The 42432-nt window shown below is 63.4% G+C and carries 32 protein-coding genes; 13 read left to right on the top strand and 19 right to left on the bottom strand.

Annotated elements, in window-relative coordinates:
• The 9 genes from PMI40_RS12115 to mfd form a co-directional block, all read right to left on the bottom strand.
• Positions 1-633: response regulator (locus tag PMI40_RS12115; protein WP_008115697.1), on the bottom strand; the 633-nt coding region annotated here is incomplete at its 3' end.
• Positions 630-2936 (bottom strand): hybrid sensor histidine kinase/response regulator, encoded by a 2307-nt coding sequence (locus PMI40_RS12120; RefSeq protein WP_008115698.1) that lies wholly within the window; start codon positions 2934-2936, stop codon positions 630-632. The genes PMI40_RS12115 and PMI40_RS12120, both read right to left, overlap by 4 nt.
• On the bottom strand, positions 2933-3631 hold the full coding sequence (locus PMI40_RS12125) for a chemotaxis protein CheW (RefSeq protein ID WP_008115700.1): 699 nt from the start codon (positions 3629-3631) through the stop codon (positions 2933-2935). Before PMI40_RS12125 ends, PMI40_RS12120 begins: the two co-directional genes overlap by 4 nt.
• On the bottom strand, positions 3624-4892 hold the full coding sequence (locus PMI40_RS12130) for a protein-glutamate O-methyltransferase CheR (RefSeq protein WP_008115702.1): 1269 nt from the start codon (positions 4890-4892) through the stop codon (positions 3624-3626). The genes PMI40_RS12125 and PMI40_RS12130 overlap by 8 nt, the downstream gene beginning before the upstream one ends.
• On the bottom strand, positions 4889-5368 hold the full coding sequence (locus PMI40_RS12135) for a chemotaxis protein CheW (protein ID WP_008115704.1): 480 nt from the start codon (positions 5366-5368) through the stop codon (positions 4889-4891). Before PMI40_RS12135 ends, PMI40_RS12130 begins: the two co-directional genes overlap by 4 nt.
• 19 nt (positions 5369-5387) lie before the next feature.
• Positions 5388-7013 (bottom strand): methyl-accepting chemotaxis protein, encoded by a 1626-nt coding sequence (locus PMI40_RS12140; RefSeq protein WP_008115706.1) that lies wholly within the window; start codon positions 7011-7013, stop codon positions 5388-5390.
• 244 nt (positions 7014-7257) lie between these two features.
• Positions 7258-7620, bottom strand: coding sequence for a hypothetical protein (locus PMI40_RS12145; protein WP_008115708.1), 363 nt, complete (start codon positions 7618-7620; stop codon positions 7258-7260).
• A 58-nt stretch (positions 7621-7678) separates the two neighbouring features.
• Positions 7679-8539, bottom strand: a complete 861-nt coding sequence (serB, locus tag PMI40_RS12150; RefSeq protein ID WP_008115709.1) for a phosphoserine phosphatase SerB — start codon at positions 8537-8539, stop codon at positions 7679-7681.
• A 42-nt stretch (positions 8540-8581) separates the two neighbouring features.
• On the bottom strand, positions 8582-12040 hold the full coding sequence (mfd, locus tag PMI40_RS12155; RefSeq protein WP_040501975.1) for a transcription-repair coupling factor: 3459 nt from the start codon (positions 12038-12040) through the stop codon (positions 8582-8584).
• A 166-nt stretch (positions 12041-12206) separates the two neighbouring features.
• On the opposite strand from mfd, the gene ispD reads away from it, so the two are divergent.
• The 4 genes from ispD (at position 12207) to PMI40_RS12175 (ending at position 20025) form a co-directional block, all read left to right on the top strand.
• A complete protein-coding gene (gene ispD / locus PMI40_RS12160) occupies positions 12207-12956 on the top strand; it encodes a 2-C-methyl-D-erythritol 4-phosphate cytidylyltransferase (protein WP_008115712.1) in 750 nt (249 codons plus the stop codon).
• The gene (ispF, locus tag PMI40_RS12165) at positions 12953-13453 is read left to right on the top strand and encodes a 2-C-methyl-D-erythritol 2,4-cyclodiphosphate synthase (protein WP_008115714.1); all 501 of its coding nucleotides are present in this window, start codon (positions 12953-12955) and stop codon (positions 13451-13453) included. The genes ispD and ispF overlap by 4 nt, the downstream gene beginning before the upstream one ends.
• A gap of 309 nt (positions 13454-13762) precedes the next feature.
• Positions 13763-13966, top strand: coding sequence for a cold-shock protein (locus tag PMI40_RS12170; RefSeq protein ID WP_008115716.1), 204 nt, complete (start codon positions 13763-13765; stop codon positions 13964-13966).
• Between the two features lie 503 nt (positions 13967-14469).
• Complete coding sequence (locus PMI40_RS12175; RefSeq protein ID WP_008115718.1) at positions 14470-20025, top strand: calcium-binding protein; 5556 nt, start codon at positions 14470-14472, stop codon at positions 20023-20025.
• 137 nt (positions 20026-20162) lie between these two features.
• On the opposite strand, the gene aceB is transcribed toward PMI40_RS12175, so the two are convergent.
• Positions 20163-21749, bottom strand: a complete 1587-nt coding sequence (aceB, locus tag PMI40_RS12180; RefSeq protein ID WP_008115720.1) for a malate synthase A — start codon at positions 21747-21749, stop codon at positions 20163-20165.
• Between the two features lie 196 nt (positions 21750-21945).
• Here aceB and PMI40_RS12185 point away from each other — a divergent pair, with 196 nt between their 5' ends.
• From PMI40_RS12185 to PMI40_RS12200, 4 genes are all read left to right on the top strand, one after another.
• Complete coding sequence (locus PMI40_RS12185; RefSeq protein WP_008115721.1) at positions 21946-22863, top strand: LysR family transcriptional regulator; 918 nt, start codon at positions 21946-21948, stop codon at positions 22861-22863.
• Between the two features lie 77 nt (positions 22864-22940).
• On the top strand, positions 22941-23720 hold the full coding sequence (locus PMI40_RS12190; RefSeq protein WP_008115724.1) for a MipA/OmpV family protein: 780 nt from the start codon (positions 22941-22943) through the stop codon (positions 23718-23720).
• A gap of 11 nt (positions 23721-23731) precedes the next feature.
• Positions 23732-24418, top strand: a complete 687-nt coding sequence (locus tag PMI40_RS12195; RefSeq protein WP_040501979.1) for a response regulator transcription factor — start codon at positions 23732-23734, stop codon at positions 24416-24418.
• Positions 24415-25848, top strand: a complete 1434-nt coding sequence (locus tag PMI40_RS12200) for a HAMP domain-containing sensor histidine kinase (protein ID WP_008115729.1) — start codon at positions 24415-24417, stop codon at positions 25846-25848. The genes PMI40_RS12195 and PMI40_RS12200 overlap by 4 nt, the downstream gene beginning before the upstream one ends.
• A 6-nt stretch (positions 25849-25854) precedes the next feature.
• On the opposite strand, the gene PMI40_RS12205 is transcribed toward PMI40_RS12200, so the two are convergent.
• Both PMI40_RS12205 and PMI40_RS12210 read right to left on the bottom strand, forming a co-directional pair.
• The gene (locus PMI40_RS12205) at positions 25855-27471 is read right to left on the bottom strand and encodes a methyl-accepting chemotaxis protein (RefSeq protein WP_008115731.1); all 1617 of its coding nucleotides are present in this window, start codon (positions 27469-27471) and stop codon (positions 25855-25857) included.
• A gap of 234 nt (positions 27472-27705) precedes the next feature.
• On the bottom strand, positions 27706-29100 hold the full coding sequence (locus PMI40_RS12210; protein ID WP_008115733.1) for a PLP-dependent aminotransferase family protein: 1395 nt from the start codon (positions 29098-29100) through the stop codon (positions 27706-27708).
• A gap of 165 nt (positions 29101-29265) precedes the next feature.
• Here PMI40_RS12210 and PMI40_RS12215 point away from each other — a divergent pair, with 165 nt between their 5' ends.
• The 3 genes from PMI40_RS12215 to PMI40_RS12225 all read left to right on the top strand — a co-directional run bounded on the left by PMI40_RS12215 (position 29266) and on the right by PMI40_RS12225 (position 33346).
• Entirely contained in the window at positions 29266-30561 is a 1296-nt protein-coding gene (locus PMI40_RS12215) for a hydroxymethylglutaryl-CoA reductase, degradative (RefSeq protein ID WP_008115736.1), read from the top strand.
• 68 nt (positions 30562-30629) lie between these two features.
• Positions 30630-31856 carry an ABC transporter substrate-binding protein gene (locus PMI40_RS12220; RefSeq protein ID WP_008115738.1) on the top strand — a complete coding sequence of 409 codons (1227 nt, stop codon included), beginning with the start codon at positions 30630-30632 and terminating at the stop codon, positions 31854-31856.
• A gap of 272 nt (positions 31857-32128) precedes the next feature.
• Positions 32129-33346, top strand: a complete 1218-nt coding sequence (locus PMI40_RS12225; protein WP_051001805.1) for an MFS transporter — start codon at positions 32129-32131, stop codon at positions 33344-33346.
• Here the strand turns inward: PMI40_RS12225 and PMI40_RS12230 are convergent.
• Positions 33343-34176, bottom strand: a complete 834-nt coding sequence (locus PMI40_RS12230; protein WP_008115741.1) for an alpha/beta fold hydrolase — start codon at positions 34174-34176, stop codon at positions 33343-33345. The genes PMI40_RS12225 and PMI40_RS12230 overlap by 4 nt on opposite strands.
• Positions 34177-34404: 228 nt before the next feature.
• On the opposite strand from PMI40_RS12230, the gene PMI40_RS12235 reads away from it, so the two are divergent.
• Positions 34405-35139 carry a DUF2076 family protein gene (locus PMI40_RS12235; RefSeq protein ID WP_008115742.1) on the top strand — a complete coding sequence of 245 codons (735 nt, stop codon included), beginning with the start codon at positions 34405-34407 and terminating at the stop codon, positions 35137-35139.
• 69 nt (positions 35140-35208) lie between these two features.
• On the opposite strand, the gene PMI40_RS12240 is transcribed toward PMI40_RS12235, so the two are convergent.
• The 6 genes from PMI40_RS12240 to PMI40_RS12265 all read right to left on the bottom strand — a co-directional run bounded on the left by PMI40_RS12240 (position 35209) and on the right by PMI40_RS12265 (position 42030).
• Positions 35209-36153 carry a hypothetical protein gene (locus tag PMI40_RS12240; protein ID WP_008115743.1) on the bottom strand — a complete coding sequence of 315 codons (945 nt, stop codon included), beginning with the start codon at positions 36151-36153 and terminating at the stop codon, positions 35209-35211.
• 410 nt (positions 36154-36563) lie between these two features.
• On the bottom strand, positions 36564-37286 hold the full coding sequence (locus tag PMI40_RS12245; RefSeq protein ID WP_008115744.1) for an ABC transporter ATP-binding protein: 723 nt from the start codon (positions 37284-37286) through the stop codon (positions 36564-36566).
• Between the two features lie 2 nt (positions 37287-37288).
• The gene (locus tag PMI40_RS12250; protein WP_008115745.1) at positions 37289-39256 is read right to left on the bottom strand and encodes an ATP-binding cassette domain-containing protein; all 1968 of its coding nucleotides are present in this window, start codon (positions 39254-39256) and stop codon (positions 37289-37291) included.
• A 4-nt stretch (positions 39257-39260) separates the two neighbouring features.
• Positions 39261-40151 carry a branched-chain amino acid ABC transporter permease gene (locus PMI40_RS12255; RefSeq protein ID WP_008115746.1) on the bottom strand — a complete coding sequence of 297 codons (891 nt, stop codon included), beginning with the start codon at positions 40149-40151 and terminating at the stop codon, positions 39261-39263.
• A gap of 172 nt (positions 40152-40323) precedes the next feature.
• A complete protein-coding gene (locus PMI40_RS12260) occupies positions 40324-41475 on the bottom strand; it encodes an ABC transporter substrate-binding protein (protein WP_008115747.1) in 1152 nt (383 codons plus the stop codon).
• 126 nt (positions 41476-41601) lie between these two features.
• Positions 41602-42030: a thioesterase family protein gene (locus PMI40_RS12265; protein ID WP_008115748.1), complete on the bottom strand. Its 429-nt coding sequence runs from the start codon at positions 42028-42030 to the stop codon at positions 41602-41604.
• A 230-nt stretch (positions 42031-42260) separates the two neighbouring features.
• On the opposite strand from PMI40_RS12265, the gene PMI40_RS23870 reads away from it, so the two are divergent.
• The coding region (locus PMI40_RS23870; protein WP_008115749.1) for an FAD-dependent oxidoreductase at positions 42261-42432 on the top strand (172 nt) is incomplete at its 3' end.

A 42432-nucleotide genomic window follows, 5' to 3' on the forward strand; every position in this document is an offset into this window, starting at 1 on the left:
CAGGCGCGCCTGCATGCCGAGCCAGTCGGCCATGCCAGGCGCGAAGGCGGCATCGATGTGCTGCACGATCACCATCGCCGCGCCGAACCCGGCCGGGATGCCACGCAACAATTGGGCCAGGGCCGCCGGGCCACCGGCCGACGCCCCCACCGCCACCAGCGGCACCGCAGCGGCATTGCCGATCGACACCGGCGCCACGAACGGAGCCGCGCTCGCGCGCACCGGTGGCGCCACCGCTTCGGGCGGCAGCCGGCCCAGGTTGTCGATCTTCTCGACCAGGGCCGCGGCGTCGCGTTTGGCGGAAGCGCCGATCAGCGCCGGGGTCTGGGTCGCGTCCAGCGCGCCATGGCCCAGCGCTTCGTAGATCTTGGCGGTGCTGGTGCCCATGTCGGAGGTGACCACCAGGATCGGACAGGGCGTGTTGAGCATGATGCGCCGGGTGGCTTCCACCCCGTCCATCTTGGGCATGAGCAGATCCATCAGCACCACGTCGGGTAGCTGCCAGGCGCACATCTGTACCGCTTCCTCGCCGTCGCGGGCGATCCAGATCAATTCATGGCGCCCGGTCTCGGCGATCACCCGCCGCAGTACCTCGACCATCATCGGTGTGTCATTGACGATCCCGATTCTCACGATGTTGCGTCTCCAATCAAGTCAGCGACGGCCTGCAACAGGCTCTCGTCGTGGAAGCTGCTCTTGGTAAAGTAGTGATCTGCGCCGGCTTCCAGCCCCCGCTGCCGGTCTTCTTCACGATCCTTGTATGAAACAATCATCACCGGCAGCGACTGCAGGCTGGGTGCGCCGCGAATCAGCGTGACCAACTCGATACCGTCCATGCGCGGCATGTCGATGTCGGTGATGACCAGGTCGAAGCGCTCGGTGCGTACCGCGTTCCAGCCATCCATGCCATCCACGGCGACACTGACGTGATAGCCACGGTTTGCCAGCAGCTTGCGTTCGAGTTCGCGCACCGTCAGCGAGTCGTCGACCACCAGCACCTTCTTGTGCGCACTCCCCGTCACCTGTGCCGCACCGGTGTGATGCAAGGCTTCCAGCCGGCCCGACGAGGTCAGTTTCTCGACCGAGCGCAGCATGTCGGCCACATCCAGGATCAGCAGCGGGTCGCCGTTTTCCATCAGGGCGCCGGCCAGCACATCGGGGATCTTGCCCAGGCGGGCATCGAGTGGCTGCACCACCAGCATGCGTTCGCCCAGGAACGCATCGACCGCCAATCCGTAGGTGTGTTCCTGGTCGCCGATGACGACCACGCAGACACTATCGTCGCTGGCGCGCCACTGCCCCTTCTGCAGGACCTGGTGCGCGCTGACCAGCCCCACCTGGCGTGCGTCATGGGTGAAGTGCTGGTAGCCCTCCAGCGTCTGCAATTGCCCCGGCGCCAGGCGCAGGGTGCGATTGACGTAGGCCAGCGGGAACGCATAGGGTTCGCCGCCGATGTCGACCAGCAAGCTGCGAATGACCGACAGGGTCAGCGGCAGCTTCAACACGAAACGGGTACCGGTGCCGGCCTGGGTATGGATGCGCAGGGTACCGCGCACCTGCTTGAGCATGTCGGCCACCACATCCAGGCCGACCCCGCGCCCGGAGATGTCGGTGACGGTATCGCGCAACGTGAAACTGGGCAGCAGCAGGAATTCCAGCAGCTCGGCCTCGGACAGTCGCGCCACCGTTTCCTCGTTGGATAGCTTGCGGCTGATGACCCCCGCGCGCAGGCGTTCCAGGTCGATGCCGGCGCCGTCGTCGGCCACCTCGATGTGCAGCATGCCGGCGCTGTGCCGCGCTTCCAGCCGGATCACGCCCTGTTCGGGCTTGCCCGCGGCCTGCCGCAGCGACGGCGCCTCGATACCATGATCGAGGGCGTTGCGCAGCAGGTGTCCCAGTGGCGCCTCGAGCTTTTCGAGGATATCGCGATCGATCTGGGTGGCCTGGCCGACGATGTCCAGCCGCACCGACTTGCCCAGCGACCCGGCCACGTCGCGCACCATGCGCGCAAAACCACCGATACCGTCGGCAAACGGCCGCATGCGGCACGCCAGGGCCTCATCGTAGAGACGTTGCGAGAGATTGATCGAACGGCGGTCGAAGGCTTCCAGTTCGTTCAACTGGTCGCCCAGCAGATGCTGGCTCTGCTGCATCAGGGCCCGTGCCTCGCCCAGCGCGGCCTGGGCCAGTTCATCGCGGTCCGAGGCCGATATTTTCTGCTGCAGCAATTCGAGCGCATGCATGGCTTCGCGCTGCATGCGCTTCATGCGCAACATGCCATCGGCGAACGCCTTGAGCCGGCGCGATTCGACCAGCGATTCACCCGACAGGCTCAGCAGCCGGTCGAGGTTGTCGGCGCTCACCCGCACCGCGCGCGCGCTGCCCGAGGCATGGGCCGCGGACGGCGCTGCCGGCTCCGCTGGCGCCGTCGGCGTGAGCGCCGCCGCCGGCGTACCCGGCAAACCGGACGTGCCTGGCACCGCTGCCGCATCGACGCTGGCGGCGGCAGGCGGGGCCGGCAATTGGCCGCCGCTCATCACCGTCGACAGCGCCGCCATGAAGGCATCGACCTCGGTGCTGCCGGCGTGCTCGGCCCAGGCTTCGTCGCCATCGGGTGGATTGGCGATGCGACCCAGCAGGTCGGCGCCGCGCAGCAACGCATCGATATGCGTTCGCCCCAGGCTCAACTCGCCCTGCTGGGCCAGCACGAAGCAGTCCTCCAGCACATGGGCGATCCGCACCGCGGCGTCCAGGCCAACGATGCGGGCTGCCCCCTTGAGCGAATGGCCGGCGCGCATGCAAGCCTCGAGGTGTTCGGCCGGGTCGGCGCCTCCTTCCAGGGCCAGCAGGCTGGTATTGAGCAGCTGGATCTGGCTTTCGGCCTCGAAGCGGAACAGGTCCAGCATCGACATCTGGCTCAGGTCTGGCGTACTCATGTCATTGCCCGCGCCAATGCATAGAACAGCAGGCCATGGTCCAGCAGCCCGACCTTGCGCCCGCGCCAGTCCAGCAAACCGCGCGCATAGGGCGTGGCGAGCTGCGCCAGCGTGGTCGGCACCGGCTCGACGTCGTCGGCGTCGAAGCGCTGCACCCCGGCCACTTCGTCGACCGGGAACACCAGCGTCTGTGCCTCGTGCAGCGCCACCACCATATAGGGCCGGTGGCTGTTGCGAATGGATGCATCGACAATCTCGAACAGCGCCGCGAGCGAAATGCAAATGCGCAGCGCGCCACGAATATTGAGCACGCCCAGCACCGCGCCGTTGCGCTGGTGCGGCAGCGAATGCACCGGGCGGCTATCGGCCACTTCCAGCACCGCTGCCGTCGACAGGGCCAGCCATTCGGCACCGACGCGAAACACCAGGGCCGATTCGCGCACACCGTTGGTGGCACCGGCCGACTCGTACTGCGCCGCCTGCTCGGCCGATTGCGCCCATTCCTGCGCCAGCGCGCCGCTCTCGACCGGCCGGTCAAGCAGCACCAGCGCCGCGCTGGCGTAGGTGGGGCAATTGAGGCAGCGATGGTGGGTGAGCAGTTGCGGGCACGAATGGTCGCCGCGCACGCCGATGCGGTTCCAGCAATCGTCGATGCGGTCGGCCCACACGGACGGTGGGCGGGCGAGTTCAGCCATGGCTGCCGGCTCCCTGTACGGTGGATTGTTCGACCCGCTCGGCGCGCTGGCGCATCAAGCGCGCGGCCGACAGGTCGCCCTGCGCCTGCAACAGGGCCGCCAGGTGCTGCAGCGCCTCGTGGTGCGCCGGATCCAGATAGACCGCCTTGCGGTAGTAACGCTGGGCGCCGGCCGCATCGCCCCCGGCGTCGGCAATGAGTCCCTTCAGGTGGAATGCATCGGCGTTGGCGCCGTGGGCCAGGATGAGCTGCTCGCACAAGGCGTCGGCGCGAGCGAACTCGCCCCGGTCGGCCAGCCGCCTGGCCTGCGCCAGCATGTCGGGCGCGCTTGCAGCGGCGGCCGGCGCCGCCATGCGTTCGCTACCGACCGCACGCTGCCTGGGCGCACTGGCCGCAATGGGCGCCATCGGGGCAACGGGCGCCAAGGGCGGCATGGCGCGCAAGTGAGCGGCGACCGGCGCATCGCCGGGATCGCGCTTGCGAAACCCGAACGCCAGCGGGATACCGGCCGAAATCACCCGCGGGCTGAGCATCAGACCGCCCTCGGCCGGACCGACGAAGATGGTGCCGTCATCCTTGACCATGCGCTCGAGCATCGCCACTACACGAAGCTGCAGCGCACGCTCGAAGTAGATCAGCACATTGCGGCAGAGGATGAAATCGTAGGGCAAGGCGTCCTGCAGGAAGTCGTCCGACAGGATATTGCCGGCGGCAAAGCGCACCTGCGCCTTGACCTCGTCGTCGATGCGCCAATGCGCCTGCTGCGGCTTGAAATAACGGTCGCGAAAAGCCATGTCGCGCCCGCGAAACGAATTGCGCCCGTACACCCCGGTGGCGGCCACTTCAAGCGACAGCGTACGGATGTCGATGGCGTCGATGTGAAACGCCGAGGCCGGCACGCCGGCGTCGAACAGCGCCATGGCCACCGAATACGGTTCTTCCCCGGTGGAACACGGCAAGCTGAGAATGCGCAGCCGCGTCGTCTGCCCGGTCACCAGCTTCTCGCGCCCCATGCGCGCCAACGCCAGCATCGCTTCACGGTCGCGGAAGAACCAGGTCTCCGGCACCACGGCCGATTCGATCAATCGTTGCAACTCGTCGCTGCCGGGTTGCAGATGTGCCAGGTAATGCTGGTCGTCGGTGAGCTGCAGGGCCGCCATGCGTTCGCGCACCACGCGCTCGATCAGGCCGCTGCCCACGGTCGCCATGTCGAGTCCCATCGCCGCCTTGAGCCGCGCGGCAATCTCGTGCAAGGTCTTCATGCCGCCTCTCCTGCCGGCTGCGCGGGAAACAGCAGCTCGCGGGTAGCGTCATCGAGCAAGGCATCGACCGTGATCCATTGCAGCAACTCGCCCCGATGACGCAGCACCGGCCCCAGGTAGGGCGCCTCCTTGTTGTCCAGCCCCGACGCCTGGAAATCGGCCGGATCGCAACGCAGCGTATCGGTGGCCTTTTCGAGCACCAGCCCCAGTAATTGCGCGGCCCGCCCCGGCACTGCGTAGTGGATCAGCACCAGGCGCGTGGACATGCGCACGGCAGCCGGCTGGCCGTGCGCCAGGCGACTGACGTCGAGCACCGGCACGTTCTGCCCGGCGTAAGCGAACAGCCCGGCCACCGACGGCGGTGCCCCCGGCACCTGCTTCAACGGCGCCAGCGGCAACACCAGCGCCACGTCCGACGCCTGCAGCGCGTAGCGGTCGCGACCGATGTGAAACAGCAGGAACAGTTTCTGGTTCATGAAGGGCAGCGCAGGCGCATCAGGCCGACACCTTGAAGCGCGACACGCCGTTGCGCAATTCGGTGGACACCACGTTCAATTCCTCGATCGCCTGGCTCGATTGCTGCAGCGACTCGACCGTCTGCTGGGCCGCCTCCGACAACTGCACCAGGGCCTGGTTGATCTGCTCGGCGCTGTTGGCCTGCGCCTGCATGCCTTCGTTGACCAGCTGGAAGCGCGGCGACAGGGCCTGCACCTGCGAGATGATCTGCGACAGCTGGCCGCCGGCGCTCTGCACTTCCTGCATGCCGCGCCGCACCTGGTCGGAGAACTTGTCCATGCCCATCACGCCGGCCGCCACCGCCGACTGGATTTCCTTGACCATCACTTCGATGTCATAGGTGGCCACTGCGGTCTGGTCGGCCAGGCGTCGGATCTCGGTGGCCACCACCGAGAAGCCGCGGCCGTGCTCACCGGCCTTTTCGGCCTCGATGGCGGCATTGAGCGAAAGCAGGTTGGTCTGGTCGGCCACCTTGGTGATGGTGGTCACCACCTGGTTGATGTTGCCGGCCTTCTCGTTCAAGATCGCCAACTTGGCGCTGACCGAACCGGCCGCGTCCATGACGCTGCCCATGGTGTCTTCCATGCGGGTCAGTCCGGCCTGGCCATTGCCGGCCAGTGCCGAGGTCTGGTCGGACACCACCGAGACCTCGTTCATGGTGCGCACCAGGTCGCGCGAGGTGGCAAAGATCTCGCGCGCGGTGGCGCCGATCTCGGTGGTGGTGGCCGCGGTCTCGGCGGCGGTCGCCTGCTGCTGCTTGGAGGTGGCGGCGATCTCGGTCATCGAGGTGGCGACCTGCGAGGACGAACGCTGCGCCTGGCCCACCAGCGAGGTCAGGTCATCGGTCATGCGATTGAAGCCACCGGCGAGGTGGCCGAATTCGTCTTCGCTATCGAGCTTGAGGCGGCGCGAGAAATCGCCCGACCGCATCACGTCGAGGATCGCCATCAGCCGCTGCAACGGTTCGTTGATGGCGCGCATCAACAGGAAACCGCAGATCAATGCCGCCAGCAGTGCTGCCATCAACGACACCAGCATCGCGAACTTGGCCGAGGTCACGGCGCCGCCGATGTCGCCGGCGGCATCATCGGCGATAGCCTTGTTCTTCTCGACCATGCGCTGGGTCAGCTGGTAGCCCTGGCGCCACTGCGGACGAAGCTGCTCGTTGACCACCCGGTTGATCGCGGCGCGCTGGCTGAAATCCATCTTGAGCACCTCGCTCATGATGGCGCGGTACTTCTGCCGTGCCTCCTTGAATTCGGCGAACAGCCTGCGATCCTCGTCGCTGAAGACGGTCTTGTCGTAGTCTTCCTGCAAGCGATCCAGGCGCTCGCCGTTGCGGCGCAACAGCGTGATGTCGCCCTGCCGCTCGCCGTCGGTCTCGTCGACCTGCGATATCTGCTGGGCCATCAACAGGTTCTCGTACCAGGCCGCGTTGATCATGGTGCTGTAGTACAGGCCAGGAGTCGAATCCTTGCGCAGGCTGGTGGCACCATCCTCGATACGCGAAAGATTCCAGGCCGAGATGCCGGCCATGGTTGCCATGAGCACGAGAATGAGCGCGAAGCTGCCCAGGATACGTTGCTTGATCGACCAGTTTTTCATGCCGCAGGCTTTCTTGGGTTGAAGGAGTGCGCGGTTCCTGCTTGAACCGATGCGGTCGCTTTCGCTTGCGCTGCGCCAATACGGGAAATTCTTTGAGATTATGGACGAAAGGTTTCGAGATGACTATCTCGGCAACGTACTGCGGTTATTGAATCGACAAGCCCCTCTTTTCCGCCTGGCAATAAAAAACGGCGCCCGCGGGCGCCGTCGACTGACAACATCGGTTCGATACACTGCCGGCGGGTCAGGCTGGCATTGCCTTGTTATCGTTGAGATCGATAAAACCCTTGATGATCCGGTAGGCTTTCCAGATCCAGGCCAGGGTCCACACCAGGAACGCCACCGGGATGCCGATCACCGTCACCCACAGCAGGCCGCCGGCGAACATCCAGAACAGGTACCACCAGAACGAGCGGATCTGCCAGCGATGGTGGGTTTCCAGCCAGGTGCCGCGTACCTCGCCGCGCTTGAGATAGTTGACGATCAAGGGCAACCATGACAGCGCCCCCAGCGAAAACACCAGGCAGATGCCATGGAAGATATAGAGCCACCGCGCCAGCTCCTTGGCCGATTCGGTGTTGTTGTCCAGCACCAGTTCCTGCGTCATTGCGATTCCTTTCATGAACAAGGCCGTTGCATTGGCGGCCTGTCATTCAGACCGCTGCTCAACCCAGCAGGTTCAAGATGCCGTCCAGGCCGACGAAATTCAAGCCCACGTCTGCCTGCGCCCGCACCACCGGCTTGGCCCGGAATGCCACCGACAGCCCGGCCACTTCCATCATCCGCAAGTCGTTGGCGCCGTCGCCCATGACGATGGCCTGGTGGGGCGCAGCGCCCAGCTCGGCGCATACGCGCTCTACCGTCGCCCGCTTTTCGTCGGCGTTGACGATACCGCCCACCACCCTGCCGGTCAGTTTGCCGTCGACGATCTCGAGCGTATTGGAATGGGTGTAGTCGAGCTGCAAGCGGGTCTTCATGCGATCGGTGAAGAAGGTGAAGCCGCCCGACACCAGCAAGGTCTTCAGGCCCGCCGCCTGGATCGCCTGCAACATCGGCTGGGCGCCGGGCGACAATTGCAGGCGTTCGTCATAGACCCGCTGCAACGCCGACGCGTCGAGCCCCTTGAGCAGCGCCACGCGCCGGGTCAGGCTTTCGTTGAACTCGATCTCGCCGCGCATGGCCGCTTCGGTGATCTCGGCCACCTGTGGCTTGAGGCCCTGCATGTCGGCGATTTCATCGATGCACTCGATGGTGATCAGGGTCGAGTCCATGTCCATGGCCACCAGCCTGAAATCGGCCAGGCGACGCGCCGGGTCGATCCAGGCGTAGTCGATGCCGGCCTCCAGGCAGGCGCGATCGAGTTCGGCATTGGCCGCCTGGGCCGCGCCGGCGAGGCGCCAGGCCTGGGTACCGGCGGCGCGCACGGCGATGGGTTCGGCCCGGGCCGCGCCGGTGATGCCGGCAATGGTGTCGATGGCGGCCGGGGCGGCCAGGTTGCTGGTGAGTGCTTGCAGGATCAGGTTCATGGGTCGATTACTGGTTTATCCAAATAACGGGTGATTCGCGATTCAGGCGCCGAGCGCCTTCATGATCGTCTTGACCTGCTGCACGCGCGCATTGAGGTCGACCATGGCAGCGGTGATACGCAGCTTGTCCTGGCCATTGAGCTTGACCTGGCGGTTCTTTTGCACCAGTTCGATGATGCGCATGGCGTCGATCGGCGGGTTGGGCATGAACTGCATCAGCGCCGCCTCGGCATGGGCATCGATCTTGACGATGCCCAACGGCTTGGCGGCGATCCGCAGCCGATGCGTCTCGACCAGCGCGCGTGCCGGTTCGGGCAACTTGCCGAAGCGGTCGATCAATTCTTCCTGCAACGCGTCGATGGCATCCTGCGCGGCGCAATTGGCGAAGCGCTTGTACAGCGACAGGCGCTCGTTGACGTCGCCGCAGTAGTCGTTGGGCAACAGCGCGGGCACGTGCAGGTTGATCTCGGTGGTCGACGACAGCGGCGCGGCCAGGTCGGGTTCACGGCCATCCTTGAGCGCCCGGACCGCCTCGTTGAGCATGTCCGAATACATCTGGAAACCGATCTCGTGGATCTCGCCGGACTGGTTGTCGCCCAGCACTTCACCGGCGCCGCGAATCTCGAGGTCGTGCATGGCCAGGTAGAAGCCGCTGCCCAGCTCCTCCATCTGCTGGATCGCTTCCAGCCGCCGCTGCGCCTGCTTGCTCAGGCCCTGCACATCCTGCACCAGCAGGTAGGCATAGGCCTGGTGGTGCGAGCGCCCCACCCGGCCGCGCAACTGGTGCAACTGCGCCAGGCCGAACTTGTCGGCGCGGTGCATGATGATGGTGTTGGCGGTCGGCACGTCGATGCCGGTTTCGATGATGGTGGTGCAGAGCAGGATGTTGAAGCGCTGTGCCACGAAGTCGCGCATCACCTTCTCGAGGTCGCGCTCGTGCATCTGGCCATGGGCCACGCCGATGCGGGCTTCCGGCAAGAGCGCCTCGAGCATGGCACGGCGGTTGGCGATGGTCTCGACCTCGTTGTGCAGGAAGTACACCTGGCCGCCACGCTTCAATTCGCGCAGGCAGGCTTCGCGGATAGTCGATTCGGTCTCGCCGCGCACGAAGGTCTTGATGGCCAGGCGCTTCTGGGGCGCGGTGGCGATCACCGAGAATTCGCGCAACCCTTCGAGCGCCATGCCCAGCGTGCGGGGGATCGGCGTGGCCGTGAGCGTGAGCACGTCGACCTCGGCCCGCAATGCCTTGAGCGCTTCTTTCTGGCGCACCCCGAAACGGTGCTCTTCATCGATGATGACCAGGCCCAGGCGTTGGAACTTGACGTCGCCCGAGAGCAGTTTGTGGGTGCCGATGACGATGTCGATGGTACCGTCGGCCAACCCCTTGATGGCTTGCGTGACTTCCTTGCCGGTACGGAAACGGGACAGTTCGGCAATCCTGACCGGCCAGTTGGCGAAGCGGTCGGCAAAGGTCTGCGCATGCTGCTCGGCCAGCAACGTGGTGGGCGCCAGGATCGCCACCTGCTTGCCGCCCATCACCGCCACGAAGGCCGCACGCAGCGCCACCTCGGTCTTGCCGAAGCCGACATCGCCGCAGATCAGGCGGTCCATCGGCTGGCCCGAGGTCATGTCCTTGATGACGGCGTTGATGGCGGCCGCCTGGTCGGCGGTTTCCTCGAAGCCGAAACTGTCGGCGAAGGCCTCGTAGTCGTGCGCCGAATACTGGAAGGCATGCCCCTGGCGCAGCGTGCGCCGGGCATACAGGTTGAGCAGTTCGGCGGCCGTGTCGCGCACCTGCTGGGCCGCCTTGCGCTTGGCCTTTTCCCATTGGCCCGATCCCAGCGAATGCAGCGGGGCGTCTTCGGGCGAGGCACCGGAATAACGCGAGATGACGTGCAACTGCGAAACCGGCACGTAGAGCTTGGTTTCCTTGGCGTATTCCAGGTGCAGGAACTCGGTCTCGCCCTCGCCCAGGTCCATGCTGATGAGGCCCATGTAACGGCCGATACCGTGGTTGGAGTGCACCACCGGATCGCCCACCTTGAGCTCGGACAGGTCGCGCACCATGAATTCGACTTCGGTGGTGGCCTGCTGCTTGCGGCGTCCGGCACGACGCCCGCTGCCGGCATACAGCTCGGTCTCGGTGACGAAGGCCAGGCCCAGGCCCGGCAGCTGGAAGCCCGACTGCAACGGCGCCACCCCCAGCATCAAGGGCTCGCTGCTGGCGACAAACCCGAAGTGGTCGTCACATAGCGCGGGATGCAGGTCGTATTCGGCAAAATACTGTTGCAGGGTCTCGCGCCGGCCATTGCTGTCGGCACAGATCAGGACCCGGTTGTCGGTCTTCGACAGGAACGCCCGCAGATTGGCCAGCGGATCCTCGAGGCGGCGGTTGACGGCGATCTCGGGCAATGGCGCCGACAGCGCCGAGGGGCCGTCGTCGCTCTTGATCGCCCAGCGCGCATAGGGTTTCAGGAGCGTGAAGAAATCCTCGTCGTCGAGATAGATCGCCTTCGGTTCCAGCACCGGACGTTCGCGGTCGGCGCGCAGGAACTGCCAGCGCGAGCGGGTATCGCTCCAGAAACGCTTGATCGACTGCTCGACATCGCCCACGGTGGCAAACATGGCGTCGTGCGGCAGGTATTCGAACAGCGTCGCGGTCTGCTCGAAGAACAGCGGCAGGTAATACTCGATACCTGCCGAGGCGATGCCGCTGCCGATGTCCTTGTAGATGGCGGTACGCGAAGGATCGCCCTCGAACATCTCGCGCCAGCGGTTACGAAACGCCAGGCGCGCGGCCTCGTCCATCGGAAACTCGCGCCCCGGCAACATGCGCACCTGCGGCACCGGATAGAGCGAACGCTGGGTATCGGCGTCGAAGGTGCGGATGGTCTCGACCGTGTCGCCGAACAGGTCGAGCCGATACGGCAGCACCGAACCCATCGGGAAGATATCGATCAGGCCGCCGCGCACCGAGTATTCGCCGGGCGACATCACCTGGCCCACGTGGCTGTAGCCGGCCAGCGTCAATTGCGACTTCAGGCGGGCCTCGTCGAGCTTCTCGCCCTGCTTGAAGAAGAAGGTATAAGCCGCCAGGAACTGCGGCGGCGCCATGCGCAACAAGGCGGTGGTGGCCGGCACGATCAACAGGTCGCACTGCCCGGATTGCACCTCGTAGAGCGTGGCCAGCCGTTCCGAGACCAGGTCCTGGTGCGGCGAGAAAGCGTCGTAGGGCAGCGTTTCCCAGTCGGGCAGCAGGTGTACCCGCAATTTGGCAGCGGGGTCGGCCACGGCGTCGGCGCTCGGCGCAAACCAGGGGATCTCGGCCAGCAGGCGCTGGGCATCGGTGGCACCGGCCACCACCACGGCCAGCATGCGGCCCTGCGCCTTCAGTTCGAGCGCGGCTTGCGCCAGCAGGCAGGCATCGGCCGAACCGTGCACGGCCGGCGGAACGAAACGCACACCGGGCTTGGGGAGGGATTTTTTCAGGTCGAAGGGCATCGGACTCAAGCGGTCGGATATTCGGCAGGGATCTGCGATCAAATCGCTGCCAAATGCCGGCCGCGGTAGCGGTTTTGGCATTAGAATTCAGCCTCGCATTATAAACGATGGCCCCAGCCAGGCCTGCCCAGGCGCCGCCGCCATCGACGGTGCGCCAGATTTCTCCATGAACCCAGCTCATTCCCCCGTCCCTGCGGCGTCGCCGCCACGCTACCTGGCACTGCTACCGGCGGCGGGCGTGGGTGCGCGCATGGGCACCGCCACACCCAAGCAATACATGATGCTGGCCGGCAAGCCGATGCTGCATCACGCGCTGGCCGCCTTCGCCCGGCATCCGCGCATCGCGCATGCCTTCGTGGTGGTAAGCCCGGCCGACGGCTGGATCGACGACATGCTGGCAGCCGAACTGAAGGACCACGTGACGGTGCTGCGCGTGGGCGGCGCCACCCGCCAGGAAAGTGTATTGAATGGCTTGCAGGCCATGCGCGCCGAGGTCGGCGACGACGACTGGATACTGGTGCACGATGCTGCGCGCCCGGGCCTGGACGCGTCGCTGATCGATCGTCTGCTCGAGACGCTGGGCGACGACCCGGTAGGCGGCCTGCTGGCGGTGCCGGTGGTCGACACCCTCAAGCGCGCCAGCGGCGACGACAGCGGGCGGGCCGGGCAGACCGTGCCGCGTGCCGGCCTGTGGGCGGCCCAGACGCCGCAGATGTTTCGTTATGCATTGCTGCAGCGCGCCTTGCTGCAGGCTCGCCAGCTCGGGCAACTGGACGCCATCACCGACGACGCCAGCGCCATCGAGATGCTTGGCCTGCAACCGCGACTGGTGCCAGGCAGCCCCCGCAACCTCAAGGTCACGCAGGCGCCGGATGCCGCGCTGGCCGAGTTCTTCCTGAAGGATCCAAGCCGATGACCGCTTCCTCTTTTCCGTTTCGCATCGGCCAGGGCTACGACTGCCATGCGCTGGTGCCCGATCGCCCGCTGGTCCTGGGTGGCGTGACCATTGCGCATCACCTGGGCCTGAAGGGCCACTCCGACGCCGACGCGCTGCTGCACGCCATCACCGATGCGTTGCTGGGCGCGGCCGCGCTGGGCGACATCGGACGACATTTCCCCGATACCGACGCCCGGTTCAAGGGCGCCGACTCGCGCGTGCTGCTGCGCGAAGCGATGCGTCGCGTGGCGCAGGCCGGCTACGCCGTGGGCAACCTGGATGCGACCATCATCGCCCAGGCGCCCAAGATGGCGCCGCATATCCCGACCATGGCCAGGCATGTGGCCGCAGACCTGGGCATTGCCGAACAGCAAGTCAACATCAAGGCCAAGACCAATGAACGACTGGGATGGCTGGGGCGCGAAGAAGGGATTGCCGCCGAAGCGGTGGTATTGCTGCATCCGATAAACGACTGAACAATGGCGTGTAGGACATGTCTGTAGGACACTCACCGACACGCGCAAACCCGCACCAGACAAGGGATTCGCAGAAAAAATGTGCACCATTTTTCGGCATGAATCGAAAACTAAAGCGCACGGCAAAACGATTGAATAATTAAATCAAAGTTTGCTTCTGAAAATAGCTTGCATTCTCAATTTAATGAGTATAATCAGGCCGTCGTTAGGTTTCGAGTTGGTAGTGCGGTCATCTCGCTGTCATTCCTCCCGAGTAACGATAAAGAGCCGGGCATAGAAGCCCCAATCAATTAAATTTTGGAGTCTGTAATGGCACAAGGTACCGTCAAGTGGTTCAACGATGCAAAAGGTTTTGGTTTTATCACTCCTGATGAAGGCGGCGAAGATCTGTTCGCTCACTTCTCGGCAATCCAGTCGAACGGTTTCAAGTCGTTGAAAGAAAACCAACGCGTGACTTTCGAAGTCACTACTGGCCCAAAGGGCAAGCAAGCTTCGAACATCCAAGCTGCGTAAGTCTTCCGACTTAAAAAAAATCCCCGGCCATGGCCGGGGATTTTTTTCGCCTGTTCATTTGTCGGACCGCGCCTCCACTACCGGCCCGTCGTCCTGACAGCAACATCCACCCGGCGCGTCGTTGTACCGTCCACCTCCCTGCATCCCATCTCCACCGCCGTCGATATCATCCTGACCTTGCCCACAGCTCGATTGTGGACTATAGATCATAGGATCGCCGTGCGGCCTCGCAGGGTGGTTGATGCGCCAAGGCAAGATTGGCGGCCATGTACGGCTTGTCGTGAATCGCTTCAAGGGGAACCGATTCATGATCGACAGGGCCGCCCCGAACGAAGAGTACCCTGCGTTTTGGAAAAAGATGGCCGTCGTCGCCGATGCCGGGTTAATGCGCTATCTCCTTTTCATCAAGCACGCATCGCAACGCTGGACCAGAGCATACATCTTCCGCACGTGTTCACCCTCGTCGGAATTCTTTTGCAACGATCTTGGACAAGCGAGAAAACATGCCAAAGACATTCGTCTCTCCCGAACAATCAAGGATGCTTGTACAGCAACAACGTCAAGCGGGCTATCTCCACTTCCTCGACGACCTGGCGGAGGAAGATGAAGACGATGACGATGAGGATTTTTCCGAATGGAGCAGACAGGCATGGATGGATGAACAGGTCCCGCTGAATCTCCCGATCAATGGCATCGCCCCAGGGACTTCCGCATCCTTCGTACAGGAAAGCGCGCCTGTTTCAACCGCCTCCATCTTCCCGTTATGGGCGCCGTCGCGCGCCGAAGTCGCGCCTTTGCAGGACGTCGACACGCTCATGGCCGAACTCCAGCACACCCTAAAATACAAGCAGTTACTGGAAAAATACGGCGATGTCGAACCACTGCGCCACCTTGCCATCATTGCCACCGCAGAAGCGACGGCAGGCCACGTATTGAATGTGGAACAGGCAGAAAAGTTGCTCGACGATGCTGCGCTGTCGATACGCGGCAAGTTGACGGCAGCGCTCGATGCCACCCCGCTGGCCGAAAATCCTCCTGTCCAAACGCCGCAGTCGGCTGAATCGACTGGCGTGTATCTGATCAGGCGCTTGTCCGACCTGATGAAAACACTGGCGCACACGCATTTGCTGCAGACAAGCCTTTCGCGCCTGCCTGGCGCGACAGCCATGTATTCCGCCGCGACGCTCTTGTCGAGCATCGATACGTTTCGCTGCTCGCCTTCGCTTAAGCATTTTACGGACGTGCTATGGCGCACCCCGTGGGCGGCGATCCTGCCCCAGGCATACCTTGTCGAATTTTCCAGAGTGATATGGGAGCAACTGACACCTCAGACACTGAGGGATTTGGTGGAAATTGACGACGGGACCGCATTAAACGGATTCATCTTAATAGGCTATCTGATGATCGTCTACGACAACAAGGACAAGGTATCGACCGAATTAGCCGCCCTCAGGGACAATCTCAAGGATATTGTTAGCGATCCCTTCAATTATCTTTTTTCCCAGGTCATGCAGATGTCGCTTGCCGAGCATGAGCAATCCTCCCCACTCGGAGCGGAGGTGCAACCTGCGGCAGGAAAAGCCTGGGTCGACAAGCTTGTGTCCAGCCTCGGTCACATCCTTACCGCCACCAGCGTGCTCAAGAATATCCGAGGCGTTGCCAGACTTCCTTCGGATACGTCGGATGTTGCCAGCGCGAGCAACCAGCAAGGTGGCATCAGCCTGTCGCTGGAGGGAGCGATCGAAACAAGTGGCAACAAAGAGCTCATCGATGAAATGAATCGCCTCTGCCGCGCGCCTGAAAACGATTTTCTCGCAAATTATTTCATGCGCGAGTCGCTTACATCGACGACACAGGAGCAACTTGCCGCACTTACCCTGCATACCCTGATTTCATTGATCGATCTGGCCGAAATTGCCGATCGCCCGGTCGATGCCGACGAGGCCGACGACGCCTTCTTCTCCTGGAATAACGAGGGCGATCCTGCAGAGGATTACGACGATGCCCCTGATATCGTATCGCGCGGCAAACACCTCGCGCGTGAGCCGGAACCGGCTACCAATGACAATCATCCGTCGGTGAGATATAGCCCAGGTCAAATCGCAATCACCACGTCGCTTACCACTGGCCTCATGGCGGGCAACGCAGCCTCACTGTGGACAAGCAAGTTATACATTCCCGTTGTGCTTAGTGGGATCACGCTCATTTTCGGCGGCTCCCTGCTTTGGCGCAATCGCGGTGAAACACGATCCGGCAGCCCCATGAACGCGACAACCCCGTTCATGGACGACATCACACCGGCGAGTCACAATGCGACACTTGCCACACCCGCTTCGGGAAACGCGACCACCTCGATCAACACGACGACAGGGGTCACGCCGGCCTTTGGCAACGCAACGGCGAGCGCCAACGACATTGCGACGCCCGAAGACATTTACGGATCAAACGACTGGGATGCCGATTACCAGCATGACGCTACGAATGCAGTGGCCAATACGGCCGAGCTCACTGCCAGACGAGACGTCACCGTCCAAAAACTGGCCAACACCGCAGAGGTGCTGCAGTTCTTCATCGGCAAGATCGAGGCGATCCTGTCCAAGAAAAACAGCGATACCACCATTGCGGAAAGTCTCGGCTCTCACGACGAATACGTGAAATTGAAAAATGCGATGCAATCACTCGACATCGCATTGCCTGCGCCAGACACTTCTCTTCTATTGGAGCCTCAGTTCATCACGGCGATGAAACAGCTCAAGATGGAATTGAGCTCCGTCGAAGCCACTATGCAATATCTCGGTCAGGAGATGAATTCCGGCTCCGTCAATCTTACTTACTTCGCGTCTGCATCCAACGATGTGCAAACCCTGCTCAACGATGTGGTCGAGGTCATGCCCAACGGCCTTCCCGCCAAGAACCGCGAGATGTGGAAATTGATCACGAATGCCCGCATCGTCGCCTCCGTGCGGGATTTCGTCGTCTCCGAACGCTACGAAAACGTGCTGTCGGGGCTGACAACCGATTTCGCATCAAGGGAGAATACGATATTAAAGACGACCTTCATCGAGAGCGTGGAACAACAAGTCCGCGAGTCGTTCCGTATTTATCCCTTCCAGTGGAATGACGACCACCCTGTGGTTCGAAAATTCAATGAGTGGAAGGACGAAGTGACGCGGATCACGGAGTCGCACGTCAATCGAGAAAATCACATCAATAATGTCAATAACATCCGAAACGCCTTGGGCGCTGAGGCAGAAGTCCTTTTACAGCTGATGCAGACCCTGCGCCTGAGCGAATTTCAAAACATGCTTAAGGAAAAACTAAAAGAGTTGCCCGCAAGCCTGTTAAGCGCAACCGATTTAGGGGACCTGAAGGAACGGATGGCCGCGAGACTGCAACGACAGCAATTCGGCCGTCTGCTGGGCTCGATTCCAGCAACGTTGAACTTCGCGACCCATGCAATTAATGCGCGTTACACCAATTCGACCATACGACGGCTTAACGAGCAATTGAGTGCCGCTAGTGAGTTCTTCGCCGCGACCAAAGTCCCGTCCACTTACCTGTTAGCCATAATCGAGAAACACTTCGACAAGAAAATGCCATGGAAGGATGCGGTCAACAGTGTCTTCTCGGCCAACTTGAGAAAGCGCCCCCAAGCAACCGATAACATCCCGTTGCAAGACCTGCGCAACGGAAGGCCGGTTACCGCGCAATTGCACGCACTGGATAAGATGGCGATCAACATGCTGTCGCAAGGCGCGCAGAGAAGCCTGCTCTCCTACCGAGGCGCAAAGGAATCATTGAAAGAGACGGGACGGCAGAGTTTCTATCTGATCAACGATATTCTGGCGTTGGCAGGCGATGCCTATAAGTTCGCTCACCGCGGCAATCTGGCCAGCACTGCGCAACATTCCCTCATCATTAAACTGACCGCAGATTCCGCATTTCTTTCTGCCACATTGACTCCGTTGATGGTGTCCGGGAGGTTGCCCACTGCTGTCGCCCGCGGCTTGCTCAGCGGCGGCCTTGGTTTGAATCTCGCCGCTGGCGCCTTGGATATCGTAAACATGCAGAAAAACAACGCATCGGCGTCTCAAATTGGCCTCGCCGTCGCTCAGCTTTCCGCCAATACAGTCGTCAGTCTCATTGCCATGCAGTTCCCGCTGATTGGCACCGTCTTCGCATTCGCATTGCCGGATTTCACGGCCGCCGGACGCGTACAGAGCTACTATTCCCTTTATCAATCCTACCGCGCACAAGGACTGACGACAAAGGCCAATCTCGCCTACCGCCTTTACCAGATGTCGATTGCCGAAACGGTACCCATCGTCAGCATGTTCGTGCCGCTGGTGCGCGACGCGGTGATCGCAGACTCCAATTGGCAGTCTAGCGAGGTTGCCGCCCGGCTGGCATCGCAATCGATCGAAGAATTCGGCGCTCGCAACACCATTCTTGCGCCGTCGCTCAGATCCTCGCGCCCCAGCAACGTGTCGCAGTTCCATTACATCGTGCCCCAGAATGCCACCTTCAGTTACTCCATCCACAATCCACAACCGCATGCCCGTCTCCGAACCCTGCAACAATCTCGGGACATCATCGGTTGGGTCGCCTATTCCGAGCGTGGCTGGCACGCCGTCTCGCTGGCGGCCAGCCAGGAACGGGGCGAGACAAATGCACATGTGAATTTCAACAATGCCAATCTGCAGACAGGGCTGGCAGGCAGGAATTTCACCGACAGGCCTGGGGTACGGACTGGACAAGCCAACGATCCACGCGTAGCACTGTTATACATACGTAGAGGACATGCGGCATTCGCCGCAGGCGTTCCCAAGCTGACCTTGAATAACAGCCTCTCCAACGCCAACACCATCTATGACGTACAGGGAATTTCAGGAGGCAGGATCATCAATGGGGCAGGAAACGCCACCTTCTCGCTGGAGCGCATGTTGTCGCATATCGATGGTGGCAATGGCCAGTTCAACACGGCCAATTTCGGCAACTATATCGGCGATGCGCCGCTGGCAATCGATATGCGACAGGCAAGGAACATACATCTCTGGACCGGCTCGAATGCGACCAATCATGTCACCGGGACAGATCAGCGCGACCGCTACATATCGGATTACCAACCAGGCGGCGGCGCAGAGGATGACATCAAGCTCAAAGGCGGCGACGACATCGCCTATGTGCACGGCGGCAACATCGACATGGGGTCCGGCAATGACCACTTGTATGCCACCGGTATTGCCCGATCCGCTGACGGTGGCGCCGGTGACGCCGATACCCTGGCGTACTCGCTGCTCAATACCACCGAATACCGCAACCTCAGGATCCGGGGCGATGAAGCCAGTGCCGACCGGGCCGACAGGGAGGGCACAGAGCGAGGCACCATTAGAGGCTTCGAAGTACTGCTGGGGCCCATGAAACTGGACACCGAAATCGATGTGTCGACAGGTTCAGAACTACGTGCCATCAAGCTGGGAAATGGAGACAATTCGATTCGTTTCGGACAGGGAAATCTGGCGCTGTTCCTGGGCAATGGCACCAACAACGTATCGAGCGCACCGGGAATTGCCGCCTACGACGGCATATTCATCGCCGGCGCTGAGGGCAATCACACCATCGAGCTGGAGTTGTTCAACAGCAGCCAGGTCCAGATTTCCGGCGGAAGCGGAAACAGCCTGATCATCTTGTCTACGCGAGAGGGCAGCTCAAACAACAAAGCCGAGACATGGCTCGGAAAAAAGCAGGACAAGCTAGTGCTGGCCGGCGACCTGGAACTGGACGTTAATATTTTTCCGGCGAGCGGCTCGGTGGAGATCATGGATCATCTCGAGAGGTCTTCCCAGATGCGCCTGAATTTTCATGGTGTCACGATGAGCCAGATCACCGCTACCGCTGAAAGGAACGATGTTGTCCAGGACCGCAATGGAAACCTGTACCCATTGGTCTGGACCGTTCATGCCGGCGGCACGCGGTGCAAACTTTACGGTTACGCCCATGCCAACCTGATCGTGACGACACTGCAGGATAATCAAGCCAAGGAAGTCAGGCTTGACTGAACGCCGATGGCGTCAGGCAACAAGCGAGAGATAAAACGACCTGCCGAAACCAGGTTCCGGCGGGTCGTTTTTGTCCGTTCACTCCAAGCCAGCCGTCAGATGTCGCTGCGCACTGCCGACGGTGCAGCGGAAAAAAATCAAATCTCTTCGTACAACGGCAACGTCAAGAATTCGGCAAACTGCTCCGCGGTCGACATCTGTTCGAAGATCGTCGCCGCACGATCATAGGTGGCGCCCGAGCCGGCCACTTCCTTGACCCTCGCCAACTCTTCCGGAATCATCGCGCGCACCATGTCGGCGGTGACCTTGCGACCATCCTCGAGCGTGCCCTTGGCGCTGCGAATCCACTGCCACACCTGCGCACGGCTGATCTCGGCGGTGGCGGCATCTTCCATCAGGTTATGGATCGGCACGCAGCCGTTGCCGGCCAGCCAGGCGCCCAGGTAATGGATGCCGACGTTGATGTTGTAGCGCAGGCCGGCTTCGGTGATCGGCGTCTCGGGCTTGAAATCGAGCAGGTCGGAAGCCTTCACGTCGACATCGGGGCGCTGCTTGTCGAACTGGTTCGGCTTGTCGCCCAGCACCGCGACGAATTCCTTCATCGACGCCTCCACCAGGCCCGGGTGCGCCACCCAGCCGCCGTCGTAGCCGTCTGTGGCATCGCGACGCTTGTCGTTGATGATGCCCTGCATGGCCACGGCGTTCTTCTCGGGATCGTTCTTGATCGGGATCAGCGCGCTCATGCCGCCGATGGCCGGCGCGCCGCGCTTGTGGCAGGTCTTCAGCAGCAGCAGTGCATAGGCGCGCATGAAGGGCGCGGTCATGGTGACCTTGGCGCGGTCGGCCAGGCAGAAGTCCTTGTCGTTCTTGAACTTCTTGATGCACGAAAAGATGTAGTCCCAACGCCCGGCGTTGAGCCCGGCGCTGTGCTCGCGCAGTTCGTACAGGATCTCTTCCATCTCGAAGGCCGCGGTGATGGTCTCGATCAGCACCGTGGCCTTGATGGTGCCCTGCGGCAGGCCGACCTCGTCCTGTGCCAGCACGAAAATATCGTTCCACAGCCGCGCTTCGAGGTGCGACTCCATCTTGGGCAGGTAGAAATAAGGGCCGGCACCGCGCGCCAGTTGCTCCTTGGCGTTATGGAACAGAAACAGCGCGAAGTCGAAGATGCCGCCCGAGATCCGCTTGCCGTCGACGGTGACGTGCTTTTCGTCCAGGTGCCAGCCGCGTGGCCGCACCACCAGCGTGGCGATCTTGTCGTTGAGCTTGTAGCTCTTGCCGTTGGACTCCAGCGAGATGGTGCGGCGAATCGCATCGAACAGGTTGATCTGGCCACTGACCTGGTTATCCCAGACCGGCGAATTGGAGTCTTCGAAGTCGGTCATGTAGCTGTCGGCGCCGGAGTTGAAGGCGTTGATGACCATCTTGCGCTCGACCGGGCCGGTGATCTCGACGCGCCGGCATTCGAGCGCCTTGGGGATAGGCGCGATCTTCCAGTCGCCGCTGCGCACCGATTCGGTTTCCTTCAGGAAATCGGGACGCTCGCCGGCGTCCAAGCGCTTGGCCCGCTCGGCGCGAGCGGCCAGCAGTTCCTGGCGGCGCGATTCGAAGGTGCGCGACAGCTTGGCGACCAACGACAGGGCCTCGAAGGTCAGGATGTTTTCGTAACCCGGCTTGATCTCGCCGGAAATTTCCATGCCGGCCGGCAGCTTCAATTGCGTCATGCTGGACTCCTCAAATTAGAAAAAGAACACTTCGGGATTGTGCCTGAAGTCGTGCGCGATCCGCCCTCCCTCCGACAATGTATGTTCGCAGTATATTTAAACTAAATTGTTATGAGTGACATCATTTATAAATTTATCTTTGCGTTTAAGTCACAAGTGTATTCATAATGGCCGACCCCAATGTGATGAGTAGGCCATGGACCAGTTCAAGCAGATTTCCACCTTCGTCGATGTCGTCGCCCGCGGCAGCCTGTCGGCGGCGGCGCGCGCCGAGGGCATTGCGCCGGCCATGATCGGCCGCCGGCTCGATGCGCTGGAAGAGCGGCTGGGCGTCAAGCTGCTGCAACGCACGACGCGCAAGATCATGCTGACCAACGAAGGCACCGCCTTCATGGAGGATTGCCAGCGTATTTTGGCCGACCTGGAAGACGCCGAATCGGCCGTCTCCGAGCGTAGCGCCCGCGCCAGCGGACACCTGCTGATCTCGGCCCCGGCCGGCTTCGGACGCCAGCACGTCGCCCCCCTGCTGCCGTCCTTCCTGGCCGAGCACCGCGACCTGACCCTGACCTTGAACCTGAACGACCGGATTGCCGATGTGATCGGCGAAGGGATAGACGTGGCCATCCGCATCGCGCCGCTGTCGGATTCCAACCTGGTCAGCATCAAGCTGGCCGACAACCAGCGCGTCATCGTGGCCGCGCCCTCCTACCTGCGCCGGCACGGCACGCCGCAGACCCCGGATCAGCTGGTGCGCCACAATTGCCTGGCCATGAGCAGCGAGGGCAGCCAGCGCGGCTGGACCTTGCGCCAGAACGGCAAGCAGGCATTGTTCAAAGTGGGCGGCAACATGGTATGCAACGACGGCCAGGTGCTGCACGACTGGGCCCTCGAAGGCCGCGGCCTGGCATGGCGTTCGATGTGGGAGGTCGGCGCCGCGCTCGAGGCCGGGCAATTGACCACGGTACTGGACAAGTTCGCGGCACCGGCACCGTCGATCTATGCCGTCTTCGCGCAGCGTCGCCACCTGCCGCTGCGCATCCGCGCCTTGGTCGACTTCCTGCGCCATGCCTATGCCCGGGCCGACTACTGGAAGGCCGGCAACCGCGCTGCTTGAAAGCGCCGCAGGCACGGTAAGTATCCGGTAAGTCGCCATGGCCGATGATCCGGTCTCACCACCACCACGGAGCCTCCATGCACCGCATCGCCCGCCGTCCCCTGTTCGCCCTGACCACCCTCGCCACCCTGCTGGCCCTGCCGGCGGCGTACGCCCAGCAGGGCACTGCCACCACCGATCCGCAAGCCAGCACCTGGGCGCTGGGTGCCGCCGCCGGCGTCGAGCAGTCGCCCTATCGCGGCTACGGCAACAAGACCCGGGCCCTGCCCTGGCTTATGTACAATGGCAGCCGCTTGCGCTTTGCCGGCACCACCGCCGACCTCAAGCTGGGCAGCCTCGGCCCGGTATCGTTCGACCTGCGCGCCAAGTATGCCGACGATGGCTACGAAGCCGGCGACGCCCCCGTGCTGAGCGGCATGGAAGAACGCAAGGGCGGCTTCTGGGCCGGGGCCCATGCGATGTGGCGCAACCCCTATGCCGACCTGTCGCTGGAATGGCTTACCGATGCCTCCGGCCACAGCAGCGGCCAGACCGTCAAGCTGCTGGCCGAGCATCGTTTCAAGAGCGGTCGCTTTACCTTCGTGCCGTACCTCGGAGCCAACTGGATGAGCAGCAATTATGTCGACTACTACTTCGGGGTGCGCCAGAACGAAGCCACGGCGCAGCGTGCCGCCTATCGCGGCGGCTCGACCACGAACCTGCTGGGTGGCCTGCGCACCGACTATTCGCTCACCCAAAGCCAGTCCTTGTTCCTCGATGTGCGCATGACCCATTTCGGCAGCGGCATCACCGATAGCCCGCTGGTCGACCGTTCCCACGCCGCCGCGGTGCGCGCCGGCTATCTCTATCGTTTCTAGGCCGCCCCATGATGAACCGCATCGCCCTGCTGGAAGACCACGAGCGCATGGCCGCGCTGGTGGTCAAGGCACTGGCCGCCGCCGGCATCGAGACCGACGTCTACGGCACGTTGTCGCAGGCCGATGCGGGATTGGCGCAGATCGACTATCCCGCCCTGGTGGTCGACCGCAACCTGCCCGACGGCGATGGCCTCGACCTGGTGCGGCGCCTGCGCGCGCAGCGGATCGACACGCCCTGCCTGATGCTGACCGCACGCGACGCATTGCACGACCGGGTCAGCGGCCTGGAAGCCGGCGCCGACGATTACCTCGCCAAGCCGTTTTCGATGGAAGAGCTGGTGGCCCGGGTGCGTGCACTGATGCGGCGCTCGCCACGCCAGCAAAGCCTGCAGCCGCAATACGACGACCTGCGCATCGACCCGCTCGACGCCCGCATGTGCTGCGCCGAGGAATCGATCTCGCTGTCGGCCAGCGAGTTGCAACTGGTCTTGTTGCTGGTGCGCGCCAGCGGCGCTACGGTGCGGCGCACGGCACTGGAAGCAGCGGCCTGGGGCATCGCCGAGCCGGTCACGCCCAATGCGCTGGATGTGGCCCTGCATCGCCTGCGGCGCAAGCTGGCAGCGATCGGATCGCAAGTGCAGATCGCCAACCAGCGCGGCCTGGGCTATGCCTTGCGACGTACCGGGGAGGCAGCATGAGCCTGGCCCCGCTGCCGCCGCAAACGGCGCGCCCTGTTGCCCTTGGCGCAACTGCCTCGCCACGCGCCAGGCGCCCTTACAACCTATCGCTGCGCCTGCTCGGGGTGACCGCGCTGTTGCTCACACTGGCCACCACCGCGGTGGTGGGCGGAGTCGCTGCGCTGCAACGCTGGTTGCCCGAGAGGATCGTCGAGCACAAGCTCGAAAGCAGTGCCGAACGCGTGATGCAAGGCCTGCAATACGACCCCGCCGGCCAGCCCTACAAACTGGACGTCAACGAGCGTATCGAGGCCTGCTACCGGGTATTGATCCAGGATTGCGTCTACCGGGTGCTCGACCTGCAGGGGCGCGTACTGCTGGCATCGGACGGCGGCACCAGCGCCTTCGCCCGCCCCGGCTCGGCCTTCGATCCCGCCGCCGTGCGCTTGAGCCTGTCGAACAACGACATTGCGGCCGAGGTGTTGACCCGACGCATCGAACACGATGGCCGCGCGATGTTCCTGCAGGTGATGCGCAGCGACCGGCTGCACCGGATCACGCTCGACGATGGCACCGAACGGATGCGGCGCCTCACGCTGGTGACCGTGGTGGTCTGCATGCTGCTGTTTTCCATCGTGGTGGTGGCGAGCCTGCATTACCTGCTCAAGCCCTTGCGCCGGGCCGCACTGGCCACGGCCAGCATCGACCCGGACAACCTGTCGGCGCGCCTGTCGGTGGCCAACCTGCCGCGCGAGCTGACGCCGCTGTTCGAAGGCTTCAACCAGGCACTGGACCGACTGGAACAGGGTTATCGCCAGCAGCGGGAGTTCCTGGCCGATGTGGCCCACGAATTGAAGACCCCGCTGGCGCTCATGCGCGGCCAGGTCGAACTGGGTGAGCTGGGTCAGCCCGGCATGCTGCTCAAGGACATCGACCAGATGGCACGCCATGTGCATCAGTTGCTGCACCTGGCCGAAGCCAGCGAACAGCACAACTACCTGATCGAGGCGCTCGACCCGGCCGACGTGTTGGCGCAGGTGTGCCAACAGCTGACGCGCCTGGCGCGCTCGCGGGAGGTCCGTATCGTCTTCATCGCCAGCGACGAGGCCAACCGCGAGCTGATCAATGCCGATGCCGGCGCCCTATCGGTGCTGGTCAAGAACCTGCTGGAAAACGCGATTCATCACAGCCCTCGGGGCGGCGCCGTGAGCGTGCATGCCGACCGCTTCAGCCTGAGCGTCAGGGACCAGGGGCCGGGGGTCGACCGCCATGCCATGCCGCATTTGTTCAAGCGCTTCTGGCGCGGGGCCAACCGGCGCGACGAAGGCGCCGGGCTGGGGCTGTCGATCTGCGCCGAGATCGCCCGCACGCACGGCTGGACGCTGCATGTGGCCAATACCCATCCGGGCGCGCAGTTCGAGGTTCGGTTCGGATCAGCCGCGCTGGGCTGACCCGGTTCAGGCGCCCGGCAAACGCACGCGTGGCGTGACGTCGACCGGCGCCCGGGTGAGCGCCACCGGAGCGCTGCCGTCGAAGCTGAAGACGCTGACCAGGCGTGCCAGGCCGTCGGCCTGGTTCTGCATCGACGCGGCCGCCGCGGCGGCCTGCTCGACCAGGGCCGCGTTCTGCTGGGTCACCTGGTCCATCTGCGTGATGGCGTGGTTGATCTGCTCGATGCCGCTGGTCTGCTCGGCGCTGGCGGCACTGATCTCGGCCACGATGTCGGTCACCCGGCGCACGCTGGTAACCACCTCGTGCATGGTGGCGCCGGCCTGTTCGACCAGGCGGCTGCCGTCGTCCACCTTGGATACCGAATCGTTGATGAGCTGCTTGATTTCCTTGGCGGCCGAGGCCGAACGTTGCGCCAGCGACCGCACTTCGGAGGCCACCACCGCAAAGCCACGCCCCTGCTCGCCGGCGCGTGCCGCTTCCACCGCCGCGTTGAGCGCCAGGATATTGGTCTGGAAGGCGATGCCATCGATGACGCTGATGATGTCGACGATCTTCTTGGACGAATCGTTGATCGAGCCCATGGTCTGCACCACCTGGCTCACCACGCCGCCGCCCTGCTCGGCCACTTCCGAGGCCGAGACCGCCAGCTGGCTGGCCTGGCGGGCGTTGTCGGCATTCTGGCGCACGGTCGAGATGAGTTCTTCCATGGCCGAGGCGGTCTCTTCGAGCGAGCTTGCCTGCTGCTCGGTGCGCGAGGACAGGTCGAGGTTGCCGGCGGCGATCTCGGCCGAGGCGGTGGTGATGGTGTCGGTACCGCTGCGGACATTGCTGACGATGCCGCGCAGGTTGCTGTTCATCGCGTTGAGCGAATGCAGCAGCTGGCCGGTCTCGTCGCGCGAGCGCACGGCGACCTCGCCCGACAGGTCGCCTTGGGCGACGCGCTGCGAGATACCGACGGCCGTGTCCAGCGGGCGCGTGATGCCCAGTGTCAGATAGCGGGCGCTGACCAGGCCCAGCAACAGGATCAGGCCTTCGAGCACGATGATCAGCAGACGGCTGTTGGCGGCGATGGCGTCGATCTGCCTGGCCGTGGCGTCGATCTCGGTGCGCTGCAATTCCACCAGCGCCCGCATGGCGTCCTGGTAGGCGGTCGCGGCCGGCACGAATACCTTGTCGAGCAAGCGCTCGACTTCCTCGTTGTTGCCCGCGGCCTTGGCCTTGTTGATCTCGTCGCGCGAGGACAGGTAGACCTTGCGCAGGTCGCCGATCTTGGCAAACAGCGCCAGCTCCTCGGGCGAGCTCATCAGGGCCTCGACCTTCTTCTGGTAGTCACCCGAGCTCTTGGACGAGGCCGCCGCTTCGGCGGCAAAGTAAGGGCCCAGCGCCGGATCGGTACTCTTGGCGATGGCGATGGTGCGGCGGATGCCGGTGGCCAGGTTGGTGTACCAGTCGCTCAGCAGGCGCTCGGTCATCAACGGTGCGCTCATCATCTCGCGGGTCGCGGTCGAGACGTTTTCGAGGCGCCACACGCCGATGCCGGCGATGACCACGGAGAAGGCGAGGATGACGGCAAAGCCCAGCGTCAGCCGCTTGCCGATTTTCATGTTACCGATGAAGTTCATTTGATAAGGTCCCGGATCATGGCGTCTGTGCAACGCCACTTCTTGATTGCTTTTGTTGGCTTTTTGATTATTGGCGCATGGGTGACATGCTGGGCACACTATCGCACGCCACCGGCCGCCGAACAATCAAGCTAAACGGGGAACAGACGGCGAATGCGCCCCTACTTCGCAAAAGCAGGCACGGCGCAGCTTTCCGGGGCGCCGGCGCAGCCCCGCGACAGCCCGCCCGTCGGGTCAGCGCAACAGTTCTCTCATGGCCTGGGCGAACCGTTCGTCGGCCAGCAAGCCGACATTGAAACGCGACCATGGCACCTGCGGCTCGGTATCGAGGCAGAAGATGCTGCCTGGCGCCAGCACCACGTTGCGCGCCATCAAGCCCTGTGCCAATAGCTTGGCGTCCGGATAAGCCGCAAAGCGCGCCCACAGGTACATCGACTGCTGCGGCGCACAGAACAGCTGCGCGCCCAGTTGCTCCAGCAGATGTTGGGCCTGTTCGTTGGCCTGGGTCAGGCGATCGCGCAGGCGGGCGGTGTGGCGACTGAAATGGCCATCGCTGAGGATCACGTCGAGGGTGCGTTCGCAATACTCGGAACTGCTTACATGCACCAGCATCTTGATGTCGGCCAGGTCGCTGGCCAGGTCGCGATGACAGGCGATGAAACCGACCCGCAATGCCGCCGACACCGACTTGGAAAAACTGCCGATATAGATCGTGCGGCGCAACTGGTCCAGCGTCGAGATGCGCGCTGCGGTGGCCGGCTTGAAGTCGGCGAAGGCATCGTTCTCGACGATCACGGCGTGATGGCGGTCGGCCAGTTGCAGGATCTTGTGCGCCTTGTGGGGCGAGGTGTCGGACGCGGTCGGATTGTGCGCCAGCGACTGGGTGAAGAACAGCGGCGCCTTTCCGGGTTGCTTCAGCTCGCGCTCGAGCGCCTCCACGTCCGGTCCATCGGGCAGGCGCGGTATGCCGATGATGCGCGCTCCCTGCAGTTTCAACTTGCCGTACAGCATGTAGTAGCCGGGTTCGTCGACCAGCACCCGGTCGCCGGGGCGCACGAAGTTGCGGATCACGATGTCGAGCGCCTGGTTGGCGCCATGGGTCAGCACGATCTGCCCGGTGGTGGCCTCGATGCCGTGCTGGGCCAGCTTGTGTGCCAGGTGCTGGCGCAGCGGCAGGTAGCCGAAGCGACTGCCATAACCGAACAGGGCACCGATGCCGGTGCGCACCACCTTGTGGTGGAACTTGTCGAGCCGCACGTCGTTGAGCCATTCCAGCGGGGGAAAGCCATCGCCCAGGCGCAAATGCTGCGGATCGCTTTTCAACTGCTCGCGCATGAGCCACACCACGTCCATGGCGCGACTCAGGCTGCCCTCGTCGTCTTCCTTCAACGGCGGCTGGGCCGCGCACACGAAAAAGCCCGCCCCGCGCCGCGGTTCGACCACACCCAGGCCAGTCAGCTCATCGAAGACGTTGACGATGGTGTTCTTGGCACAGTCATGCCGGCGCGCCAGCTCGCGGATCGACGGCAGCCGGCTGCCCGGCGCATGCACGCCCTCCTCGATCTGCTGCCGTATCAGTTGCACCAACTTGCCGGTGAGCGTGTTGCGTGGGCGGGATGGCGTGGCCATGGTCGTCTTCCAATAAAGGCATGTGTTGCATCGCAAGGCGATTGTCCTGGGTACAGTTGCACCACTGTTGGCCCCGACTGTACCCAAAATCATTGGTACAGGCTTGGTATTCTGCACGCAATCCGGCCTCGCCGGCCATCATTGGACGATAAAGAGAGACATGCCATGAGCGCACCCGCTCCCGATTCCCGCCTGCCCGGCTTTCGCCAGCTCACGCCCGACCAACGCCTGGCCGAGGTAGCGCGCCTGGCCGCACTGGATGCCGACGACCAGGCGCTGCTGGGCAACCCCGCGGCGCTGCCGCTGGCCACCGCCGACGGCATGATCGAGAATGTGATCGGCACCTTCCAGCTGCCGCTGGGCGTGGCCGGTTACTTCCAGTTGAATGGACGCGACGTGCTGGTGCCGATGGCGGTCGAAGAGCCCTCGGTGGTGGCGGCGGCCTCTTTCATGGCCAAGCTGATCCGCGAGTGTGGCGGCTTCCAGACCTCCAGCAGCGCGCCGCTGATGCGGGCCCAGATCCAGCTGGTGGGCGTGCAGGACCCGCACGGTGCGCGGCTGGCGATCCTGCGCGAACGGCAAGCCATCATCGATATCGCCAACAGTCGCGACCAGTTGTTGAACCAGCTCGGCGGCGGTTGCCGCGACATCGAAGTGCATGTGTTCCCCGACACCAGGCGCGGCGCCATGGTCGTGACCCACCTGATCGTGGACGTGCGCGACGCGATGGGCGCCAATACCGTCAACACCATGGCCGAGGCGGTAGCCGGGCACATCGAACAGGTCACCGGCGGCAAGGTCCGCCTGCGCATCCTGTCCAACCTGGCCGACCTGCGCCTGGCGCGGGCGCGGGTGAAAGTGTCGGCCAGGGTATTGGGCACGGCCCGCTACAGCGGCGAGGAAGTGATCAATGGCATCGTCGACGCCTACGAGTTCGCGGCCGTCGACCCCTACCGCGCGGCCACCCACAACAAGGGCATCATGAACGGCATCGATCCGGTGATCGTGGCCACCGGCAACGACTGGCGTGCGGTCGAGGCCGGCGCCCATGCCTATGCCGCCCGCAGCGGCCGGTACACGTCGCTGACGCACTGGGAAATCGCCGCCGACGGCGACCTGGTCGGGACCTTGGAAGTACCGATGCCGGTGGGCCTGGTGGGCGGCGCCACCAAGACCCACCCGGCGGCACGCCAGGCGCTGAAGATCCTCAAGGTCGGCAGTGCCCAGGAACTGGCCGAGGTGGCCGTGGCGGTCGGCCTGGCGCAGAACATGGCGGCGCTGCGTGCGCTGGCCACCGAAGGCATTCAGCGTGGCCACATGGCCCTGCATGCGCGCAACATCGCGCTGGCCGCCGGCGCGCGAGCGCAAGAGATGGATTGGCTGGTGCAGCAGATGGTCGCCAGCCACGACGTGCGGGTCGATTACGCCACGCAGCTGCTGGCGCAAAAGCGCGCACAATGAGGCCACGCCAGATCGGTATCACCCCCGAGCCGTCCCAAGACGGCCGATAAAAACCAAGGAGACAAGACATGCCCCATTCGACCCCACGCCGGCGGCAGCGCCTGCCGGCCACCACCCTGGCCTTGGCGCTGGCCTGTGCCGGCGGCGCCGCTCAGGCCCAGGTGTCCAACGATGCGGTGCGCATCGGCTTCATCACCGACATGTCCGGGCCCTATGCCGATACCGATGGCACCGGCGGCCTGGAAGCGATCCGCATGGCGGTGGCCGACTTCGGCGGCAAGGTATTGGGCAAGCCGATCGAGGTCATGTCGGCCGACCACCAGAACAAGGCCGACATCGCCGCCACCCGGGCGCGCGAATGGAGCGACGAGCGCGGCCTGGACATGCTCATCGGCGGCGTCAATTCGGCCACCGCCTTGTCGATGAACAAGGTGATGGCCGAGAAGAAACGGGTCTACATCAACATCGGCGCCGGCACCGCGCGCCTGACCAATGAAGAATGCACGCCCTACACCGTGCATTACGAATACGATACGGTGGCGCTGGCGCGCGGCACCGGCACCGCCGTCATCAAGCAGGGGGGCAAGTCATGGTATTTCCTGGTGGCCGACTATGCCTTCGGCCACTCGCTGGCCAACGACACCAGCGCGGTGGTCAAGGCCAACGGCGGCACCGTGGTGGGCTCGGTCAAGCATCCGCCGTTCGCCTCGGACCTGTCGTCGTTCATGTTACAGGCGCAGGCGTCGAAGGCGCAGATCCTGGGCCTGGCCAACGCTGGTGAAGACACGGTCAATTCGATCAAGGCAGCCAAGGAGTTCGGCATCACCAAGTCGATGAAGCTGGTGGGCCTGCTGATGGTCATCAACGACATCCACGCGCTGGGCCTGGCCAATGCCGAGGGCCTGATGATGACCGACAGCTGGTATTGGGACAAGGACGACGCCTCGCGCAAGTTTGCCGAGCGCTTCTACCAGAAGATGAAGAAGATGCCGAGCACCCACCAGGCCGCCGCCTGGTCGGCCACCACCACCTATCTCAAGGCGGTGGCCGCGGCCGGCACCGACGACTCGACCAAGGTGATGACCGAGCTGAAGAAGACCAGGATCGACGATTTCTACAACAAGGGTCATATCCGGGCCGATGGCCGCAATATCCACGACATGTACCTGTACCAGGTGAAGTCGCCGGCCGAATCGAAGAAACCATGGGATTACCTGAAGCTGCTGGAGACGATCCCGGGCGACCAGGCGTTCACCTCGGTGGCCGAGTCGAAGTGCAGCTTGCTCAAGCAATAGGCTTGCACCCGTCCGGGCGGTGCCCGGATGGGCGCGCACCGGGCCATGCCACGCCATCGCCGGCCGGACTGCGCTGCGGTGGCGTGGCCGGTGCCATGTGTCAGCCCCGTGTCAGCAGATAGCGCTTGCATCCTGCCCTGCTTGCCCCTACGCTTGCTCGCCACGATGTGTGCGGGCAGGTCACAATATTCGATCCCTCCGGAACGTCTGCCTTGCCATCCCGCGCCACCGACAACGAACAGCATGGCGCCTGTTTGCACAAGAAAGACAACATGAGCTCCACCACCTTCTCGCCCTACCAGAAGACCGTCGTCGGCCTGCTGGCCTTCCTGCAGTTCGCCGTCATCCTCGACTTCATGATCATGTCGCCACTGGGCGCGATGATCATGCCCGAGATGAATATCTCGCCCCAGCAGTTCGGCCTGGTGGTGTCGGCCTATGCCTTCAGCGCCGGCCTGTCGGGACTGTTGACGGCCGGCTTCGCCGACCGCTTCGACCGCAAGCGCCTGCTGCTGTTCTTCTATACCGGATTCGTCATCGGCACCCTGTGGTGCGGCCTGGCACAGAGCTTCGAAAGCCTGCTGGTGGCCCGCATCGTCACCGGCCTGTTCGGTGGCGTGATCGGCTCGATCGTGCTGGCGATCTCGACCGACCTGTTCCCGCTGCAACTGCGGGGGCGCGTGATGGGGATGATCCAGACCGCCTTTGCCGCCAGCCAGGTGCTGGGTATCCCGATCGGCCTGTACCTGTCCAACAAATGGAACTGGCATACGCCGTTCATCGCCATGGCCGCGCTCGGCCTGCTGGGTGGGCTGGTGGTGGCATGGAAGATGCAACCGGTCAATGAGCACCTGAAACTGAAGCAGGAGCACAGCGCCTTTTTGCACCTGTGGCACACCGTGGCCGAGCCGCGTTACCTGCTGGCCTTTGCCACCACGGCGCTGTTGATGACAGGCGGTTTCATGCTGATGCCATTCAGCAGCGCCTACCTGGTCGGCAACCTCGGCATCGATCTGCACCACCTGCCGACGGTCTACCTGGTCACGGGCTTGTGCACCATCGCCTTCGGCCCGCTCATCGGTCGCGCCGCCGACAAGCTGGGCAAGTTCCGGGTGTTCCTGTTCGGTACCGGCCTGTCGATCGTCATGGTCCTGGTCTATACCCACCTGGAGCCCATCACCATCCCGGTGATCGTGGTGGTCAATGCGGTGCTGTTCCTGGGCATCTTCTCGCGCATCATCCCCTACCAGGCGCTGGTGTCATCGCTGCCCGCGCAACACCAGCGCGGATCCTTCAATGCCATCAGCGCATCGATCCAGCAGCTGTCGGGCGGCATCGCCTCGGTCATCGCCGGCCACATCGTGACCATGGGCCCCGATGGCCGCCTGCGGCATTTCGATACCGTCGGCTATGTGATCGTGGGAACCTCGCTGGTGGCGGCCATGCTGGTGTGGCGCCTGAACCGGTTTATCCAGGCGCGGCCGGTCTAGGCACCGGTGCTGCGGGCATGATCGATCGTAGCGGCATGGCGTTGCAGGAACGCCTGCACCGCCGGCAACACGATAGCCATCTGTTGGCGGTGCGGTACATGCCCGCAGTCGTCGAGCATCAACAGTTCACCCGGCGCGCCCAAGGCCACGATGCGCTGCGGATGCAGTGCCGAACCGAATTCATCGCGTTCGCCGTGCAGCGCCAGCAGCGGGCAATGCAGCTTTTCATCAAGCGACCAGTTGGCGTAGCCCGGCGCCAGCCAGGTATCGATCCAGGCATCGAGTACCCAGCGCGAGCGCGCCTGGTCGCCATGGTATTTCGCCAACCTGGCTACCTGCGCCGGGTCGGAAAAATTACGTCGTGCCTGGCGAACGCCATCCAGCGTCCGGTCTTCGACGAAGGCCTGGGCCGATTCGGTCACCACCGCCGCCACCCGCGCCGCACACTGTGCTGCAGCGGCCACCGCCATGCCGCCGCCGACACTGTGACCGAACAGGATCGCCCGCTCCAGGCCGAACCGGTCCAGCACCGGCAACAACGAGGCATGGCACTCCTGGGCAATGAAGTTCTTGCCCAACGTGCCGCCATGGCTATCGGAGCGGCCGAAACCGAGCCGGTCGTAGGCCACCACGGCGCGTCCGGTAGCCAGTGCCAGTCGCGCCGGAAAGTCGCGCCACAGTTCGACCGACCCCAGCGAGTCGTGCAGCATGACGATGGGCGTACGCTGGTGCGCTACCTCCCGGTGCCAGATGCAGGCATGCAAACGGCCACCGTCCGTGTCGACCCATTGCGCTACGCATGGCGGTGTTTCGTTATTGTCGTGTTCCATATCCGGTTGTCCAATGAACGCAGGCCAGCATTGTCGCCGGCATGGCGTCTCGATGCTGTCGTCGCAGCGACAGAGCCTGTTACAAGCTGTTTCGAGCGTTGCAATTGGCTTCACAACCGGATCGCTGCACTGCGGGCATAATCGAATTGCAAGCTGAAAGTTGCAGTCTGACGTAGTCGCATAGTGTCATATCGATCGATGGTGAAAGCATAGGCAGGGAGCCATATCATGAGTCCACAAGAAACCCAGACGCTGCAGGATTTTCTCAATCAACTGACGCAGGTACGCGGCATCAGCAAGGCCCCGCAAGCCGCCGCGATGATCGCCGCGGCCGTGGCGCAGCAACCCGATGCCGCCTACCTGCTGGTGCAACGCGCGCTGCTGGTGGAGCAGGCCTTGGGCGCCGCCAAGGCCCAGGTCGCCACGCTGCAGAGCCAGTTGCAGGCCGCCCAATCGGGCACCGCCGCGACACCCGGATTTCTCGACAGCAATGCCTGGGGCAATGCCGCCGGCGCGCCGCTGCGTGCGGCTGCGGCGCCCGCACCGGCCTATGTCCCGAGCGCACAGACGGCACCGCCGGCAGTCAACGCGCCGATGGCACCACCCGCCGCGGCAGCACCTGCGCCCGGGTTCTTCGGCGGCGGCCTGGGCAGCACGCTGGGCACGGTGGCCGCGACCGCCGCCGGTGTCGCCGGCGGCGCTTTCCTGTTTCAGGGCATCGAGCACCTGATCAATGGCAATGGCAGCGGTGGGCTGGGGCACCAGAACGCAGCCAGCGCTCCGGTCGAGAACACCACCGTCAATAACTATTATGGAAGCGACGCCGAGCGCGACCGCACACGCGACAGCGACAGCGGCAGCGACAGGCAGGATGCGTCGTCCGGCAATGACTTCGACGACCTCAGCAACATCGACCTGGCCGACGGCGGTGACAGCGGCGGTGTCGACGATTCGATCGTGTGAACGCCCCGCATCCGGCCGCCGTCGCTCCGCTGGACGGCCCCGATGTCAGCGCCCGGCCGGTGACGGCGCTCAGATAAGCGACATCGCGGTGGCGCGACCTTGCGCGGAGAACTGCATGCCCAACCTGCGATCGGGATCGGCGTAGGCGCGATCGAATTCGCCGGTCCTGGTATTTGCCTGCCTGTCGGCCAACTCGCTGGCATCTGCCGCCAGATCCAGGTCGACACCATCCCTGGCCGCGAATTGCTCCAGGTCCTGCTGCGTCAGGCGCGGGTTGCCGACCAGCGAAAACGAACGGGTGCCGGCTTGATAGAGCTGGTCCAGGTGGGCCATGGTGAGCCAGTCGTTGTTGACCAGCCGCACCCGCTCCAGTGCGAGGCCGCCGAGAATGGCAACGGCCTGTTGCGGTACGTCGTGGCCCTGGTCGCGAAAGCGGCAGCCGACCAGGTCCAGGCTCTTGAGCGATTTGAACCCGGGCCCATGCAGCTGCCTGAGCTGGTCCAGCTCGACCGTGACCAGGTTGGTCAGCGCGGGTGTTTCCAGCGGGAGGTCGACCTGGACGCGGGAGAGCCGTTGGCCGAGGATCGCTAGGCTGCGCTGGTAGTTGTCCGGGGTGCCTTTGGCCTCGATGCGCATGCTGTCGAGCCGGCCTTGGCCTTCGTTGAAGAAGGTCAGCGCCCGGGTCAGCTTGTCACCGCTGGTGATCGTGGCGTCGAAATGCAGTTCAACACCTTCCGCATACGCCTGGCGGCAGGTCAATTTGAAATCCAGTTTCGCCGCCGTGTCGAGATAGGCGGTTATCTGATTGCGCAGTTCTCGTGGCAGCAAGGTAAACAACGGCGAGGCTTGGAGTGGATGACGACTGCCCCCCTGCCCGGCCAGCGGAGCCGGCAGATGGCTGTTTTCCTGCAACCCGGATGGGGCTGGCGCCGACGGCGGCGATGACAGTTGTCGTGCCAGCGACGCGATATCGAACTGGTCCAATGCATGTGGATTCAAACCGATCTGCGGCATGGATTTCCCCTCGACTATCGTTGATAGCGATAGGTGAAATGCGGCGACACATAGTTCCAGCGTCGGCCACCGGCGCGGCGCGCAGGGCCGGCAACGGGCCCGCCGCGTCACAAAAGAAAAGGCGCCCAGCGGGCGCCTTAATCAGTCTTCGAAGAGGTATGTCTCCCCCTAAATATACCCGACACGCTGTCCGCTTGCGCGACGTGCGAGCCGTTGTATCCGGTGCGCCAGGGCGTGTGGCTGGCTGGCAATTTTCTTGATTTTCCTTTACAAATTCCCACCGCGCAAGCCCCCATGCCCGGGCTTGACCGTTCAACAACGCCCGGGCGCATGTTGGATGGCAAAAAAATAACGCCATCCTGCGCAATGCAGGATGGCGTCATGCGGTGACGCCCGATGGCGCGCAACGGTCAGTGCCCGCCGCCCAGGTAGGCAGCCTTCACGGCCGGGTCGCCCTTGAGCTTGTCGGCCGGGCCATGTACCGAGATACGGCCGTTCTCCAGCACATAGCCATAGTCGGCCACGTTCAGGGCAGCCGCGGCGAACTGCTCGACCAGCAGCATCGTCACGCCTTCGTCCTTGAGGCGGGCGATGATGCGAAACACTTCCTCCACCAAAATCGGCGCCAGCCCCATCGAAGGTTCGTCGAGCAGGATCACCTCGGGATTGAGCATCACCGCGCGCGCCATGGCCAGCATCTGCTGCTCGCCACCGGAGAGCGTACCGGCCAGTTGGGCCTGGCGTTCCTTGAGCCGCGGGAACAGCTCCAGCGCGCGCTCCAGGTCGTGCGCGATATCGCCCTTGGGGCGGGCGCGGGTAAAGCGCGGGAAGGCGCCCAGCAGCAGGTTGTCGGTCACGCTCATGGTGGCGAAGACGCGCCGCCCTTCCGGCGAATGCGCCAGGCCGCAACGGGCGATGCGGTGCGAATCGAGGCCGGTGATGTCCTTGCCGCCCAGCGTGACTTCACCGCCACGGGGCTTGATCATGCCGGAGATGGCACGCATGGTGGTGGTCTTGCCGGCGCCGTTGGAGCCGATCAGGGTCACGACCTTGCCCTTGGGCACGTCCATCGAGATGCCATGCAGCACCTCGACCTTGCCATAGGACGCGTGCAAGTTGGAAATGGTCAGCATGTTCAGGCTCCCGCAGGGGTCGGTTGTGGATCGTGATCATCGCCGGCGCTGCCGCCGAGATAGGCTTCGATCACCTTGGGGTCGGCTTGCACCTGGGCCGGTCGCCCTTCGGCGATCTTCTGGCCGAAGTCGAGCACGGTCACCGTGTCGCAGATCGACATGACCACATCCATGTGGTGCTCGATCAGGATGATGGTGATGCCGGCTTCGCGGATCTTGCGGATGATGGCGATGAGGTCCTTGATGTCGGGCGCGGTCAGGCCCGCGGCCGGTTCGTCGAGCAACAGCAGGCTCGGGTTCAGGCCCAGTGCGCGGCCGATCTCGAGCAGGCGCTGCTTGCCGTAGGGCAGGTTGCGCGCTTCTTCGTTGGCCAGGTTGGCCAGGCCGACGAACTCCAGGATGGCGGCGGCGCGCTCGCGTGCCTGGCGCTCGTGACGTGCATAGCGCGGGGTGTTGACCATCACGTCCACGACATTACTGGTGAACGTGTGGTGCAGGCCCACCAGCACGTTCTCGGTGGCCGTCATCTCGCCGAACAGCTGTACGTTCTGGAAGGTGCGCGCCACGCCGCCCAGCGCAATCGCCGAAGGCGTGTTGCCCGAGATCTGGCGACCATCGTATTCGACGCTGCCATCGGTGGGCCGGTAGATGCCGGTGAGCACGTTCATCATGGTGCTCTTGCCCGAGCCGTTGGGCCCGATCAAGCCGTGCACGGTGCCCTTGCGCACATCGAGGTCGACCTTGTTGAGCGCCTTCAAGCCGCCGAACTGCATCAGGATCTGGTTCACCTTGAGCAGCGTGGCGCCGGCATCCTTGACCGAGTCGGTGGTGATGACGGCGACCTGGCGATCACCGGTGATCTGCTGCGCCACCGGCGGCACCGTGGTCAAGGTGCGACCGAACAGGCCGCGGCAGAAACCGACGATGCCATCCTGCAGGTAATACACCACGAACAGCGTCATCAGGCCGAACACGGTCAGGCGCCAATCGGTAATGTTCTCGAGCTTGAACGAGAACGCCGCCATCAAGACCACCGCCACCACCGGCACGGCTACGGTGCGCACGGTCTTGGTCTTCCTGGCCAGCGACACCACCGCACCGGCCACCACCACCACCGCCAGCACGCTGGCGATCTTGCGGAACAAGTCGATATCGGACAGCAGGCTGGGCAGCATCACCACGATGAGGGCACCGATGAGCGAACCGATACGCGATTTGCGCCCGCCCATGATCACCGCCAGCAGGAACAGGATGGTCAGTTCGAAGTTATAGGTATTGGGCGAGATGTACTCTTCCGAATAGGCGTACAAGCCGCCCGACAAGCCCGCCAGCGCAGCGCTGATGATGAAGGCATAGACCTTGTAGCGGTACACCGACACGCCCATGCAGTCGGACGCGATCGGACTGTCGCGCAGCGCCTGGAAGGCTCGCCCCAGGTTGGACTTGAGGATGCGATGGACCACGCCCATGGCCAGCACCGTGAGGATCGCCACCAGGTAGAAGAACTGCACCTCGCTCATCTTGTCGCCGCCCACCATCGGCTTGGCGACCTTGATGCCGAGCGGGCCTTCGGTGAGGAAGGTCATCTCGTTGATCAGGATCTGGATGATGGTGCCGAAGGCCAGCGTGACCATCGCCAGGTAGGGCCCGGTCACGCGCAACGCCGGCAGCGCCAGGATCGCCCCGAACACGGCGGTGACCGCGATGGCTGCCGGCAACGTCGCGTAGATCGGCATGCCCAGCTTGAAGAACAGCACGCCCACGGCATACGAGCCGATGCCGAACAGGCCGGCATGGCCCAGCGAGACCTGGCCGGTATAGCCGACCACGATATCCAGCCCGAACAGCAGGATGGCATAGATGAGGATGGTTTCGATCAGGTGCAGGTAATACGGGTTGTGCACCACCAGGGGGATGCCGGCCAGCACGATCAGGCCCAGCACCGAAAGCAGCAGGATTTTCTTGTTCATCGCATCAGACCTTCTTGATCGCAGTTTTGCCGAACAGGCCTGCAGGCTTGACCGCCAGCACCAGCAACAGCAGCAACAGGCCTGGCACTTCCTTGTAACCGGTCGAGATATAGAAGCCGGTGACGGTCTCGGCCACGCCCAGGATCAGGCCACCGACGATAGCCCCCATGCCCGAGGTCAGCCCGCCGATGATGGCCACGGCAAACGCCTTCAGGCCCAGCGCCGCGCCCATGGTGGCGCCGGTCAGCGTCAGCGGCGCCACCAGCACGCCGGCAAAGGCGGCGGTGGCCGAGGACAGCGCATACGAAAAGGTGATCACCATGCTGGTATTGATGCCCATCAGGCCTGCGGCGTCACGGTCGTTGGAGGTGGCCACCACCGCCTTGCCGTAGATCGACTTGCGGTTGAACAGCTCGACGGCGGCCATGATCAGCAAGGCGCCGATCACCACCAGTACCTGCATCGGCTGGACATTGGCGCCCAACACCTGGAACGGCGTGCCCGAGATCGGCGACGGGAAAGGCAGGTCGTCCTTGCCCCAGATGTTCTCGGCGACGTTCTTGAAGATGATCGCCAACGCGATGGTCGACATGATCCAGCCGAATTCCGACTTGATCTTGATCGCGGGACGCACGCCGATCCACTCGACGAACATGCCTTGCAGGCCGCCGAAGACCAGCACGATGGGAATCATCAGCCAGTAGTTGAGGTAAGGCCCGCCGTGGATGTTGCCCACCACCGACAGGCCGACCAGTGCGCCCAGCATGAGCGCTTCGCCCTGGCCGAAATTGAGGGTGCCGGAGGTGGCGAAGGTGAGCTGGTAACCGAATGCGATGACCGCATAGATCATGCCCAGTGCGATGCCGGAAAAGACCAGCTGTAACAGGATATCCATTGTAGTTCCCAAGAAGCGGCTGCCGCCGGGTGGCGGAGTTGACCTGCGGCCAGCCGGACCACACGCTGCTATGCGTGTCAGTCCGATGGCAACCGGTCGTGCGAAAAAGGCCAGTCCCCGGATCGCCAAGGACTGGCCTTTCATTGCTGTGGCTGCAAGTCGTAGGACGATGTTACTTGCCGAGCACGACGCGACCGTTGCGCACCTCGCCGATGACCACCGTGCCCGGCTTGATGGCTTCGTGGTCGTCCTTGGTGAAGGGCTTGTCATAGGTGGTGACCACGCCTTCGACCTTGGTATTGAGGCTTTCCAGGGCAGCACGCACCTTGTCGCCGTCGGTGCTGTTGGCCTGCTTGATGGCAGCGGCCAGCAGCAGGATCGAGTCGTAGCCCTGGGCGGCCGACACGGCCGATGGCATGCGGTCGACCTTGTAGGCTTTCTGGTAGGCTTCGATGAACGCCTTGCGCTTGGGAGTATTGCCGTCCTGGATGAAGGTTTGCGGCATGCGCGCGCCGTTGCCGTTCTTGCCCGAATTGTCGATGAAGTTACCCATCGACAGCGGCCAGGAGCCGATGATAGGCACGTGCCAGTTCAGCTTTTCCATGCCATTGGCGATCTGCGCCAGTTCCGGGCCGATGCCGTAGGTCAGCACCGCTTGCGCCCCACCCTGCTTGGACTTGAGCAGCTGGGCGGTCATGTCGACGTCCTTGATGTTGTATTTCTCGACGGCGACCGGGGTGATCTTCTTGGAGGCCAGCACCTTCTCCAGGTCTTCACGACCGAGCTGGCCGTAGTTGGTGGAGTCGGCCAGGATCGCGACCTTGGTGAACTTCTGCTTGTCGACCGCTTCGTCGGCGATCATCTTGGCCTGGATCTGGTCCGAGGCCGAGGTGCGGAAGATATAGTTGTCCTTGTCCTTCTCGAATTGCTTGGTGATCACGCTGCCGGTGGCGACGTTGTTGAGCACCGGGATCTTGGCTTCCTGGTAGAAGCGCTGCGAAGCCAGCGCCACGCCGGTATTGATGAAGCCCACCGTTGCGACGACTTTTTCCTTGTTGATCAGTTCTTGCGCAATCTGCACGCCGCGCTCGTTCTTGGCTTCGTCGTCGCGTTCGACCAGTTGCAGCTGGCGGCCCAGCAGGCCGCCCTGCGCATTGATCTCGGCCACCGCCAGCTTGACGCCGTCGCGCATCGACGCGCCCATCGGGGCCGAACCACCGGTGTAGGGGCCGGTCACGCCGATCTTGATCGGGTCGGCGGCCTGGGCAGATAGCGCCAGGCTCATCAATGCGGCAGCTACCAAGGCTTGGGTCTTGTATGTCATGTCTTCCTCCAGGGTTCTAATTGTTGGCTAGCACGAGCCAGGCGGCCAAGTGCTTGTCGCTCCCCCGCTCTGTGGCGGTTGACGGGAGTGTCGGGCCGATTCTGTCGCAGTTTCCTTTCGTCAAACTTACAAGCCGGTCAGGATCTGCCGCAATGACTCGGGCAGGGCCATCGATTTTTCCTTGACGAAATCAACCCAGACGATCTTGGCACCGCCATCAGCATAGATGATGTCGGGCCGGTCGGCGTCGCGCATCAGGTAGGTAGTTTCCACACTGGAGCGGCCCAGCTTGCCGGCAAACATCTCCACAGCCACCGTGGCCGGATATTTAAGCTGGCGCCGGAAGTTGCAATGGGCACTGACGATCACCGGCCCGCTGTCGCCGCCCACGGTCGGCCCCACCGCCGTATCGAGCCACTCGACCCGGCATTGCTCGGTGAAGCGGAAGTAGACGGTATTGTTGACATGGCCCAGCGCGTCCATGTCGCCCCAGCGCACCGGAATGCGGGCGGTGTGCAGCAAGTGGAAGGTGACGTCTGCGTCTTGAATGCTCATTGCTGTCCTTATTAGTGCGGTCATTGATCCGGTGTAACTGACATCGGCCACCTCGGCGGCCGCCAATCCAATAAAATACGCGTCATTGCCTGAAAACACAGCGGGGCCGGAAAAACTTTCATTTATCGGAGGCGATAAATAAATGCGTAGGCCCTGGCGTCATTGCGGAAAATGCTTAACAATAGCACGATCGTTCGCAAATACGCTTTTATAAAGATAACGGGACACCCATGACTTCTGCTCAAGAACTGCTGCAACAATACGGCCCGCGCGAGGCCATGGAATATGACGTGGTGATCGTCGGCGGCGGGCCGGCCGGATTGTCGGCGGCGATCCGCCTCAAACAGCTGGCCGTCCAGTCGGGCAAGGAAGTCGGCGTGTGCGTGCTGGAAAAGGGCAGCG

This window comes from Herbaspirillum sp. YR522, assembly GCF_000282575.1.
Lineage (GTDB): Bacteria > Pseudomonadota > Gammaproteobacteria > Burkholderiales > Burkholderiaceae_D > Herbaspirillum.

Excerpts from the sequence above, each read along its gene's own strand:
- PMI40_RS12190 (WP_008115724.1), top strand. The coding sequence starts at position 22,941 with ATGCACCGCATCGCCCGCCGTCCCCTGTTCGCCCTGACCACCCTCGCC.
- serB (WP_008115709.1), bottom strand. The coding sequence starts at position 8,539 with ATGAACCTGATCCTGCAAGCACTCACCAGCAACCTGGCCGCCCCGGCC.
- PMI40_RS12200 (WP_008115729.1), top strand. The coding sequence starts at position 24,415 with ATGAGCCTGGCCCCGCTGCCGCCGCAAACGGCGCGCCCTGTTGCCCTT.
- PMI40_RS12205 (WP_008115731.1), bottom strand. The coding sequence starts at position 27,471 with ATGAACTTCATCGGTAACATGAAAATCGGCAAGCGGCTGACGCTGGGC.
- PMI40_RS12230 (WP_008115741.1), bottom strand. The coding sequence starts at position 34,176 with ATGGAACACGACAATAACGAAACACCGCCATGCGTAGCGCAATGGGTC.
- PMI40_RS12255 (WP_008115746.1), bottom strand. The coding sequence starts at position 40,151 with ATGGATATCCTGTTACAGCTGGTCTTTTCCGGCATCGCACTGGGCATG.
- PMI40_RS12120 (WP_008115698.1), bottom strand. The coding sequence starts at position 2,936 with ATGAGTACGCCAGACCTGAGCCAGATGTCGATGCTGGACCTGTTCCGC.
- PMI40_RS12185 (WP_008115721.1), top strand. The coding sequence starts at position 21,946 with ATGGACCAGTTCAAGCAGATTTCCACCTTCGTCGATGTCGTCGCCCGC.
- mfd (WP_040501975.1), bottom strand. The coding sequence starts at position 12,040 with ATGCCCTTCGACCTGAAAAAATCCCTCCCCAAGCCCGGTGTGCGTTTC.
- PMI40_RS12145 (WP_008115708.1), bottom strand. The coding sequence starts at position 7,620 with ATGACGCAGGAACTGGTGCTGGACAACAACACCGAATCGGCCAAGGAG.
- PMI40_RS12225 (WP_051001805.1), top strand. The coding sequence starts at position 32,129 with ATGAGCTCCACCACCTTCTCGCCCTACCAGAAGACCGTCGTCGGCCTG.
- PMI40_RS12170 (WP_008115716.1), top strand. The coding sequence starts at position 13,763 with ATGGCACAAGGTACCGTCAAGTGGTTCAACGATGCAAAAGGTTTTGGT.
- ispD (WP_008115712.1), top strand. The coding sequence starts at position 12,207 with ATGAACCCAGCTCATTCCCCCGTCCCTGCGGCGTCGCCGCCACGCTAC.
- PMI40_RS12130 (WP_008115702.1), bottom strand. The coding sequence starts at position 4,892 with ATGAAGACCTTGCACGAGATTGCCGCGCGGCTCAAGGCGGCGATGGGA.
- PMI40_RS12250 (WP_008115745.1), bottom strand. The coding sequence starts at position 39,256 with ATGAACAAGAAAATCCTGCTGCTTTCGGTGCTGGGCCTGATCGTGCTG.
- PMI40_RS12195 (WP_040501979.1), top strand. The coding sequence starts at position 23,732 with ATGAACCGCATCGCCCTGCTGGAAGACCACGAGCGCATGGCCGCGCTG.
- PMI40_RS12210 (WP_008115733.1), bottom strand. The coding sequence starts at position 29,100 with ATGGCCACGCCATCCCGCCCACGCAACACGCTCACCGGCAAGTTGGTG.
- PMI40_RS12240 (WP_008115743.1), bottom strand. The coding sequence starts at position 36,153 with ATGCCGCAGATCGGTTTGAATCCACATGCATTGGACCAGTTCGATATC.
- aceB (WP_008115720.1), bottom strand. The coding sequence starts at position 21,749 with ATGACGCAATTGAAGCTGCCGGCCGGCATGGAAATTTCCGGCGAGATC.
- PMI40_RS12215 (WP_008115736.1), top strand. The coding sequence starts at position 29,266 with ATGAGCGCACCCGCTCCCGATTCCCGCCTGCCCGGCTTTCGCCAGCTC.
- PMI40_RS12220 (WP_008115738.1), top strand. The coding sequence starts at position 30,630 with ATGCCCCATTCGACCCCACGCCGGCGGCAGCGCCTGCCGGCCACCACC.
- PMI40_RS12140 (WP_008115706.1), bottom strand. The coding sequence starts at position 7,013 with ATGAAAAACTGGTCGATCAAGCAACGTATCCTGGGCAGCTTCGCGCTC.
- PMI40_RS12235 (WP_008115742.1), top strand. The coding sequence starts at position 34,405 with ATGAGTCCACAAGAAACCCAGACGCTGCAGGATTTTCTCAATCAACTG.
- PMI40_RS12125 (WP_008115700.1), bottom strand. The coding sequence starts at position 3,631 with ATGGCTGAACTCGCCCGCCCACCGTCCGTGTGGGCCGACCGCATCGAC.
- PMI40_RS12135 (WP_008115704.1), bottom strand. The coding sequence starts at position 5,368 with ATGAACCAGAAACTGTTCCTGCTGTTTCACATCGGTCGCGACCGCTAC.
- PMI40_RS12265 (WP_008115748.1), bottom strand. The coding sequence starts at position 42,030 with ATGAGCATTCAAGACGCAGACGTCACCTTCCACTTGCTGCACACCGCC.
- ispF (WP_008115714.1), top strand. The coding sequence starts at position 12,953 with ATGACCGCTTCCTCTTTTCCGTTTCGCATCGGCCAGGGCTACGACTGC.
- PMI40_RS12175 (WP_008115718.1), top strand. The coding sequence starts at position 14,470 with ATGCCAAAGACATTCGTCTCTCCCGAACAATCAAGGATGCTTGTACAG.
- PMI40_RS12245 (WP_008115744.1), bottom strand. The coding sequence starts at position 37,286 with ATGCTGACCATTTCCAACTTGCACGCGTCCTATGGCAAGGTCGAGGTG.
- PMI40_RS12260 (WP_008115747.1), bottom strand. The coding sequence starts at position 41,475 with ATGACATACAAGACCCAAGCCTTGGTAGCTGCCGCATTGATGAGCCTG.